This window comes from Sphaerochaeta sp. UBA5849 (assembly GCA_002432715.1).
Taxonomy (GTDB): domain Bacteria; phylum Spirochaetota; class Spirochaetia; order Sphaerochaetales; family Sphaerochaetaceae; genus Sphaerochaeta.
In genome coordinates this window covers 8,666-56,970 of the sequence record DJGJ01000046.1, presented here as the reverse complement: position 1 = coordinate 56,970, position 48,305 = coordinate 8,666, and the positions used below count along the sequence as shown (strand labels likewise).

Genomic DNA, 48,305 nt, shown 5'->3' with positions numbered 1-48,305 from the left:
TAGTTTATATTTGCACAGCTCCTTAGCTATTCTGCAACAAAAGGCAGGAGTATCATCACCCCTGCCTTCTTGGATCACTGTACTGTACGGCTCAGGCCGGAGCTCCCAAAATCTGGAGTATCAAGCAAGTCTGTCTGCATACTCATACTCCAATGCAGCAAGCAAAAGCGGACCGGTACCATGCATATTGTCAGTGACTCTGGGTTCGCCTGAAGTATAGTAGGAGAAACTGCCATCTCGATACGGGTTAACATCCAGTGCTTTGCCGAGTCCTGCACTTTTGCAGATATCCCTCACATGTAAAATTCCTTGCTCATCGATATTCGTCTTGTGCATCAGCATGCCCTCAAAAGCCCTGACACCAGCCTGTTTGCAACCAACAGGATCGGTAACAAGGTTCTTGCGAGCTGCTTTTTGCAGGAAATACGAGAACATTGCCGAGGCAGAAGACTCAAGGTAGTTGTCACCTTCATTCGGCTTGTCCATAACCTGCCACCACAAACCGGTTTGGACATCCTGCACAGAACAGACTGCAGCACCAAGAGATGAGACCAGCACTGCAAGACGGTTTCGGTATTGCAAATACTCATCGGTTTGTGGGATGTAATCGAGAATATCCACCAACGCCATGCAGTACCATCCAAGCGCCCTTCCCCACACGTAACCGGAAAGGCCGGTTTCAGGATTGCACCATGGCATGGACTTGCTCTCATCCCAGGCATGGAGCAAAAGACCTGACTTGGGCTCCAGGCTTTTGTTGTACATCAGCTCAAATTGAGATACCAAGTCGTCAAGCAATGCTAAAAGGCTGCCTTGCATCTTGTAATACTGGACGGCAAACGGAGCCTGCATATAAAATCCATCCAGCCACATCTGATGCGGATAGCGTAGCTTATGCCAGAATCCACCTTCCTCCGTGCGAGGTTGGTTTTCAAGCTGCAGGGCAATGGTCTGCATAGCCTTCACGTAACGAGTTTCACCTGTCTCCTGATACATGGGGAATAAGAACTTTCCAGGAGCTACCAAATCCAGACTGTACTCGTCCATGACATGACCGTTGATGCTTCCGTCGTTGTTGATGAACGGCTCGTAAGTATTGAGAGTCCACGTTTTCAATGCTTGGTCACCGAGTACCACCGATGTTCGATACAAACTCTGCAGGGTGAGCTCGGTTACATAGTGCCAGGAACGCTTGTGCGTATTAAACAGGGTGACCATCGAAGTGGCCATCAATTGTGTGTTATTCATCGGTTGCTCCGTTATTAGGTGTTCGTGCTCAAATTGCGGATCGTCCGCAATGCAGAGGATAGATAATAGTTCAAATGGAAGTTGTACGCGTTAGCTATCTCATCGGTGTTCTCTTCCATAATCGCCCGATAGATGAGCTTGTGATGTTCCAGTGTCTCGACCCACGTTTCCTTATTGATTTCATTGCGCAACCCATTGAGCATGCTGATTCGATACGCATCCTGGAAAACGGGAACAAATGAGCGGTCCAATCGTGTATTGTGCGCCGAGGAGACGAGAATGTGATGAAATTCAAAGTCACACGTGCACAGTGTCTCTGCATCCACTTGCGGAATGTTCTTGCATAACATTCTCAGTTGCTCAATGTTATCTTCCAAGGCGTTCAAATCAACCAAATGCAGATTCTGACAGACGGTAACAGGTTCAAAAATCTTACGAAAACTGAAAACCTCGGAGATTTCTTTCGCATCCAGACGAGAAGCATACATACCCTTGCGCGGGATCACCTCGACCAGTTGCTCGGCTACCAGACGGATAATGGCCTCGCGAAAGGGCGTTTTTCCTATCTCGTATGCACTGCAAATCATCTGCTCGTCAATACGGTCCCCTGGAAGGATAACACAGTTGAGTATCTGCTTCTTGATTACGTCGTATGCTGTTGCTGTCAAACTCTTCTCTGCCATCGTACCCCTTCCTTGCTATCAGTATCATCAGGACAAGTCGCCAGTGCAAGGCATTTCTTCATATTTGACAGGGAATGAGTCGCCGAGGTTACTGCATCGGGCCCTTGGAGGCTTTCAATGGCAACAGCTCCACGATACCCGGCCTCTTGCAAGGCCGAGAAAAACAAACCAAAGTCAAAGTGCCCATGACCTACATACATACGATCATTATCCGACACATGGACATGACCTATAGCAGGCCCGGCTTTGAGAATCGCCTTACGAACATTGCACTCTTCAATATTCATATGAAATGAATCGATATGCAACTTCAAATACGGAGAATTGAAGGAAGATATGAATGCAAGACCTTCTTCGATGGTATGCAGGAAATCAGCTTCATAGCGATTGATCAGCTCGATTACGAGCGTCTGTTTCTCCGTTTCGGCTGAATCAAGGCATTCCTCAAGGCTTGTCCGTAGGTTTGCCTCAAATGCCTGCCTGCTCGAACAGTCCTTGATATTCCCCCGCAGCAGTCCGATAATCACCACTGCATCGTTGAAGTAGGAGGCAGTAACCAAATGCTCCTTGACCCGTTGAATGGCTTGTTCCCGAACCGCTTGGTCATCGCTGGATAAAAACAGACGATCGACGCTATACGCTTCACCAGTACCAATCGAGCAGACATCCAGGTCATGCGCATCCAATAAGCGCTTCAGAGCAACCCGATCAATGCAAGAGGAGTCACGCAAGTGAATCTCGACCTGATCAAATCCACAGGCCTTGATCTTGGGAAATGTCTCCGAAAAAGGTCCTTGAAAAACAAAAGGAAGTCTCGAACCAATGTTCGTCTGGGTTGCGGTTACTGCAAATCGCATTCCATTTCCCCTTGTGTGTGTAGTATATCGATATCCTCGCACAAGAAACCAAGCCCTTCCTGCCCTTCAATCGTCACGGTATCAAGAACCAGTTCATTGACGTTTTTAATCACATACCCTTTCTTAATACACATATCAAGATCCGCCATCATTGCCGGATATTCTGGTTTTGCCTCTTCTGCGAATCCTACATGCACATTCTGCAGTGTCAATTTCTCAATTTTAGCTTCGGGAAGCCCATGGAAATAACACGCTGCCACCTCTGAGTTTCGGGCATCGATATTCCTGAATGTCAATTCCTTGATGCGTGGTGTTCTGTCATCTACAGGAAGGCATTCTTTACTGCGTACATAGTCGCTGTGACCGTCGGGATCGCAACACCAGTAGAAGGAATTAACGACAAAAGGAGTAAGCACTCCATCCATATCGATATTCTCGAAGGTGATATTGCTTACCACAGCGTCTTTTCCCCTCCCCCTTCTCGTCTTGACCCTGAGCCCCCGGTCGGTATTCCTGAACACGCAATCACTAGCCAGTACATCGTATACGCCTCCAGCCATTTCACTTCCGATGGTGACAGCCCCATGACCGTTCTCCATAAGGCAGTGACGGACTTCAAGGTTGCGGGAAGGAACCTTGTACTTTTTACCCATATAGATTTTTCCAGCCTTGATGGCGATACAGTCATCTCCAAGGGAAAAATGGACACCAAGCAGCAAAAGACCATTTACCGACTCCGGATCAATACCATCAGTGTTCGGTGAGACCTTCGGGTTCAACACAGTCAAATTGATCCATTTGGTGTCTTCGCTGAAGTACGGATGCAAATTCCATGCGGGGCTGTTCTGGATCGTCAAACCCTGTATGAGAATGTGCTTGCAGTTGTTGAGAAAAATCATTCTCGGACGGAAGGCTCCACCAATCTTGATGCGGCCCTCATCCTTCCACCAATTTTCAAACGAGGCTTCACCATCCAAAACACCTTGGCCGGTGATGACGACATTCTCAACCCCGACGCCGGTGAACAAGGAAGCAAAAGTATTCAATGGATTTCCTTCCCAGCTTCCCAGATTATATTCGCCCTTGCCATCGGTGGTTTCAATCAAGCCCGGAAGAATTGGAAGTTTTTTCCTGTCGGTGGTGAACTTCAAAGTGGCGTCTTTTGCAACCTCGATAGTGATATCACTCTTCAGAAACAGACTTCCCACCCGATAATCACCCTGAGGAACAAGCACCCGCCCGTTTGCCGGGCAACAGAGTATCGCAGCCTGAATGGCACTGGTATCATCGGTCTTTCCATCACCCTTGGCGCCGAATCGATGGACATCCAAGGTGACCAGTTCGACTCCAGTGGTGAATTCTGTATGGTAGTATTGCTCCCCCATAACAATATCCAGGGAGTAAGCAGTCTGAGGAAGCAGGTCGTACAGGGTCTCGACAACCTTGTTGGATACACCGGTCTTCGTCCCGTTTATAAAGATTTCATAGTTCTCATTGGTCAAGAACTTGCCGCTTCCTTCCAACATAAACACTGCAAATCGTGGTTCAACAACCTGCATGACAAGAGTAATGTTGCTCATCCTTTTATTCCTCCTGCTGTAATGCCGTCTACAAATGAATCCTGAGCCAGGAAAAATACGATGATAGAGGGCAATATTGTTACTACCGACATGGCGAGTACTTTGTTCCATTCAAATCCGCTTTCTGCATCCATAATGAGCCGAAGCCCCAAGGAAGAGGGATACTTGGAAACCGAGTTGAGATAGATCAACGGCCCTTGGAAGTCATTGGAACTCCACATGAACTGAAATAGCACGACGGACACAATCGCCGGAACAGTCATGGGAACCATGACATGCCGAAGTCTCTGCAAAGAGTTGCACCCGTCCAGGAAAGCCGCCTGGTCGAGATCCATCGGGATAGTTCTCATAAACTGAACGAGGATGAATACAAAATAGGTATCAACAGCGAAGAAGCTCGGAATGACCAATGGCTTGAAGGAGTCCAGCCACCCAAGCTTGTTGAATAGAAGGAACTGAGGGATATTCAGTACCACCTGCGGAAGAAAGAGTGTTGATATACAAAGCCCGAAGAGCAACTTCTGTGACCTGAAGGAGAATCGGGTAAAGGCGTAGGCCGCCATTACACAGGAAAGAACAGTACCCAGCACCTTTGGGATAACAAACAAAAACGTGTTGATCATATAGCGTCCATACTGATAGTTTGAGGCAAACCATCCGTTTTTATATGCATCAAAGGTCGGGTTCTTCGGTAAAATGCTGATCGATGAGAATATTTCGGCATTGCTGCTCTTGAACGATGAGCCCACCATCCACAGCATTGGATAGAGCATTAGGAAGCCAATAAAGATCAGGATGGTATATTTCATAATTTCTGCAATTTTCTTACGTGTTTCCATGGCATTAATCCTCGTTGTAGTACACCCAATATTTCTGACTGGTGAATGCAATCACAGACAAGACTGCGACAATCATGAAAAGCAACCAAGCAAGAGCACTGGCCATGCCCATGTTGTAGGTCTTGAAAGCATTCTGGTAGATGAGCAGAGTGATGAGGGTTGTGGAACCCATAGGACCACCCTGGGTGATAATGTACGGACCATTGAATTCTTGGAACGTCTGTACTAGCTGGGTAACGATATTGTAGAAAATAATTGGCGAGATCAGGGGGATGGTGATAGAGAAAAAGGTCCTGACCTTGCTGGCTCCATCAATCATCGCAGCTTCGTATAGATCTTTAGGCACGTTCTTAAGGGCGGCCAGGAACATAACCATTGCCGATCCGAACTGCCATACCCTGAGCAGACTTACTACATACAGTGTATACGACGGGTCACCGAGCCAGTTCACCTTCTGTGCTCCGAAAAAGCCGAGGACTTGGTTCACCAAACCATCATTCTGCCAGACAAACTGCCATAACACAGCGATGGCAACCGACCCTCCGAGGATGGAAGGAATATAATAGGCGGTTCTGAAAAATTTAATCCCCTTGAGTTTTGAGTTGAGGATATGGGCAATAAAAAGGGCAAACGCCAATTTCAAGGGAACGGTAAGGAAGGCATATTTGAATGTCACTGCGAATGAGTTCATATACCGCGACGATGTGAAGATTGATTCATAGTTCTTCAACCCGATGAATGAATACGTGGCGTTGAACAAATTATAATTGGTGAAGCTGTAGGCTGCTGTTGCAAGAATGGGATAGAGCTTGAACACAGCAAAGCCGATAAGCCAAGGAAGAAGGTAGAGAAACCCTCTACCCATATCGATTCCTTTCTTTCGATTTCGGTGGGAAAGCTGCTTGGCAATTTTTTGTTTCATAGAGTGTTTCCTTTACACATACAAGCTTTGCTTCACTTCAATTGCATGCAGGCGATCGATATACGGTTTGGTTTTTGCTTGAGAGGAGTGCAGCATCGGTAGATACAGATAACTGTCCAAAAGTTCAAGCCGTATTCCTTTCAAAATGACCCAGTCAAAGACTTTCTGCTCTTCAGCTGTCAATTTTTGGTCTGCTTTGCATTGCTTGACGGCAGTACGGAAAAGGTCCTGAAGTGCTTTGTACTGCTCAAAAAATTCCTCATCCATCCACTTCAAGGCAAGAAGAAGCATCACGCTCGTTTCCAAGGGCTTGCTCCGGCTTGCCGAGGTAAATGCTGCCTCTACTAAGGCTGGATACCGCTCCTTGGATTCATACGAACTCTCAAAGCGGATAAGAAACGAGAGGTCGCACATCGGATTGGGAAGCTCTGCCAAATTCTCCAGCAAAGCTGAGAAATATGGAAAGGCGGTCTGCTTGCCATTTGATTGATTCAAAGCCAAATGTCCGTAGAGCCCTTTGGTAAGCAAGGCATCCTCAAGGTCTTCACAGCTTGATGAGATACCTTTTTCATTGTAGTAGTCAGACAACAAGGAAATTGCAAGTGGTGTCATTATCATCTCTCTCTAATATATAGAAATAGAAAGGCTTGGCATCCTTTGCCAAGATGCCAAGCCAACCTTGTCAATATGCGTTTCTCTGGTATACGTCGTTGATGGTTTCAACCATGTACCGAGCAAGCTTTGCGGTATCTGCACCTGCACTCAGACTCTCAAAGACCTCATAGTAGAGTCCGGTGGTATCCTTCAGTTCGGAATTCTCAAAATTCGGATCGAGGGAGAAGTTATTCACCTTCAGTACTGCCTGGTTTCCTTCATAGGTCAAACCTTTCATCAGACCATTGTCCGCAAGGACTTTTGTTGCAGCATTGTTTGCAAGCATTCCACGCTCGGTACCCATGATCAACACACCTTCGGGATCGTTGGTCAAAAAGTCGAGCAACATAATGGCGGCTGCCTTATGCTTGGAAGTTTCGGTGACGGCGAAACACTGGGTAATCTTGGTCAATCCTGCCTTGCTCGGACCGAGATCCATCGGGAAGGCTCCCATGACAAATTCCTGGTCTTTCTCCAGCGCTGCAGCCATTTTGGATTGTGCGGAGTCCCATTCATAGAATCCGGCATATCGACCGGTCATCCATTTGGGGTTTTTCTCCAGAACCGTGGCGCCATCTCCCTTCATCGTTGCAATTGAAGGAAGTACGTGGTTCTTTTCAAGGCTGTTGATCCAATCAAGTCCGTCCTGTACTTCGGCTATAGAATAGTTGAGCTGGTTGTCGACAGCCCATGGCTTGCCATACTTTGCATTGAGGTAATAGATCATCAACAACATACGTTCATATTCATACAGACCCATTGGATAGTAGTCATTTCCAAGCGTATTCTTGAAGACTTGTCCTGCCTGCATAATTTCTGCAAAGGTCGAAGGTACAGGAAGGCCGGCCTTGTCGAAAGTTGACTTATTCCAATAGAAAACCTTGCCGGTGGTACCAATCGGCAGTCCTTGCAGTTTACCAGCTACTATGTTCTGGTCGAGGATACCCTGGTCATAGTTTTGCAAAGAAAGAATGTGGTCATAATCGCGCAAATCAACGAATTTGGATCCATCAGAAGAGAACTGGTACATCCAGTTCCAGTTGATCTGCATGACATCGGGGGCGGTACCGCCGGAAAGTTGGATGGCGTTCTTCTCCGTCCAGCCGTCCCATGCACCATATTCGGCTTTCACCGTGATGTTGGGATACTTTTTCATGAATGCATCGATGGCGGCCAAGGTTGCCTTGTGACGGGTCTCCCCACCCCACCAGTTAATCCTCAGTTCAACCTTTTCATTTGGATTGAATGTTTCGATGGTTTTCTCTTGTGCAGGTCCCTTTGCAGCTTCACTGGAACCGCCGGCAAACAAGGGAAGGACCAACAGAATCGTACACAGTACAACGACTAGTTTTTTCATAGTGTCTCCTCCTAGGAATGTTTTGGAATAGGCTAAATATATCACAGACCATATAAAACGCAAGTAGTTTATGAATATTTTTCGATATTTTTTTATTTATGTATTTCTTAAGACCAATATTGTGCATTTATTTATATTTATGATGATTCTAACAATAAAACTCGATTGTGATAAAACTCATCCTGAAAAGCTATTCTCAATGCCCAACCCCATGCAACACAAAAAATATGGATTGTCACAAACGCCGATAAGTAACATGGGCGTCCCCGTAGTAATCGAAATTATTCTCTGAGAGCAACAACACCAAAATCGAGTAAACGACATTATCAACTTCCGCACAGGTCGGCTTCCATAGGCAACCTTCCAGCTACGTACTCATATCCCTCGCTCATGAAGATTTGCGCCTGTCTGACCGCATCCTCGGCGCTCCGCCCCGGCCGGTAGCCGTAGCTGGCGTCGCTGAAGGTCGGTTCAAACACCGGTGTCAGCACCTGCACCACCGCTTGCTGTACTATCCTGTCCCTCACGGTCGGGATCCCCAGCAGTCTCTTCTTGCCGTTGTCCTTGGGTATCTCCACCCTTCTGACCGGACTCGGCTTGTACTTCCTTGCAAGAATCTCGGCGACAATCCTTTCCTTGTTCGCCCCGAGGTACTCGGGTGCCTGTTCCGCACGGATTCCGTCAATGCCCGGGGCTCCCCGGTTGCTCTTGACTTTCTGTGCGGCTTTGGCCAGGTTGTCGTCGGAAACGAGCCTCTCGCAAAGCTCGGTGTTCGGCACTGGCATGCCCTCTCTTGTCATAGGTTCCTTCCTTTCCCGCCTTCCAAATACAGGGCTCCCTGCAGCCCTTTGGAATCTTCCAGCTGCATCTCGCCCCCTTTGCCGCGGTTCGGCGTTTCCGCTCGCAAGAGCGTTCGATCGTTCGGCCCTTCACGGCGTCTCCTTGCCGCTACTATGGCCTCTGCTGACTTCTGCGCCCGACCAATGCATGTCGCTTTGAAACTCCATGCACCTTGTCCCCGTCATCACCGATATTGCAGGCTGGGAGACGGGACGCAGACCTCCCCTGTTAAGAGCAACAATGACTTTCCTTCCATGCAACCGCCACATTTACCCCGATGATTGTAGTGAGGACTTCATCACATTTGGCTGACTCATCCATCATCGCGGCCTTGTATGTGGTTTCTGTTCGTCGGTTCGGAAGTTTGCCTTCGGCTTCCTTCAGACACAATCTCGCAATTGCGCCCTTGCCTTCAGCTAGCAGTTTCTAGACACTACATCCTGCAACGGTCTTTCACCGTCTAGTCATTGCCTATGCAGGGCAAACCAAAAGGCAGGAGTATCATCACCCCTGCCTTCTTTGCTCATCGTACTGTATGGGTACTAAAACCCGTAGGCCAGAGCTCCCCCGTCAACCGCGTAATCGACACCGGTAATGTAAGTGGCATGTTCTGAAAGAAGAAAGGCAACCATAGCGTTCTCCAATCTGGTGGATAGAGGCTCCCTTGGTTTGGATGAAGCGAAAACCATCTGCCTACAGATATTGCATACCAACCCTAAGCGGGTCTACAGGCTCTAGGTCAACCACCCCTCTTGCTTCAGAAGCTCATCCAGATGGTCCAAAAGCCGGGTTATCACTTCAAGTTGGCTGGCATGCCCGATGCTTTGGGTAAGTTCTTTGATATCCTCATCGAAGAGAGGGGGAATGAACGTGCAGGTTGCATGCACCCAAGCCTCCTGTCGCTTCTCACCGGGGTGCGTCTGCTTGTTCAAGGCAAAGAGAATATCGAAGTAGCTCTCAAGCAATGCAGAGGTGCGGTGGATCAGGCTGATGGAGTCTTTTCTCTGTACGGCATGCTCGATCTGCTCGAAAAAGGATGCGGTAAGCTTGCTTCTGAGCAAGGGGTAATTATTGGTGATAATCGCTTTCTGCAAGGCTTGAGGATACTCAGACTCCAACAGTTGCTTCAGCTGCGTGAACCTTCCACGCTTGTCAAACAACACCTGTGATGTCTTGATATTGTGCACGAAGGCTGTCGAATACCCCACCCGGGCTTGATGGCCCACCCAGACGCGTTTTATTTCCTCTTCCACCCAATCGAGATTGCGATACATCAGATCGACAAACGTCCCATCCTTGAGCTGCATCTCATCGCCCGGACCGAAGTAGTCATTCTGCAGTTCGGCCTTTGCAGCAAATTGCTCAGCCAATGCTTGACGGAAAGCCAAAGGCAGCGGCTGCTGGCTGTAGATATACAGGTCATAATCGGACAGCGTGTCGGGTCCGAGACCGGTTTGGGAACCTGCAAGCGTAAGAGCCTCAACATCCGGGTGGGCAGCCAAGGTTGCGATAAAGGATTCAATCATGGGCTTATAGTGACATACCATTGAAAAAGAGAAAAGCTATCTCTTCAGCTGCCAGACAGGGAAAAGAGTTTGGCCAACAGCTCGTTGCGTCCATTGACACGGCATTTTGCATAGATGCTGCGATTATGATTGGCCACAGTTTTAATCGAGACAGAAAGGGCACAACCAATCTCCTTGTCACTTTTTCCCTCAGCTGCCAAGCGCAACACCTCGACTTCCTTGCCACTAAGCGAATTGTCAGCAGCAAACGATTGCAATGAGGCATGGTTCGTACTCATCGTGGGATGCTCGACCTGCTCCAACAGTCGGGCAAAACCTAATCTGAATTGTTCAATGCGGGCTCAGACCAACTCCTGGGGATGCCGACATGCCATACATTACTCCTTTTTTGGCTTCTTCATGATACCAGAGGAAAAGCCATCCCACTCTCATGCAGGCGGGGGAGTCGTCACGTAGGGAGAAAGATGTTAAAATTATACACGCAACCGATACCAAGACCGGTGGTTTTCTTTCGAATCTCCTCCAAGTTTTTTCTTGTATTTGTTGCAGATTGTTGTATTATTGACCTACATAGAAGAAAGGTCGCCCTTCTTGCCGCCGATGCATGGCGGGTTGTTCAATTCCAGGAAGAGTGCACGAACGTTGGTTCCTTATTAGAAGGAGGACTTCATGGACATAATCGGAACTTCCCTGAAACGAGTCGATGCATTCGACAAAGTAACAGGTAAAGCGAAATACACTGGCGATTTGGTCTCCGCCCATGCCCTGATCGCGAAGGTGCTGCACAGTACCATTGCAAACGGCTGGGTCAAGGAGTTCGACCTCAGCGAAGCATGGAAGGTCAAAGGCGTCGTGGACATTGTCACCTGCTTTGATGTCCCTGACATCCAGTTCCCCACCGCCGGACACCCTTGGTCGACCGATCCCAAGCATCAGGATATTGCCGACCGAAAGCTGCTCAATGCCAGGGTTCGCTGTTATGCCGACGACATCGCCGCCGTCATTGCAGAAGATGAAATCGCCGCCGAGGAGGCAGTGAGAAAAATCAAGGTCACCTATGAGGAGTACACTCCCATCCTTACCGTCGAAGATGCGATGAAGGAAGGAGCCACGGTCATTCATGAGGAACGACCGAACAACATCGTGGTGAAATCAACATACGAGATCGGCAAATTCGAAGAGGCAATCCAGGAAGAGGGCTTGATCAAGGTGGTCGGAGACTATGAGACGCCGGTGGTCAGCCACTGCCACATCGAAAGTGCAAACTCCTTCGCCTATATGGAGAACGATAAAATCGTAGTGGTCAGCTCCACCCAGATTCCCCATATCGTACGCCGCGTCTGCGCGCAAGCCCTTGGTGTAGGATTTGGGAAGATCAGGATCATCAAACCGTACATCGGTGGTGGCTTTGGCAACAAGCAGGATGCACTGACTGAACCGCTGAATGCATTTCTTACTACGAGAGTAGGTGGACGGCCGGTCAAGCTTGCCTACACCCGTGAAGAGACCTTTGCTTCAACCCGCACCCGGCACGCCATGCAGTTCCATATCGAGAGCTACATCCGTAAGGACGGCAGCTTTGCGGCCCGTACAATCAAGGCTTACTCCAACCAAGGCGGCTACGCCTCCCACGCCCACGCCCTTGTTGCGAATGCGGTCAACGGCTTTCGCATGATGTATCCTGTGGGAGCGATCAAGAGCGAGGCCTATACAGTCTACACCAACCTGCCGACTGCAGGAGCGATGCGCGCCTACGGCATTCCCCAGATCGGTTTTGCCTTGGAAGCCCACATCGATGACATTGCCAGGCAGACCGGGCTCGACCCGATCATGCTTCGCAAGCAGAATATGATGAAGCTCGGCTATGTCGACCCGATCACCACAATCACCTGCCACTCCACCGGCCTTGAAGAGTGCATCGACCGCGGCGAGAAGTACCTCGACTACTCAAAAAAGCGTCTTGCCTATGCAAACCAGAGCGGCCCGATCAGAAAGGGTGTGGGCATGGCGATTTTCTGCTACAAAACAGGCGTCTACCCCATCAGCTTGGAGACATCGGCCTGTCGCATGGTCCTCAACCAGGACGGTTCACTGCAGATGCAGATCGGCGCTACTGAAATCGGGCAGGGAGCCGACACCGTTTTTGCCATGATGGCGGCCCAGACCATCGGAGTGACCGTGGACAAGGTCCATGTAGTCAGCAAACAGGACACCGATGTAACCCCGTATGACACCGGAGCGTATGCCTCAAGACAAACCTATGTCTCCGGCATGGCGGTGAAGAAGACAGCCGAGTCCTTCAGAAAGAAGATCCTCGAGTTCGCAGGCTTCATGCTGAAAAAAGATCCTTGGGATTTGGATATCAAGGACAACAACATTGTGCATACCAACAAGGATGAGAAGCTACTCAGCGTCGCCGATGTGGCCATCGAGTCCTGCTACAGCCTTACCAATTCCACCCATATCGCCGCCGAGGAGTCCCACCACTGCACCGACAACACCTACTCATTCGGTGTCTGTTTCACCGAGGTCGAAGTGGATATCCCGATGTGCCAGGTAAAGGTTCTGGATATTATCAACGTGCATGATTCAGGGAAAATCATCAACATGCAGACCGCCCGCGGACAGGTTCACGGCGGTATGAGCATGGGCCTTGGGTACGGTCTCTACGAACACTTGAAGTTCGATCCGAAGACCGGCCAGATGCTCAATGACAACCTGCTGGACTACAAGCTGATGACGGCCATCGACACTCCCGAGCTCCATGCGGACTTCGTACAGACCAACGACCCAACCGGCCCGTACGGAAACAAGTCCCTGGGTGAACCTCCGACGATTCCGGTCGCACCGGCCATACGCAACGCGGTGCTCAATGCAACCGGGGTTGCCATCAATGCCATTCCGCTGCACCCGCAGCGGATGTTCGAGGCCTTCACCGAAGCGGCCCTGATCAAATAAGGAAACAGTGTATGTATAACTTCAACAACCTCTACGAACCGACAACAGTGGAAGAAGCCTTGCGCTTGAAAAAGGAGCATCCCCAGGCGTTGTGGCTTGCCGGAGGCAGTGACATCCTGATCAAGATTCGCGAAGGAAAGCTTGCCGGTTGCGATTTGATCAACATCTACTGCCTTGATGAACTGAGAGGAATCTGCCTTGAGGACGATGGCTCGATTCTCATCCGCCCGCTTACCAGCTTCACCGATGTTTCGATGCATCCGGTCATCAAGCAGCATGTTCCCGTCCTCGGGGAGGCAGTCGACCAGATCGGCGGGCCGCAGGTACGAAACATCGGGACCATCGGCGGCAATATCTGCAACGGGGTGACCAGTGCCGATAGTGCAACCACGCTGAAGGCTTACGATGCAGTGCTGGAAATCACCAGTCTTGACGGTATCCGCCTCCTTCCCTATGCCGAGTTCAATCTTGGACCGGGCAAGGTGGACATCAGGGAAGGCGAGATGCTGAGCGGCATCCGCATCGCCAAGGAGAACTATGAGAACACCAGCGGCCATTACATCAAGTATGCAATGCGCAAGGCGATGGACATCGCCACCCTCGGCTGTTCGGTCAATGTGAGACTTTCCCGTGACAAGAAGCACATCGACCGCCTACGCATCGCCTTCGGTGTTGCCGCCCCGACTCCCATCCGCTCCACGACTGCCGAGGCGAATGCACAAGGCCACGAGCTGAACGAGCAACTGCTTGACGTAGTGGCTGCGGGAGCCTTGGCCGATGTGAAGCCGAGAACCAGCTGGCGTGCATCCAAGGAATTCCGCTTGCAACTGGTAAAGGAAATGGCAAGAAGAGCAACGAAGGCGGCAGTCGAGAAAGCAGGAGGAACCATCAATGGCTAATAAAGATATACACTGTATCGTCAACGGAAAAGAGCGGGTTTTCTCAGTGGATGTCCGCTCATCCTTATTAGATATGCTCCGTGGCAAAGCTGGTTTGGACAGCATCAAGCACGGCTGTGACGTAGGTGAATGCGGTGCATGCACCGTCCTGATCGACGGCAAGCCTTTCAACTCCTGCATCTATATGGCAATCTGGGCAGAGGGAAAAACCATCCTGACCCTCGAAGGCCTCAGTGACACCAAGGGTGCCATCAGTGACATCCAGCAGGCGTTCATCGATGAGGGAGCGGTGCAATGCGGTTTCTGCACCCCCGGCTTCATCATGGCTTCCATTCCCATCATTGAGAAGGACAGCCCTTCCACCCGCGAGGAGATTCGCAGACAGATCTCCGGCAACCTCTGCCGATGCACCGGCTATGAACACATAGTCGATGCTATCGAAAAGACACAGAAGAAGCGTATTGAGCAGAAGAAAGGCTGACAATGAACGGGATTGCGTAAGCAGTCCCGTTTTTCTTGTTGCTTTCCATCCTGGATTTATTTGACTTGTGAATTCTTCACCTCATAACCCAACGTGGTGATGGCCTGCTCGATTGCTTCAGAGGTGATGACAGAGTCATCAAAGTCAAGCTTGACTTTGCTAGCGTTGAACAGAACCTTCACACTCTCCTTCTGCACTCCTTGCAGTGCTTTGGTTGCATTCTCAATCTTTTGCATGCAGGACGGACAAGTCAGTGTCTGCAGCTGGATGGTAAGTTTTTTCATAGTATGTTGACTCCTTTCATTGTATGGTATGGCTAGCATACCAAGATTATTTTTTTTCGTAATTGATTCAAATCAACTTCGGTAGTGAAGTAGGCGCATTCCGTTGAGAATCACCACAAGAATGCTTGCCTCATGCACCAACATTCCGATGGACATATTCATCCACTCACTGAAAAACACACTCGCCAAGAGAATCAGCACCACTCCCACTGCGATTGCAATATTCTGGCGCATGTTGCGTGCCGTAGCTTTTGCCAAGCCCAGGGCGTGGGGAAGGCGGCTGAAGTCTGAATTCATCAGCACCACATCCGACGTTTCGATGGCTACATCGGTACCGCTGCCCATGGCAATGCCGATTTGGGCCAAGGCGAGCGAGGGACTGTCGTTCACCCCGTCACCCACAAAAGCAACCATTCGACCTTCCGCCTGCAGCTTCTTGATGAACGCTGCCTTGTCCTGGGGCAACATGTGACCGTGAGCCTGTGTCAAACCCAGCTGTTTTGACACCAAGTCCACCGTCCCCTGGTTGTCTCCGGAGAGGACTACCAAGTGCTTGACCCCCAGTTTCTTCATCTTTTGCAGATGGCTCTTCACACCCTCGCGTATTTGGTCGCGGATTCCCATCAAAACATGAAGCTCACCGTCAACGGATGTCAACACAAGCGAGTTTCCCATCGCTTCAAAACGCTCAATATCTTTGCGGACCTTCTCAGCCAGGGGCACTCCCTGCTGCTCCATCAAGCCTACATTACCGACGGCAACCGTGTGACCGTCCACCTCGGCTACAATGCCCCCGCCCGCCACCACATCGGTCTTCTGTACAGCAAAGGTATCGACAGGACCCAAATGCTGAACGATCGCCTTGGCCAATGGATGGTCTGATTCTCTTTCTACGCTCGACAGATAGCCCAAGGTTTTCCGGATATCGGAGACATAGTAGTTTGTGTCTGCAACAGAGGGATTTCCTTCAGTCAGCGTTCCTGTCTTGTCAAAGACGATGGTGTCGACCCTGCTGAAATCGTGAATGACTTCACTGCCCTTGAGCAGCACGCCATGGCGTGCACCGTTGCCAATGCCTGCGACATTGGAGACGGGAACTCCGATCACCAAGGCACCTGGGCAACCGAGCACCAGAATGGTGATGGCAAGTTCAATATCCTGTGAGAATATCCATACAAGCGTGGAAAGTATCAGGACGGCGGGAGTGTAATACTTTGAGAACCGGTCGATGAAACGCTCGGCCTCCGACTTTGAGTCCTGGGCCTCCTCGACCAACTCGATAATCCTTCCAAAGGTGGTATCCTCTCCCACCCGGTCGGCAACGACTTGCAGAGTCCCATTTTCCAGAATGGTTCCGGCAAATACCTGCGAGCCCTTCCTCTTGCCGACAGGCACGGCCTCACCGGTGATGCTCGCTTCGTTGATATGGCCTTCGCCGGTAAGGACGGTACCATCGACGGGAACCTTCGCACCTGTTTTGACAAGGAGTGTATCACCGACATCGACTTCATCGACGGCTACTTCCTCAAACTCTCCGCTCTCGCTCAGCTTCAAGGCACTCTCGGGCGCCATCTCAGTCAATTCCTTGATCGCCGATCGGGTTTTCTGCAGCGTACGCTGCTCCAGATACGAGCCGAACAAGAACAGGAATGTGACAATTGCTGATTCTTCAAAGTTCCTGATGATAAAGGCACCTGCGACCGCCAGCGTTACCAGCACATCGATGCTGACAACCTTGACCCTCAGTGCTTGATAGGCTTGGATGGCGATCGGAGCAGCTCCAAGCACCGAGGCAAGCATGAGCGACCACATAGCCATCTGTTCTTGGTGAAACGCCAGCTCACTGGTAAAGCCGAGGATGATCAGGATTGCACTTATGATGGTTATATGGTTCTTTCTACCTAGTATGAATTTCTGCATCGCCTGCTCCTTTTGTGTATGCTTCATCGAGTTGTGACAGCATGTGATATACCGCCTCATAGGTCTCACACACATCCTGGGGGATGGTGTAATTGTCGGTGATGGTCCTCAGCAAGGCAAACTCCTGCTGCAATGCAGGATGCTTTGCACCTGCCTGCTCGATCTTTTGGACCATTGCCTCGAAGGTCTGGCGTACATCATGAAATTCAGGGTGATTGGACCCGTGAACACGGTCTACAATGGGAACATATTGTTTCAGAACCTTGAGATATTGCTTCTTTGCAGTGGTAAACGTTGTAGTATTTGACATAGTGTGATCTCCTTTTTTCTCTCTGTTACAGCAGTACAGTAGCATCGAAAGGAGAAAGAATAATTGATTAGAATCAACTTTGGATGATTATGTGAAAAAAGATTTTGTTGTCGGCTTTTGCTCATCTCCTGCCTCAAGCAGGCCGTCTCGGTACGCTTACAGCCATATAAGGGGCTCGCATCGTAGGAAAGGCCGATTTCAGTGTACCGGTGAAAGCACGGTTGCCCGAGCAGATGCAGGGGACCTACGACCTGATCTTCCTCTTGACCAAACAACTGGAGAACCGCAAGGTGGCCACCTTTCTTTGTACCTATCTTACAAAGGACGGACTGTTTTGGTCACCATGCAGAACGGCTTTCATGCAAGAAGCGGGATCAGATGAGACAGTCCCACTTTTTGTTATATCCTCTTTTCTTGTACCTGTTGGTACTACTCTTCACATACCATTGACATGCGGTCATATACCGGCAGTGTGGCAATCGTTTTCTGATACTCTTCCTCTTTGGCATCAGACTCGAGAGCATTCTGCAGATTGATGAAATAATTCCTGGACATTCCAAAATAATGGGCTAGACGCCATGCAGTATCGAGGGACATGTTTCTTTTCCCATTGAGAATATTCAGCATTGCACCCGCTGTGATGCCGATATCCTTTGCCACTCTGTAAGCTGACAATCCCAGGGGCTGGAGCCACTCAGTCCTCAAGTATTCTCCGATGGTTACAGGAGCCAGTGTGTATTCATCATCCATTGTACTTCGCCTCCTTTTCTTCATCAGTGATAATCGACAAGCTGGACATCCCAAGCTTCCGCTGTTTCTTCTTTCCATGTAAAACAAATCCTCCATTGATTATTTGCCCTGATGCTGTAACGTTGAAGACCGCATCCGAGCAATAATTCCAAGTGATTGCTTGGAGGAATTCGTACGTCATTGATCGTCAGTGCAGAATCCAAGCTTTTCAACTTCAGGTAGATGCGTTTTGCGACATCCTGAGGAAGGCGTTTGTCGAACAATCGGTGGTATGCATGTTCTGTTCTCGAATCACTGAAGGATCTGATCATGGTCGAAGTATAATTCATTATGAAATATATTTCAACAAGAAACTCCACTACTGCAAAGTCCGACCAGTCAGCTGTGTCCCGCTTTTTATTTGGGAACGCTGCATTCCCAATCTTCTGCAACCGGATGCAATGCAGGGCTCTTGCCTCAANNAAGGGGCTCGCATCGTAGGAAAGGCCGATTTCAGTGTACCGGTGAAAGCACGGTTGCCCGAGCAGATGCAGGGGACCTACGACCTGATCTTCCTCTTGACCAAGCAACTGGAGAACCGCAAAGTCGCCACGTTTCTTCGCAGCTATCTAGCAAAGGACGGACTGTTGGTCACCATGCAGAACGGCCTGCCGGAAAGCGAGTTGGCCCAAGTATTGGGTGAACAGCGGGTCGCAGGCTGTGCAATCGGCTGGGGCGCAACGTTGAAGGAGTGCGGGGTGGCAGAGCTGACCAGTGAGCCAGAGGCCCTCGCCTTCAGCCTGGGGATGCTAGGCAAGGGCCGGGAGGAGATGCTGAAAGCCGTTGCATCGATGCTTGGCGTCATGGGACCGGTCACTCTTGAAGAGAACTTCATCGGGGCCAGATGGTCCAAGCTCTTGATCAATGTCTCCTTCAGTGGTACTGCCACCGTGCTGGGATGCACCTTCGGCGAGGTTGCAAAGAACAAGCAATCGCGTCGCATCGCCCAGTTGATCCTCAAGGAGTGTTTCGATACCGGCCACCGCTTGGGCATCACCTTCGAGCCGGTGCAGGGGAAGACCATGGAGAAGCTGTTCAACTACCAAGGCAGTTTCAAACAGAAGCTCAGCTTCCGGCTTATTCCCCTCGCCATGAAGAAACATGCGAGTCTCAAGCCCAGCATGCTTCAGGATATTGAGAAGGGGAAAAAATGCGAGGTGGAAAGCATCAACGGTATCCTGTCCAAGGAAGGGAAAAGAGCAGGTATCGCCACACCGGTAAACGATCTGGTAGTGCAATTGATTGGAAGAATTGAGACAAAACAGGCCTATCCGGGTTGGTCCAATCTAGAAGCTTTCAAATCGTTTCTTTCTTAATTCTAGAAAAATAAACACTTATTTTTCTCAATGGTATTGACTCTTTGTCCGATACCCCGTAGGCTGAAGGAGCTTAGACTTTGTGTTCCTTTTTGCTGACGATCCTATCTTTGTAGCCATGCTGCTTGACTTCCATGCACTTCTGACGGGTAATCGATCGAAACTGTACCAAACTCCTAAGACACCCACAGAAAGCAGGCAACGACCTGCGCAAGGAAATTATCATGGCAAAAAAAATTTATGTAGGAAACATGAGCTACCAGACTTCTGAAGAGGCTTTGTACTCTTTGTTCGCACAGTACGGCGACGTAATGAGCGCCCGCATCATCATGGATCGCGACACCAACCGTCCCAAGGGCTTCGCCTTTGTTGAGATGGACGACGATAGCGCAGCAGTTGCAGCAATCAGCCAGCTTGACGGCCGTGAGCTCGATGGAAGAAACCTCAGGGTCAACGAAGCCATCGCAAAAGAAAGAACCGAACGCAGACCTTCTTACAACAGGTACTAGACTTTACATCAAGCAGCAGAGGGAGCCCGGAAGGGCTCCTTTTTCATGCAATGAGCCCAATCATACTCCACCGGAGAGTCTGCACCACGACAGTCATGATTGTGTAGGAGAAAGCCTTCCTACCTTCCAATGGGAGAGCCAAGTACGTAGGTTGGCTCGACCCATGTACATCTCCTGTTCGTATCAGCTTCTGCTGAATGCTCTTGACAGATACGGATAAAGACTACACAATTCATATTGTTGCATGCAACAATATGGAGGATTTCTATGGCAAAAACCATTCTTGTCACCGGCGGCGGCAGAGGCATTGGACGAGGCATTTGTCTCACTCTTGCATCCAGCGGCTTTTCCGTACTCATCAACTATGCTGGAAACGAGGTAGCTGCCCGAGAGACACAGCGGCTCTGCAACCAGGCTGCCATCGATTCCGACCAGTCCTTCCCTATCCTCAAAGCCGACATCTCCGACACCCAAGAGCGAAACCAGCTCATCGAGCAGGCATTCGCAGCAACCGGTTCCCTCGACGGCTTGGTAAACAACGCCGGCGTTGCTCCCTCGCAGCGGGCGGACCTTCTGGATATGAGCGAAGAGTCTTTCGACCGCCTGATGCATATCAATCTCCGTGGTCCGGTTCTGCTTACCCAGCAAATCGCCAACCACTGGAAACAAGCCGATGCACTGCAGGGCAAAACCATCATTTTCATCACATCGGTCTCCGCTGCCATGGTCTCGGTAAACCGCTCTGAATACTGTATCAGCAAAGCAGGCCTCGGCATGGCAGCCTCGCTGTTTGCTGCAAGGCTCGCCGGTGATGGAACCCTTGTATACGAGATCAGGCCGGGTATTATCAAGACCGACATGACCTCTACGGTACAGCAGAAATATGATACCCTCCTGGAGCAGGGAATCGTCCCGCAAATGCGCTGGGGCCTGCCCGAGGACATCGGCAGAACGGTGAATTCACTGCTGCAGGGGGGGCTGCCCTTCTCCACCGGTACGGTCATCACCGTCGATGGCGGGTTGGCCATCCCCAGACTATAGGAGATGAAGACCGCTCTGATACTCCTTCCACACCTGTTCAAACCAAAATGACTCAGATGGAACGGCTCTGCATTGGTCAAACCGATGACAGAGCTTTTTTTGTGCATCAAGGTAGAGGACCTGCATCACCGACCGAAGCTGTACTTTCTCTTCCTTGATCCTGTACTGGCCGGCAAGCGGATGGGCTTCCCTGCCTGCCGAGTCAACCACAAGATAAGAACCTCTGCTGCCTCCTTCCTGTTGGATATAGTGGTCGATTGCAGAGAGGTACCAAACCTGGGCTATCAGCATATGCCGCAGCCTGAGAGCCTTGGCCAGAAGTTCGACAGGAACCGACAGGTCTTTGCCAAAAGCCAGTTGCTGGGCTTTCGCCTCCAACAGGGCCTTCTGCACCAACTCTTTCCTGCGGATTGGACCGGCAAAGTTGGACATCCGCCTTTGCAAGGTGGAAAGTTGCTCATCCAACAGATACTTTGCTGACTGCAAACTATTGTGCTTTGGAGAAGCCACCCACGAAGAAACCGTACCAACCAGCTCCTTAAGCTGGCTTTGTATTGGCTCTGAGAGTGAAACGTCATGCAGAGAATCCCTGCTTGCTGCGATGCGCTGGGCTGCACGGAGTGCTCCGACCTGGCCGGCATTCAAGGCACTCCCGCCGGGACGGCTCACCCCATGGCTGCCATTCACCTCACCGATGGGATACAAACCCTTGATGTTGGTGGATTCCCACCAGATATCGCTGTATAGTCCGCCGTTGTTGTGCTGGGCGCAGACATCGATTTCCAGCAGTTCATGCTGAAGGTCGATGCCGTGCTTTGCATACAGGTCGACAGCAGCCGTATTGAGCAACTTCAGCCGTTCAAAGGGGGTTTCAGCCCAAGCCTTCGAGGCGTCAAGGTATCCAAGCGCGGTGGGATGAACACAATGTCGGCTGAACGGAGACCATGCAGGATTACCCACGATATTGCTGGAGTAATCCAGAAACACCCTCCGACCTTTTACCTGTGTCTCATGGTAGACCAACAAATCGATCAAGGAAGAACCCTGGTCGAAGACCTTCGCCGCATCGAAGGGCCACTGATACCCCTTGAGGAACACAGCGTTGGTCAACTCTTCCCAATTGTTGAAATAGGGAAGTAAAAAATCAACTGGATTGTTGCCTCTTCGGTCTGTACTGATGTAACGAGGAAGCACCTGCTGGTAGCTGCCTGAAAGATTCCATCGGAACTTCGTACTTGCAATCCCGAACTGAGATTCCGTCAGGTTGACAGCCTCCGCCCCGATTTCCATCGCCAGGCCTATGCTGCCCACATGCACACGGGGATAAACAGAGGCGGCATAGAAACCGGCAGGGCCGCCGGTACCCAGCACCACGTACTCGGAAAGAATGACACAGAGTCCGTGGTTTTCATTGTGCACTTCTTGCTTGTTCAGCACTACAGCCCCGACCATGGCGTGATTCTCATCGGTAAGCAGCCGAACAACATCACAGCGGTCCCACAGGGGGATGTTGCATTTCTCAACTTCGGCATGCAATACACGCACCATCTCCTTGGAGGTATACGGCCCGAGGCTGATGCCCCGGTTGCTCGGGTCGTGGTCGGTCTTGTAACCGGTGTACCCGCCATAGCGGTTGCTTGGAAAGTTGACGCCCAGGCTGACCAGGTTGTAGAAAGCCCTCAATGAGTTTTGGGCTTCAACGAAAGCCATATCACCATGCACAGATCCGCCTCTTGTGTACGACTCAACCATGGAATATGGCGAGTCGGGAATGGGGCTTGCATCACTGAGGCGGTAATAGGTTTGCTTGTCGCTGCCGGTATTGCGGCTGGTGCCACCCTTGCTGTTGTCGGTGACAATAACCATGTCGTGTACGCCCATTCGCTTGAGGTGAACGGCGCACGACAGGGATGCTGCCCCCGATCCAACTATCAAGGCTTTGGTGCGATACACCGGGATCATATGCCCCAATACAGACCACGTTGCATGTAAGTGCATCATTCAGATGGTTTCTCCTTCAATGTACGGTCCTTCCAAAGCTTTCTGAATGGGAGCCTGCGAGCGATCGATGATGCGTGAACTCAACCAGAGGCCCGCCTCCATCCCCAAGGTACGGAGCGAGAACTCTATGGTATCGATGCGTTGGTCCATCAGCTGGAGCATCGGAGAGTTGTCGAAGCCGGAAAGGGAAAAGCGATCGGGAACCTGCCAGTTTTGGTGTAGGGCTGCTTGATACAAGGAAACTGCCATCAGGTCATTGAAGCAGAGCACTGCATTGTATGAGCGCTCCTTGAGAGCGGGAATCACTTTGGAATTCAGCTCTGTCAGGGAATCGACCATGATCACATCCAGATCCGGGTCGAAGCTAATGTGACGTCTTTGGCAGGCTTCGATCACACCCTGCTCACGCAGGGCGCTGACTGATGGTAGCTGGGAAAAGCCGATGAAGCAGGGCTTGAGACTGTCCTTTCGCTTCTCATACATAGCACCCACCAGCTTGTCCATTCCACTCAGGTTGTCCACCAGGACATAGTTGTGTTCCGGATTTGAACGGTTGAGCATCAAAAAAGGAACACTACGATCTTCCAATAGTTCTTCTATCTGCACGGAAGGTTTGGTGAAAGCAAAGATACATCCATCGATGTCTCCGAGCTTTTTGGAGTCAAAAAGAGATGCATCGCCATCGTTCAGACTGGTTATAATATTGATCCGAGTCTCTCCGAAACCCTGTTGAACTCCTTCCAAAAGTTCTGCAACATCATAAAACAGGTGGATGTAGCTGAACTTTGCCATCGGAAGGAAAAGACGGATGGTGATGATGGCCCTACCCTTTTGCTTCTTGATGGAACGCTTTTCGTAGTGCATCTCTTCGGCTGTACGAAGGATCAGCTCCCGCTTCTCCTCACTGATCAGAGAGGAGTTGTTGAGAACCCGTGAAACGGTACTGGGTGAAATATCCAGTGCCTTTGCAATGTCGTAGACCGTCACTTTCTTTGCCATCATCACCCTGCATCAGTTAAGGGAGGGGTAGATTATGCAACCTACCTCCTCTTGCTTGATCATCAATTTGGAACAACCCGAACATAACTTACAATAATCCACCTCATCGCCGAGGGCAAGTCGCTTCGGGAACAAGGGATCGGAAAGTGTCTGCCGTCCCCACCCTGCAAAATCGGCATATCCGAGCCTGATATTGCTCTCTGCCTCGCGTACCCCTTCCTCCTGCAACACCGAGTAAGCTGAGCCGAACACCATCATCCGGTCCCCCACCAAAGCCTTTGCACGGCGGGCGTAACGGAACTGATGCAGGTAGAACCACTTCGATGTTGCTGTCGGCCGGGTGATCTCGCTGGTCACTCCTGGAATTCCTGCCGAAACATTGACATAGTCCATGCCAAGGTCGGCCATCAGAGAGATGACGAGGTCCATCTCACATAGGTCTTCCACGGCGTCGCTGGCCGAGGCCGTACCACAACCGCCTTTTATGCCTTCCCAGTAGGAGATTCGGCTGCCGATAATGAAATCCTTGTTGGTAAGGCGTGTCTTGATTTGGGGAATCGACTCGGCAAGGAAGCGGGTGCGGTTCTCAAAAGATCCTCCCCACTTGTCGGAACGCTGGTTGCCCGGCCTGAGCATTTCACAACCCAGATACCCATGGCACATCTTAAAGTCGACACCATCGGCACCGGCAGCCTCGCTTAGCAAGGCTGCTTCTATGAACAGGCGCTGAATCTCATCGATCTCTTCGGTGGTCAGCAGGTGCTCCCAACTCTCGGCCTTGTACAAGGCGGTGGGACGAGAAAAGTCACGTCCACTCTTGCGTCCGGAGTGGGTCACCTGAAACAGAACCAAGACATTGGGATCGGCTGCTTTCATCGCTTCCACCAACGCCTTGAGGCCGGGAAGATTTTCAGAGTTGATCACCATCTGGTTCTTGCGTGCAAGCGCATCATCTGCAACCGCCAAGGCTTCAATGACGATTACACCCCACTTGCCCTCGGCAAGCTTTGCATACCGTTTGATGGCCCGATCGGAGACTTTGCCCCCGACGGCGTCATTGCCTTCCATCGGTTGGGCTACAAAGCGGTTTTGGGCGATACGATTGCCAATTTTCTGTGACGAGAGCAGGATGCTATCGGATTCAAGCTTCATTAATTACCCCTGATAAGTGTTTTATTGAATTTCTTCATAATCGCCGGGCCGGTCAGGACCACCACCACGACGATGAGAAACGCAAGACTGATCGGTCTCTGTACGAATGTCGCCCAGTTGCCGCCAGAGAGCATGAGAGCACGACGGAAATTGCTTTCGAAAAGCGGGCCGAGAATCATACCCAAAATAATTGGTGCAATCGGAAGGCCGATCTTTCGAAACACAAATCCGACGATACCGCTGATGATCAACACCCAGATATCGAAGATGGAGTTGCTGATGGCATAGGAACCTACCAAACCAAAGACCAGAATGGCGGGAATCAGATACTTCTTGGGAAAGCTGATCAGCTTGGCGAAAACAGGAGCTCCCAACAGGCCCAGGATACACATGAACACAACCGAGAGCAGCAGGCTGATGAAAATTGAGGAGACGAAGGGCATCTGCTGCTGGAACAACAGCGGACCCGGTCTGAGGCCTTGGATGATCAGGCCGCCCATCAGAACTGCCGTCATTGCATCTCCGGGAATACCAAGGGTGAGCATGGGAATCAAGGCACCGCCGGTACTGGCATTGTTAGCCGCCTCAGGGGCTGCCACCCCTTCAATGATACCGGTTCCCAAGAGTTCCTTGCGCTTGCCGAAGCGCTTTTCCTGTCCATAGGCAACCAAGGCTGCAATAGAGCCGCCGGCGGCGGGAAGTGCTCCGATCAGGACACCAATGAAAGAAGAGCGGACAACGGTACCAAAAATCTGCTTGATGTGCTTGATGGGAGGAAGAAGCCTGGAAAGCTTTTGCTTTACCGTAACCTTGTATTCAGAGCTGGAAATCTGCACCAACATCTCCGAGAGCCCGTACATTCCGATCATTACCGGGATGGAGTCGATGCCTTCCAAAAGCTCGGCCCGGCCCATGATGAAACGGGGATAGCCGGTGATGGGGTCCATGCCGACAATGCCGATGATCAGACCGATAACGCCGCTCATCAATCCTTTGACGGTGGAGCCAGGACTGATGATGGCGATGATGCTCAAGCCGATGAGGGTGATACCGACATACTCTTCGGCACTGAATTTAAGGGCGACGCTTGCAATGGCCGGAGCGGCGAACATCAGTACGATGACGCTGAAGAAGCCTCCGAGGGTGGAGCTGATCGTTGAGATTCCGATAGCCTCCCCTGCTCTTCCCATCTGGCTGAGCGGATAGCCATCAAGGCTGGTGGCGATGGCTGATGGAGTACCGGGAATATTTATGAGAATCGCAGAAATGGAGCCTCCATATACCGAGCCCGAATAAAGACCGAGCAAAAAGGCAAAGGCAATGACTGGGGAAAGCCCGAACGTAAAGGGGATGAAGACTGCAATGGTCATAGTTGCAGTCAGGCCCGGGAGTGCACCAAATACGATACCGATCAGTACTCCCAAAAAGGATGACAGGTATATGACTGGATTGGTGAAGAAGTGCAATCCGGAGAGGTAAAGATCCATTGAAAAAAGTTCCATGGTGGTTTCCTTATCTGGTTAAATCAAGAGCCCTTGGGGGAAGGGAATGGAGAGAATCATCTTAAAAATAATGTAAATAATGGCCGTAATTCCCATCGAGACACCCAGTATCAATACAGGTTTGCGTCCTTGTTTGTCGGTGAGCATCCACATCAAGGAAGTGATGAAAACAAAGCTTGCGGTTGCAAAGCCTAAAATCTTCATTATGAATACATAGAGAATCAGCATGACCAGCGTGACCAGGAACATCAAGAAAGCTGTTTTGCTGTTCCACCACGATTCCACTTTGGTGGTGTTTTGGGTTCGAAGAGCCTCAATAACCATCAAAACCGATAGAACCGCCAGCAGGATGGCAAGAATTCGTGGATAGAAACCGGTATTGAGGGCTGCAATGCCTCCGGTTCTCGTCGGCATGAAGCCGGAAGCGATATAGAGCAGGCCTGCAAAAGCGAAGAACACTATTCCTGCAATGATATCAGAGTTTTTCTTTGTCATTCGTTTCTCCAAAAACACGGTTGGGAGGCAGTGAATATCGCCCCCAATGTTGATTGGGGACGATACTCCAGTATACTTCGGATACTCGCCTGTGTAATCAGTCGTCGATGAACTTGATGCCCAGCTCGTTCACCAGGAAGTCAAGCTGCTTCTCAGCATCCTTGATTACGTCGGCGAACTGGGTCCTGTTCAGGTAGACAGGCTGATATCCTGCATCGATGAGGAACTTTCTGATGGTCTCGTCCTGCATTGCTCGACCGATTGCCTCGTCGATGATGCGGACCTTCTCAGGATCGGTTCCCTTCGGAGCCACAAAGCCGCTGTAGTTGCCCATCACTGCATCGATGCCCAGTTCCTTGAGGGTAGGTACATCGGGATAGGATGGATGGCGTTCTGCAGATGCGATGGCCAAGAGGCGTAAAGAACCGCTGTCAACGTGTGCAGAAAGATCGGGAAGCGGAATGTTGGTCATATCGACGTGTCCACCAAGAAGGGCGGTGACCGCCTCTGCATACGCAGGATACGGGATATGGTTGACCTTGATGCCGGCCATGGCTTCAAAGTATGCAGCATAGATATGAGCACTTGCACCGGTACCGGAGTTGGAGTTGGTCAACTTGCCGGGGTTTGCCTTTGCATAGTCGATCAAGTCCTGAAGGGTCTTGAAGGGACTGTTTGCATTGACGGTGACCGTTGCAGGAATCGTAATGACCTGGCTGATGAGTTCTACGTTGTAGATGTCTGGATAGATCGGGGAGACATATTTTGCAGAGACGGTGGACATGGAAGTGGTTCCGATGACGTAGCCGTCATTGGCAGCCTTCTCAATTTCCAACGAACCGACGACGCCACCCCCGCCGGGCTTGTTCTCAACTACGAACGGGACACCAAACTGCTTCTCCAGATGACTGGCGACCGGTCGGGTCAACACGTCGGTCATACCACCTACGGACCAGGGAATGATTACCCTGACGGTCCTGGATGGATACTTCTCGATTGTCTCCTCTTTTGCCCCTGCGGCAAAGAGTGGCAATACAAGTGCGAGAACGATTGCCAAAACCAAAAGTTTCTTCATGATCTCCTCCTTAGGAGAGTACCAAGATGCTGGTACAAGAGCATTGTTGCATGCAACTTTTTTATTGCATGCAACAATCTTACCCTATCCAGAGAATCTGTCAAGCATTTTTTTCAGCGTCTTCATTCTTCCGAATAGTCATCGACACATTGCTCTTGGCGTTTCTCTCACACCGAAAACACTGCATCACCACCCCGCCATCCTTGACAAACATCGGTCGCAGGGAAATGATGAACCATCATCATGCAACAGGTCATCATCCTCCACAACCAGATTCCTTCAGACGCCCCAGAGGACGTATTGGATATTCTTCGCCAAGCCCGATGGATCGAGGAAATACTCACCAAGCAAGGGTTTTCAGCAACACTGCTTCCCTACTCGCTTACGGAACTCGAGCAGCTTGACAAGAACATAGTTGTTTTCAATCTCGTCGATTCGGCACCCAAGGAGGAGACGCTCTCCTATTTGGTACCGGGAATTCTTGAAAGCCTGCACCTGAAGTATACCGGCTGCTCGCTGGCAAATCTCTTTGTAACCACCAACAAGGTGCTTGCCAAGAGGCTGATGGCCGACCATCATCTGCCGACTCCCGCCCTGTACAGCAAGGAGAGTGAAAAGGGGCTCTACCTGATAAAGCCCATCGAAGGGGACGCATCGGTAGGCCTTGATGAACAGTGCCTCGTCGAGCACGAAGCAGTGGAGGCGATGCTGAGAGAGAAAGAATCGCAGCTAGGCTGCCCCTGCTTTGCCGAGCAGTACATCGACGGCAGGGAGTTCACCGTCTGCATGTACGGCACAAAGAAGGAAGTACACATCCTCCCCCCGTATGAATGGGTCTTCAATGACTATGGACAGAAAGCGAAAATCATCACCTATGATGCCAAATGGACCGAACAAACCTTCGGCTATGAACACATCAGCGCAAAGTACACACACGATGAGGCTGACAAACCCCTTCTCAGGCAGTTGGAACAGCTTGCTCAATCATGCTGGAAAGTATTCGACCTGTACGGATATGCTCGAGTGGATTATCGCGTCGATACAAACAAGAGGCCGTACATTCTGGAACTGAATGCAAACCCGAGCTTCTACGGATTCTACCATCTGTCCAAGGAGTGGGGGTTCAGCTTCGAGCAAATCATCGTATCGTTGGTGGAACAAGCGCTCACATCATAGGTACTTATCCACCCAAACCAAGCTCTCAAGCTCGAATCCTTCACCGGCATAGAGGTGTTGTGCCCGCTCATTTCGCGGATGGGTCACCATCGCAAGATAGGTACAGCCCATCTCTTTCGCCCACCGTTGGGCCTCGGTCAACAGCTTCGTTCCCAAGCCATGGATGCGGGCCTCTTCCGCCACATAGAGCTCATTGAGCCACAGGTAGTCTCCTCCGCTCTCCAATCCACAGCAGACATTGCCGAAGGCAATGCCTACCGCATGGTCCTGTTGGTATGCCACCCAGAGCACCGCACGACTCTCCTCTTTCATGGCATTGGCCAGAACGGAAGCAACATCTTGATATGTCGGGGTATAGCCGATAAACGTCAGCTGCTGCTTCACAAGATTGTGCACACCCTCGATATCGGGGATTACAGCGTTGTGTTGGAAGCTCCGAATTTGGAAGTCCATGGCTTACCACCCTTTGACGTACAACAGCTTGTCATCACCGGGGGCATAATAATCTTTCAGCTGTCCTTCCAGGATGTACCCGTGACGGGTATAGAAGCTGCGGGTGGGGAGGTAGAGGGACTGTGAGGAGGTCTCGATGTAGATGCGTTTGCCGCCCCTGCGCTCGATTTGTGCCTCGGTCTGCTGTAAGAGAAGCCCCCCGATACCCTGTCTTTGATACGCAGGGTCGACGGCGATCCAGTAGAGGTCATAGCTGAATCGTGTTCCCGGGATAGGTCCGAAACAGGTATATCCGAGCACCTGTGCACCCTCTTGGGCGAACTGGAAGAAGTAAAGACTCTTCTCCCCCTGCTCGAGCCTTTCACGTACCAGCGATACGCCGACCTCCTGCTCTTCCTCGTTGAAGAAGCCTGAGTTCTTCAAAATGGAAGCGACAGCCTCCATATCCTCATATATTGGTTGTTCGCGAAATTGCATCCACTATCTCCTGAGCAATAGCTCAATGACCTCGCAATAGGTCATACCTGCTTGGGAAGCCGCTGCGATGAAACCGCTGTCGGCTGCTATGCAAGGATTGCTGTTCATCTCCAGGATGAACGGCTTTTTCTGTTGGTCGACCCGCACATCGACTCGGGCATACCCACTGTTTCCAAACAGTTCATACACAGCTTTGGCAAGCCGCCTCAGCTCTTCAACCAACCCCTGGTCGTCGATGCCGAACGTATAGGACCGCTTGGTATGCTGATAGGCAAATGACTGCTCCTGCCACTTCGCCTCATACCCGACAATCTTCACCTTGTCAGCGGGATAGTCGACAAAGCACATCTCACAGACCGGAAGCACCCTGCCCCCCGGCAGAATCGAGAGATTGAACTCTCGTCCGTCGATGTAGCATTCTGCAAAAAGATCGGGATGCTCATCCAGATACGAAGAGAGCTCCCCGGCATCCGTAAAGGTTCTCACCGAGGCATCGGTGATACCCACCGAAGCCTCCTGTGCAATGGGTTTGACCATCAGGGGAAAGGAGAGGAAGGATGAGCAGTCACCGCCTCGTTCCAGCCACAGCGGAGTAGGAAGTCCGCCAAGATTCAGCTGTTTTTTGGCAACCACCTTGTCCCCGGTTACCGAAAGCGTATAAGCATCACCCCCGCTATAGGGAATCGAGAGCGTCTGGCACAACAGGGGGACCAAATGCAAGAGACGACTTGAACTCAGATTCTCCACCAGATTGAACACAAAGTCGCACCCCGACTTCTCAATGCGGCGGGCAGTGAGATTCAGATTCAAGGAAAAGGCAGCCACTTCTACCGTATGGCCGAGACGGAGCAATGCCTTCTTTACCGCCTTGACCTGGACCAGGGTATCCGCCTCATCCTCGCTCATGATGCTTTTTCGGCTATCGGTGAGAATCAAAACCTTCATAGGCCAAGCCTCTTTTGCGCAGAATACACGATTCTCCCTATGAGATCATCATAGGACAGTCCGTGCATCCTGCTCAGTATCGGAAGGTCGGAGTCGATGGGATGCAGGCCGGCCAGCGGGTTCACTTCCAAGAAGTGCACCACATCCTTCTCACCCATCTTTACATCGATTCGCCCTCCGTCCCGGCATCCAAGCGCACGCCAAGCCGCCAAGGCGACTGCCTCGCATGCCTTCCACGCAACCGGTTCGGGCTTCTCATAGCGGGTTGTGGTCACATACTCCTGTTTGGTCTTGTAGGAATAGATGCCTCCGTCGCTGTGGTGGTCGATGATGATTTCCATCACCCCGGTGCTCACCGCCTCATCTCCTGTTCCCGTAATACCGACTGTGAACTCCCTGCCGCTGAGGAAAGTCTCCACCAACACCGGCTGCCCATAGGTAGCAAGCAAGGATTCAGAGACGTTCTTGAGCTGTTGTGAATCGGTAACTTTGTTGGAAGCTGTAATTCCAATACCGGTCCCCCCGCCGACGGGCTTGAGAAAGAGAGGATAGGGAAGATCAACCTTCTTGTAGTCTTGTGGATGGGAGAGAACGCAATAGTCTGCAGTAGGCACTCCGGCCTTCCTGACCACCTCTTTGGCAAAACCTTTATGCAGGCAGATCGCCAGTACAAAGGAATCACTGAACACATAGGGAATCCTGTAGGCATCCAAAAGGGCGGGGATTACCGACTCCCGCAAGAGGCCGTGCATTCCCTCTGCAATGTTGAAGACCAAATCACAGGTCTTCCCTGCAGCAAGAAAGCCCACCAAGGCCTTCACATTGCCGATCCGCACCGTCTGATGGCCAAGTTTCTGCAAAGCCGCATCGATGGCATCGATGGTGACAATGCTGTCGCACTCGGCAACCAATTCAGGTGCGTACCCCTCTTTGAGGTAATCATCCTTCAAATCATAGGTCATTCCGATCAGCACGTCGCATTCTCCCTTGCAGTGGGATAGGAGAACACCTTTCCCTCATAATTTCTGAGGTACAGATGCTCATCATCCTGTCCTACTTCGTACTGAGGAAGAATGGGGACCTTGCCGCCGCCTCCGGGAGTGTCGATGACGTACTGGGGAATCGCATAGCCGCTGGTAAAACCCCGAAGCCCCTGCATCAGAGCCTTGCCCTTGTCAACAGTCGTCCTGAAGTGCTGTGAACCGGAAATGGGGTCGCATTGAAAGAGGTAGTAGGGTTTCACCCTGACCCGCAGCAACTTGTGAAACAAATCGGTCAACACAGGCACCGAATCATTTACGCCTTTGAGCAATACCGTCTGGCTGCCCAGGACCACCCCGTTGTCGGCCAGGGCATTGCAGGCCCTTGCCGCTTCCCTTGTCAGCTCATCAGGATGAGTGGCATGGATGCTCATGTAAATCGGCTTGTATTTGCGCAGAACGGCAAGCAGGCTCTCATTGATCCGCTGAGGCATGACCATCGGAACCTTTGTACCGATGCGCACCATCTCTACATGCTCGATGCCGGTTACCCTGCCAAGCAGATAGTCGAGCATCTCATCCGAGAGGGTGAGCGGATCACCACCGCTGATGACCACATCGCGTACTTCAGTATGTTCGGTGATATATGCCAGAGCCTCTTCCCAATGCTTCTGCAGGGCTTCGGTGTGTCCTCCGACCATGCGCGATCGGGTGCAGTACCTGCAGTAGGTGCTGCAAAAGCTGGTGGTCAAAAAAAGCACTCGGTCGGGATAGCGGTGCACCAAGCCCTGTACGGCGGTGGTATGCTCCTCGGCCAAAGGATCTGCGCTCTCACCTTTTCCTACATACGACTCCTCGATGGAGGGTATGACAGTCCTGCGAATTGCGCTTTGCGGGTCGTCCGGGTTGATGAGGCTGAGATAGTAGGGGGTTACCGAGAAGGGGAACAAGGTGTCCGCACTCGCCAGGGCTTCACGTTCGCTTTGAGTGGGAGTGAGGAACCGACACAGGTCGGAATAGGTGGTGATTCGATGGAAAAGCTGCCAGTGCCAGTCATTCCACATCGCATCGGTCGCGTCCGGGAAGTAGTGCTTCCTGAACTCTTCGATTCTACCTTCCAGAGGAAATCTCGACTCTTGAAGGCTGCCGTTCTGGTGATGAGGTTTCGGTGCAACCGCATCTGCACCGCTCCGTATAAGCGGAGGCTCGACATCATCAATAATAACATGCTCGTTAGTATTGAACTGTCCCATAAAAATCGTCCTTGGCGACCAAAACAACGGTCCTTTCGACTCTTCATGATCGTCATCGACAGTGTATCACCAAGGTAAAAAAAGGTCGCTATATTTTACGCGTTTTTCTGCAAGTTTTGCAGGAATTTTCAAGGCCGCATAGCAGGAAAAATAAACACATTTCTCCCTACCTTCACACAGCACAATTCAGGTCTCTGCAAAGGTTCCTATCTCTGTTACCCTCCAGCCATTATCTGAGGAACCATCTTGAGAGAATGGAAGCTCTTCCATCCCGAACGGTTCCAAGGAACCAAGAAAAAATACCACTACTTTGAAGGCTGGTACTTCAAGATTGCAGTCCAGCAACCAACAAAGCAGGTGCTGCATCTCATCCACATCCGAGAGAACACCTTCAGATGGGAGAAGGTTCATATCACGCTTACGGATGTTGGGCGGCGCAAGCGGCCCATCTATGATAGTATCGATGGGATGCTCCATCTCAGGTTGGAGACGATACAAGGGAACCTGGTCATCGAAGGCGACAGCAGTCATGCCGGATTGGGTTCAGCGAGGCATCCAAGCTGATGGATGGCGGACAAAAAGTATAGTATAGTGACTGCATGACAGACATCACACACATTTTGCAAACCTTCCAAGAACAGTATATGGTCTCCTTCTTCATACTCATCGGCACCTTTATCGTGCTGCTGGCGGCAAACGCCATTTTGGGCAAGCGCATCAAAAAGCTCGAAGCGCTCAAAATGAAGGATGAAAAAAGCGTCAGGACCTTTGCACTTCCCGCGTTGCGCTTCACCAAACGCATTGCCATCCCCCTGCTCTTCCTCGCCTCCCTCTCCATCTTTCTCAATAGTGTCTCGTTCGCAGATGAAATTCACAGAATTGTTCAAATAGTCTTCGCTGTAATCATGACCATCATCATTGTACGGTCGGTCAACAAGGCCATTGAGTTGAGTTTCTCCAAGTATTTTGAGAAGGAATATGCCAACCACGAGCATGCGAAAAACCTCAAGCCGCTGCTCTCCTTCGTAAAACTCTTGTTGTGGGTCGTTGGATTTCTCATTTTGATCAGCAATCTGGGCTTCAACATAACCACAGCCCTTGCAGGACTGGGAGTCGGCGGTATCGCCGTTGCCATAGCCGCTCAGGGAATTCTGGGTGACCTGTTCAGCTACTTCGTAATCTTCTTCGACCATCCCTTCGCACTCGGCGACTTCATCGTATTCGGGGACAAGTCGGGCATTGTCGAGCGGATTGGCGTCAAGAGCAGCCGAATCAGGGTTCTCAGCGGAGAAGTCCTCATTATCTCCAACTCCGATCTGACATCAAGCCGGATTCACAACTACAAGCAGATGCAACGTCGGCGCGTGGTCTCCACCATCACGATTCCCTACGAGACCCCGATCGAGAAGGTGGAAAAGGTGGTGGGAATCATCAAGGAAGCAATCGCCAACGTACAAACCATCAAAGGCGTAATCTGCGACCGTTCCCATCTCCAAACCTTCGGGGCCTCCGCCCTGGTTTTCGAAACGGTGTACTATGTGCCCTCTCCCGATTACCTGATTTACATGGATGTACAACAGGAGATCAACCTGGCCTTGCTCAAGAAGTTCAGTGCTGAGGGCATCGACTTTGCCTACCCGACCCAGAAGGTGTTCACCGTTCCAGTCTAAATCGCTTCTATCTCCACGGGTTCCTCTTTGTCCACACTCAGGATGCGGTCCATTTCATCGTGGACGGCTTGGGTGTAGGGACCGAAATCGAAGAGCGTCCTGAGTCTTGAAAAGAGAGGACGTACAAAATGCCTGAGCTGGCTTCGGTCCTTCTCAAGGGTGGATTTGCTTTGCAGCACCATCACGGTAACAGCAGAAGGGGAGTTGTAGGTGCCGACTTCCACGAAGCCGAACTTCTTGTACAGCTTGATCGTCTTCTCATCATCGGCGAACACATCGATGATCAACTCCTCCACCCCGGTTGCTCGTGCAAGCAGGAATACCAGGATGATCAAGCCGATGGACGCGGAGGTGTTGCGCATTTCGGGCAACACAGCAAGGCGGATGATCTCAGCCGCCTTGCGGGTCTTGAGCACTTTCTGGATATCGAAGTATTTGGAGATAGGAAGCGGCCAGAAGTGCTCGCTGGTCATCAGCGAGACCGTCCCCACCGGGTGCAGGCCCCGGAAGGCAAGAATGTGCATCGCCTTCTCATCCACCTTTCGATGGATCGACTCCTCAAGATACCCCTTCTCCCCCACCAGCACTTTGCGCTGGATGAAGAACACGTCGTTCATGCCGTTCTGGTCGTTCACGAGCTGGAAGCTGATGTTCTCCTTGTTCTCCTCGTTGAGGGCGAAAATGATGGTAAATTCCGAACCGACATTCTCTTCACTCTTGACCCGGATGCGGCCACCCATTTTCTCTACAATATTGTAGCAGTTGGAAAGCCCAAGGCCTGTGCCGCTTCCAGGAGCCTTGGTGGTGAAGAACGGGGTGAAAATCTGGCTCATGTGCTTCTCGGGGATCCCGCAGCCGGTATCACCGACCTTCACTTGGACAAAGCCATCCTTTTCCACGCAACTGAGGGTGAGTTTGCCATTGCCGTTCATCGCTTGGATGGCATTGACGATGAGGTTGAGGAAGAGCTGCTGAAGCTTTCCCTCATTGGCCTCAATGGAGGGAAGTGCATGATAATTGCGCTCGACACGAATGTTCTGCGAATCGACACCGCGAAGTGCAAGCCGCAGCGAGAACTCCAACACCCTGACAATCTCCACCTGCTGGGTCTGCTTCACCTCCTCCTTGCGGCTGTAGATGGAAAGCTCCTTGATGACATCGCTGGCAGTCTTTGAGTATGTGAGAATATCCTGGACATATTCATGGTGCGGGCTTTGCTCATCCATCTCGCTGAGCATGATCTCTGCAGTCCCCACGATGCCGGCAAGTGGATTGTTCAGTTCATGGGCGATGCCTGCGGCCAGCGTGCCGATGCCCGCCATCTTTTCGGTCCTAACCAACTCCTCCTGCATGTGCTTCTGCTCGGTGATGTCGTTGATGATCTCGATGAAGACGCCCTTGCTCTTGCTCTTGTCAGGGGAACGCACCGAGTGAAACTGGAACGAAAATACCTGTTCAGCCACATCGGCCTCGGTTTCCTGCAGCACCCCGGTATGGAGGCATTCAAGACCTTGGCAGAACGGGCATGGGCGGCTTCGGTGAAAGAATGAGCGGTAGCACTTGCCGCCTATGAGCGTTTCCCTATCCTGACCGAAAAAGCTTACCGCCGCAGTATTGGCCTCCTGGATGGTGTAATCGATATCGATGAGGCAGACAGGCGAGGCGATGCCGTTGAATATGGCTTCAAGCTTGTTCTTGCTCATAGTCAACTCATCACCCTGGATGCGCAGTTGTTCGAAGGAAAGTGCATTCTCAAGCGAAAGGCTGCTTTGGGCGGCCAGTATTTCCAACGCCTCTCGCTCTATTTCGCTGATCAGAGCCTTTGTGTGGTCGTAGCCGATGAGAATATAACCGGCGATTTGCTTGCGGAAAACCAAGGGAATCAGCACATCAGCCGGAGGCAGGGAACTGCTGACTTCCATGCGCTGCTCATCAGGATTCACACTGATGACCGAACTTTGGTTCTCCTTCTTGTACAGCTCCAGCTTCTGCTCAACTTCACGGGAAAAGGTAAAAACAATTTCCTGACCGATTTTGCAGGTGGAAGGACAGTTGTTGTTGGCTACCAGGAAAAACTTCCGGCTCTCGTCATATCGTTTTGCCACAAACACAACCCACTCTGTTTTCAGTCCCGTACTCAAGCTCTTGACAACTTCGTTGCCCAAGTCATGAAGATTGACAATCGTCGTCAACCGCTTGCTCAGGTTCTTGATTGTTGTCTGATACGGATGGCGTTTGGGAATTATGACGGTATCAACAAGATAAGAGAGCAGATTGCGCAGCGGATGAATGATCAGGACCGTTGCAACACCGAGGATGAAGGAGAGCTGGAAAATATTGCCCGGATCGAAGTTGGTGTTGTTGTGCTGGATGAACGAGAAGATCAACAGGTACACCACCGAGGCCGCGGCTGCCAGAATGGTGGAGTAGATGATGGAAAGCCCCACGCGTGAGTAGTTGATCAGCTTGTACTTGTAGATGGTATAGAAGAGAAGCACAGCATTGATGGTGGCTGCAAAAATATCGATGGGATACCGGCCGAACTTGGGAAAGACGTTCATGAAAATACCGACGAGCATGATCGCGACACCAATCAGGGGAAGTACAAGATTCTTATGAAAGCCTTGGCTCGAGCGTCGTTTCGCCCCGAACAGGAGCATGACCAAGGTGAAGATCAGATAGACATAGCTCAAGGAATACGCCGAAAGTGCCCCGGGGGCGAGCTGGTAATAGAATTCACCTTGCGCGGTGAATCCCGCATCGCTGACGATGTTGCCGGAAAAATTGAGGTACATCAAGGGAATGATCAAGATGTAACTGAGGTTGATGATCCTAAAAATCATGCGTTTTTGTATTTCCAGGATATCGACCACAAAGCTGCACAGTGCATACGGAACCGACAGCAGGCCTATGAGCATGATGCGGTTCCAAAACAGGGGAGTTTGTATGGGACTATTGAGGTGCATCATCATCGAACCGAAGCTCCAAATCGACACAAAAATCATGTAGAGCTGGAAAGACCAATAGAAGCGATCTTTCTTGTATTGGAGGAACCCGAATATGACAAATGACACATATAAGACGAATGCAACTGCAGGGATGATAGTTGAGACATCAATAATCATAGGGATTCCTCGTTTTTTCCTTTCACTTGCGTAAAATTTGTATTATTATAGAGTCAATTTATGGACATAATCAAACTATTTCTGCTGGGGGCATGCGGTTATTTGCTTGCAGCTCTATACGATATTGCTTTATTGTATAAAAAACCTTGGCTTGCCAAGCTTTTCTTTGCCGGATTCTTCCTGACGTTTGTTCCATTTATCTTCTTTTTCATCCTCTACCAATCACCCCATGCAGTCGGGCTGCGGGTGCTTCTTTTGGTCCTGATGGGGCTATTCCTGCTTTTAACCCTCTATTCGGTCCTGATGGAACTCCACTTGTACGGTGATGGAACACTCTATACAAAGGGGACCTACAGCCTGTGCAGGCATCCGGGCTTCCTTTGGTATTCTTTTTTCACCTTGTTGACTGCCCTCTATTTCTGGCATGCTCCTATAGTCTGGGTATGTATTGGATACATCATCTGCAACTTCGCTCTCATCATGCTTGAGGATGTAGTGTTGTTTCCCAAAATGTTCCCCGAATATAAGGCCTATAAAAAGAAAACACCTTTCCTCATTCCCTTTTAGGGGTGGCGAAACCGGAGAAGCTCGTAATGACTAGACATATTGTTACTACCGATGACGATCCTGCTATCCGAAAGATCCTTCAGATCATGCTTCGCAAAGAAGGCTATATGGTGACAGCCTGTGAAGAAGGCAACGCACTTCTGAACCTGCTCAAGATAAGCGAGAACTCCATAGACCTTATCCTGCTTGATATCAAAATGCCGGGATTCTCCGGCCTTGAGTTGCTTGAGATGATTCGCGCAAGTTATCCCCGGATTCCCATCATCATGATCACCGCGTTCAATGACCTGGACACCGGCATGCGTGCCATTCGCCTCGGAGCTGCCGATTACCTGGCAAAACCGGTACATCGCGAAACCTTGCTTGCCACCGTCAGACGGGTGCTGGAAGCATCTGAGAAAGAGCAGTTTTTGCTGCAGAAACAGTATCAATCGCAACATCTGCAGGCGTTGCTCGAAACCGAGCTCAAGGAGGTCCTAGCCTCACTAGAGGACACCACAATAGCCACCCTGGAGGCTTTCAGCGAAACCATCGAGCAAAAGGACGCCTACACGAAGGGGCACTGCAACCGGGTGCGCAACCTTGCCGTCGCCTTGGGCAAGGTCCTGAATCTTCCGAAAGAGACTCTGGACATTCTGGAAGGGGGTGCATTGCTCCACGACATCGGCAAGATCAGCATTCCCGAGGAGATATTGAACAAGGATTCCTCGCTCACCGAAGAGGAGTATGCAATCATCAAGACCCATCCGGAAGCAGGTGAGCGCATTATCACCCACCTTCCCTACCTGAAGCGCTATATTCCCATCGTACGCAGCCATCATGAGCGGATCGACGGGCTTGGATATCCCGCTGGCCTGAAGGGAGAGGATATTCCGCTTGAGGTGCGAATTGTGAGCCTTGCCGATGCGTATGATGCCATGACAAGCAGCCGGGCCTATCGTGCAGCCCTTCCCACCGAGATAGCAATCGAGGAGCTCAAGTTCTTCAGCGGAACACAGTTTGATGCCGCCCTGGTGAGTGTTTTCATCGAAAACGAGTTGTATCTGCTCTAGACCAATGCCCTAAATCGAGCGAGACTGAGACAAGGGGGTTTCTCATGGCAGATCCTTGGTATGTCTCTCTTTTCAAGAACTACGCACATCACTACGACAATGAGTCCTTCACCCGGGGCACACTTGGTGAGTGCGACTTCATCGAACAGGAGCTGGGCTATGACAAGAACCTCACAATTTTGGATGTCGGCTGTGGTACCGGCAGGCACACCATCGAGCTTGCCAAGCGTGGCTATACTGTCACCGGCATCGACCTGAGCGAGGCGCAACTGAAGCGTGCGAAAGAGAAGGCCGAAAGGGAGAAGCTGAACATCCCGTTTCTCCAAGCCGATGCTCGAAACCTGGACTTTGAAGGCCGATTCGATGCTGCAATCATGCTCTGTGAGGGCGGATTCTGCCTGATGGAGACGGACAAGGAGAATGAGGCGATTCTCGTCAGCATCGCAAGGTCCCTCAAGGATGACGCCCTTCTGATACTCACAGCCCTCAACGGCCTGTTTGCTCTCACCCACCCGCTTGCCGAGTTCTACGGCAACATCGAGGATGCAGGCTCCTCCTGCGCCCAAAACCACTTCGATGCGATCAGGATGCGCGATGGCAATACGACCACCTTCATCGACGACGAGCAGGTAGAACACACCATACACAGTACGGAACGCTTCTACATCCCCAGTGAAATCCAAACAATGCTCGGCAGGCTCGGCTTCTCTTCGGTTGAGTTCTTCGGAGCAACCTTGGGCTCGTTCAGCAGGGATAAGAGGCTCAGCTCCGATGATTTTGAGATGCTCGTGGTGGCAAACCGAAAGCTTAGCTGCGATGTCCTGATTAATCACTATACCGATTGTATCCAGTCTGGCTTACCCCAAAGAGGCTATCGTTTGATCATCTCTCTTTTCAACGAGTTGCAAGCAGAACTGCAGTTGCGGTTTCCCCAAGCAAAGATAACTGCTATCCATCAAGGGTATCCGGATATGAGCTATGCGGCACTGGCTTTCAAAGCATTCGAACCTCTTGGATTGAAGCTTGCCGTCGTCTACCTGCACAGGAAGAACTCTTTTGAGTTCTGGTTGGCGGCCAGGAGCCGCAGCCTGCAAGATACCTGGAGGGAGAAGCTCAGAGCCAAGGTGCAGGAACCTTATCAGCTGGTTGAGAAGGGCCGGGGCGTCGATGCCATTGTCAGCACTGTGTTTGACCATCCTGTTTCCTTCGAAAACCAAATCACGCTGACCGCCCAATTATGTGATACACTACAAGCGATGTTTTCGTATGTGGAGGAACTACTGCAGTAGGAGAGAGGTATGTGGGACGCTGGAAGATGGCATGAGCAATTTGAACGGGCTTCGCGCGAACAGGACTTTGACAAGATGCATGCACTCAGGCGGGATGTGTTTCTCGATACCATCGGGGATGTACACAAGGGCTTCTACATATCAAAAGGTGGAAGAAAGATTGCCTTTGATGATGAAGCGCCTCTGCTTGAAGGATCGGCCCTCTACCAAGAACAGCTTGCATCAAGCAAGCCGAAAGAAAAAAGCACTACGCTGGTAGAGGTGAAACAGCTCGATACCATCAAGGCCGCGAGGCTTTTGGAGAACCCGGTCGTGCTGAACATGGCCAACCGCCATCAACCAGGAGGTGGAGTGCTGAGCGGTGCAGGGTCCCAGGAAGAGTACCTTTTCCGCATTTCCAACTACTATCGGTCGCTTTACCAATTCAGCGATATCGGACATTCCTTCAATGTTCCCAGACGGCCGGAGTCCTATCCGTTGGATCGAAACCATGGAGGTGTCTACTCTCCCGGGGTAACAGTTTTCCGAGGTACCGAGCAGGAAGGCTATCCCAAGCTCGATGAACCGCTGAAGCTCTCCTTCATGGCGGTGGCTGCCATTCATGAACCCAACCTGTTGCGCGACCACAACGACCACTACTGGCTTGAAAACTCTTTCATCGAGCCGACCAAGTGCAAGATCAGGACCATGTTCAATATCGCCCTTGCACACCACCACACAAACCTTGTGCTTGGAGCTTTTGGTTGCGGCGCTTTTGCCAACCCTCCCAACCATATTGCCATGCTGTTCAAGGAGGTTCTTGGGGAGCCTGCCTACCAAGGTGTCTTTGAACATATCATATTCGCCATTCTCGATGATCACAACACGCACAAGTGGTTCAACCCTGAAGGGAACTTCAAGCCGTTTGAGCAGGTGTTTGCATCGAGCCAAGGATCATAACCATGCCCTTTTTCCTTGTCAAAAGCGATATTACCACCATGAAAACCGATGCCATCGTCAATGCCGCCAATACCGCTCTGTCGATGGGAGGCGGGGTGTGCGGTGCAATTTTCAAGGCAGCCGGAATAGAGGAGATGGAGAGGGCTTGTGCCCCGCTTGCTCCGATCAAGACAGCTGATGCGGTGCTTACTGCAGCCTTCAACCTGCCGTCGAAGTTTGTCATCCATACTGCAGGTCCTGTTTACAGGGACGGCAGCAGCGGCGAGGAAGCCCAGCTTCGAGCCTGTTACACAAACAGTCTCGCCCTTGCAAAACAATACCGGTGCAAAAGCATCGCATTCCCCCTGATCAGCAGCGGCATCTACGGCTATCCGAAAGAAGATGCACTCAGGGTGGCCGCCGATGCAATCCAAGGCTTTCTTCAGGAACACGAGATGGAGGTCCATCTGGTTCTCTTCGAAACTCTGCGACCGAAAAGCGCACTGCTGGAGCAGGTGGATCGTTACCTCGATACGGCTTACGACCCTACGCTGGAGCAACAGATGTTCGATGTCGGGATGGATGCTTTCAGAGACGGCTGTGTCCATGCTTCGCAGCCTTCCCTCGAAGATATGCTGCAGACACTGGATGAACCCTTTTGCGACTCCCTGCTCAGGCTTATCCAGCAGAAGAAGAAAACCGAGGTTCAGGTGTACAAGAAGGCAAACCTCGACCGCAAGCACTTCTCAAAGATCAGAAGCGGCAACGGCTACATGCCGGGCAAGAAGACCATTCTAGCCCTTGCCGTGGCGTTGGAGCTGAGCCTTGAGGAGGCACAGTGGCTTTTGGGCTTGGCAGGGTACTCCTTATCCCATGCAAGCAAGTTCGATGTGATCGTTGAATACTGCCTGACCGAACACATCTACGACATATTCGCCATCAACGAGATTTTGTTCAGCTACGACCAGCCGCTTCTGGGCAGTTGAATTTGTCGCCTCCCAAGTGACCTTTGGCAAAACAGGACATGGTACTCCTTAGGTAGCCTAAGGAGGGTGCAGATATGACCGAATTGGTTTTTATTCTCGACAAGAGTGGTTCAATGAGCGGCTTGGAATCCGACACCATCGGGGGATTCAATGCGATGCTGGACAAGCAAAAACGTGTTGAGGGTGAGTGCTTCATCACCACCGCCTTGTTTGACAACACCTATGAGCTGCTTCATAACCGGCTGCCGATCAAGGCGGTGAAGGCGATTACAGAGAAGGAGTACTGCGTGGGCGGCAGCACGGCGGTGCTGGATGCCATCGGGCGGACGGTGCATACGATTGAGAATGCCCAGAAGCATCTGCAAGCAGAATATCAGGCGGAGCAGGTACTGGTGGTCATCATCACCGATGGGCAGGAGAACGCAAGCAGGGAGTACGGTCCTGATGCAATCAAGGATTTGATCAAAGCAAAGCAACAGGAGAAGTGGGAGTTCATCTTCCTGGGTGCAAACATCGATGCAATCGAGACAGCCACAAACCTGGGTATCCATGCCGACCGTGCCCAAAGCTTTCATGCCGACAGCGAGGGCATCCAGGCCAACTTCGATGCGGTATGCGATGCAGTCTGCAGTGTACGGGCCTACAAGACGGTTCCTGAGAACTGGAATCAGGAGATCAAGCAGGATTTTGAAAAGCGCCGAAGCAAGAAGCGATAACAACCCAGTCACAAGAGGGGCTGGGGGAACTCCACCCCGGCCCTCTTTCCGATCGAGCACAGCTGCTCAAACACCTTCAATGAGAGGGGGACGCCGTTGAGATTGCTGTTTCTTTCAGCTTCATGCTCCTTCTGACCAGCATAATAGACTCGTTCACACCCTTCAGCGGGCTCGGTGTTGTTCAATTCTTCCAACAGCCTATCCATATCGGTTTTCAATTTCTCGGGATCTCGGAATACATCAAGCCGGATGGCTCCGAAGAAATGGCAGACGCGTGCACTGGTGGCCTCACTGTCCATGACGGACTTGCCGAACACCCCGCCGCTGGTGATTGCAGTCATGATATCAACCATGACTGCCAAGCCATATCCCTTGTGCCCACCGAAAAGTTCTCCCGCACCTCCGAGTGGAATGAGCCCTCCTCCCCTCTGATAGAGCATGTCCTGGAGCAATTGGCCCGCATTGCTGGTTACCTGTCCCTTGGTATCCACCGCCCATCCCTGGGGCAGCTCCTGCTGCTCGCGCTCATACACTTCAATTTTTCCTCGTGTCACCGCTGTGGTGGACATATCCAGGGTGAAAAGCTTCCCTGTGTGACCGGGTATCGAAAAGGCAATGGGATTGGTGCCGAACATCGGCATCCGACCGAACGTGGGAACCCCCAACGCAGCGGTATTGGTCATGCAGATCCCAATCATATCGTTTTTTGCAGCCATCTCCGCATAATAGCCGGCTATTCCATAATGATTGCTGTTACGAATTGAAGCAAATGCGGCACCACTCAATTTCGCTTTCTCCATCACCTTGGTCATTGTCTGTTTGCTGAGATACATACCCATGGCACCGTTGGCATCCAGAACCAGGGAAATCGGGGTTTCACGGAGAATCGTCGGGATGACAGAGCTTGCCATGATTCCTTTTCGTATTCCATTCTCATAGCGCCAGAGCCGGGCCACCCCATGGCTTGGGATGCCGCGGGCATCGGCTGCAACCAGGATCTCAGCTGAATCAGCAGCCTCCTCGGAGGAAAGTCCCAGCTTCCTGAAAACACCTGCAACAAACTGTTCCAACGCTTTTCGCTCGATCCTGATTTCCTCTTTCATACGTGCCCTCCTGTTAGATTGCATAGGGTAGTGACGATACCACCAGAGTGCTTTGATGCGTTCGGCCTTTTTCCAGGACCACGGCTGCTTTGCCGCTGTTGACCTGCTCGACACAGAGAAAATCCTTCCAGGCATCCAATACTTCCGGATTCTGCTTTGCTTTCTCATCACCAGGATTCCAAACAAAGACCTGTTTCAGGTTTTCCTGTTCCATTCGGATGCTTCTTCCAAGGACAGGATCATGGAGTGCCACAACCGGACCTGCCTGCTCAAAGATGCGGACAAACTCCCCGCCAACGACTACGGACCCGTCTTGGGAGTACTCCCGATTGCCGTCAGATCGGTCAACGACGGTACATCCCTCCAGCCCGGTGATCGAGCAGTCCTGCAAGCTGCCGATGCGAAAATACGTATGAAAGGCTTCTTCGAAGGAGAATGACTGTTCATCGGTATTGGTCACCTGCATCTCCAATCGCAGGGAAGCGGCGACGGTTATCGTTAGCTGCAGGGAGAATCGGTGCGGCCAAATGGAGCGGGTGTACTCGTCATCCTCCGTGGACAAGACGAGCTTGGTCGAACCGTCGGCGATATCAATCGCCTCTCTCAGTTCCCAGGGTTTGGTGCGAACCAAGCCGTGAAGGAACAAGTCATCCCTTTTCGGATGCTTTCCAAACCAAGGGAAACAGATTGGAATGCCTCCCCGAAACGGCTTTCCTTTCTCATAGGTGCTGTATGGACTCATGAACAATAGATCGGCCTGGCCGTTGGGAGTGAAGGATGCTACATGCGCTCCCTGCAGGTACACCATACACCGGGCTTGCTCATTTTCAATAAGGAGAACACTCAATTGAGCCGGCCCTGTTGTCCTCTGAACTGTCCGGGAGAGCTGATGCACGTGCAAATGTGCTGCTGTTTCCATCGTTCCGTCTCCTTCTGTGATGGTGAAAACAAGAGTCTTTACAAATCGACAATGCTAAGATATCATTTATCTAAGATATCAGCAAGCCTAAAGGAGGTTCGTTGTGAAAAAAATCATCAGTATCATCTCACTCTTTCTCATCATCACTTCCGTACTGCTCACAGCCGCAGGGGTGCAGGAAGCACCCGCAGAAAAGAAGTATGTTTTGCGCTTCAATCATGTACTGACACCGCAGGATCCGTACCATGCTGCATTCTTGAAATGGGCTGAAGCGGTCAAGGAAAGGACAAACGGCGGCTTGACCATCGAAGTCTATCCCAGCGCCCAGTTGGGGGTTGAAGAGGACATCCTTGAGCAAATCCGTCAGGGGGCAAACATCGGACAGAATACCGATGCAGCACGATTGGGCATGTATGTTCCCGACATGGCGGTGATGAATGCCCCGTACTTTGTCGAGACTCTCGATGAAGTCCAAAAACTGAATACGCTGCCCACCGTACAGGCATGGAAGGCCGAGCTCGAACGGACCCAAGGCTTCAAGGTCCTGTCGTTCTTCTGGGTGCAAGGTTTCAGGCAAACGATCACCAATAAGCCGGTCACCAGCCCCAAAGATTTGAATGGACTGCGCATCAGAACACCGGGCGCACCGATTTGGCAGGAGTCCATCAGGGCCATCGGAGCAATTCCGGTAGCCATGAACTACGGCGATATGTTCAGCGGTCTTCAGACCAAGGCCATCGACGGACTCGAGCTCTCCTTCACCGCCACCGCGACGGGAAACTTCCATGAGGTTTGCAAGTATGTGAATGAAACCAAGCATATCCTGCTGATCAATTTCGAGGTGATCAGCAGCAAGTGGTTCAATTCACTGCCTCCCGAATACCAAAAAATCTTGGAAGAAGAGTGCAACAAAGCTGGATTGGAGGTTTCCCGCCAATACCTTGAGGAGTTGGATCCGAAAAACTTGGCACTGCTGAAGAGCAGGGGTATGACCGTCATCCCGGAAGCTCAGATCGACATGAAGGCGTTCAAGGCTGCAGGAGAGGCTGCCTATGTGAAACTCAACCTGCAGGCAGCCCGTGACAAGATCTATGCTGAAATGGGCAAAACCAAGTAAGAAAGCATGGCATCGCTCGGATTGTACAGTCGTTATTCTTAGCTTACCACTTCCGCCAGGTATGCGGGTGCGTGCGCCTTATGTCAAAGCACGCTCCCGCATCATGATACCAATGCATGTTTCCTGCAGTCTTTAGAAAGGGGGTTTCCATGCGGAAATTCTATGAACGGATATGTAGACTGGAAGTCATAGTCTCGGCAGTATTTCTGTCGGCCAGCTGCCTGCTCATATTCATTGGCGCCGTGGCCAGATCGGTGGACAAGCCGGTGAACTGGTCCCAGGATTTCTCTCTTTTCTTGTTTGCCTGGAGTGTTTTTTTGGCGGCAGATGTTGCCTTGCGCCATGACAAATTGGTGAAAATGGAGCTGTTGCTGCTCAAAATCTCAGAAAAGAGTGCCAGAATCATCACCATCATCAACTACCTGCTTATAGTCTCCTTCCTCGCCGCACTCGCAATCTACGGGGTGAAGCTTAGTTTCATCTCCTATCGAAGGGTGTTCCAGGGTATTCCCGGCTTCAGTTATACCTGGGTGATCCTCTGTGTACCTGTTGGTTGCAGCCTGATGATCATCACCTCGATTCTTAAACTCAAGAATCTGTTCCAGAGCTGCAGGAAGGGGGTCTGACATGCTGCTTGTAGCAATCCTATTCATCGTATTTCTTGTCATGGGCATGCCTGTTGCCTTCGCAATCGGGATATCAGGAATGGCATTCTTTCTTCAGCATCCTGAACTGCCCTTCACCATCACGGTCCAGCTGCCCATTTCCCAAACACAGAACTTTGCCATGCTCGCTGTTCCTCTGTTCATCTTTGCCGGGAATCTGATGAACTCCTCGGGAATCACCAAGCGCTTGATGAAGCTCTCCTCGGTCCTGACCGGTCATATGCACGGGGGGCTGGCACAAGTCAGTGTGGTTCTTTCCACCTGCATGGGAGGAGTTTCCGGCTCGGCCATCGCCGATGCTTCAATGGAGGCACGGGTGCTCGGGCCTGACATGATCGAACGGGGATATTCGAAGGGATATACCGCAAATGTCATCAGTTGGACTTCCCTCATTACTGCAACCATTCCTCCCGGGGTGGGCATCATCCTGTATGGGACTGTCGGTGAGGTCTCCATCGGCCGGCTTTTTGCTTCAGGCATGCTGGTGGGACTGCTTATGATGATCGGCCTGATGATTACCGTTTGGATCACTTCCACCCGCCGCGGCTATGGGGCAGAACGGGAAAAAGCTACAACAAAGGAAGTATTCTCTGCGATTGGAGAGAGCATTTGGGCTCTGTTATTCCCCATCCTCCTGTTGGGAGGCATCCGCAGCGG

Annotated in this window: 48 protein-coding genes; 18 read left to right on the top strand and 30 right to left on the bottom strand. The window is 51.2% G+C overall.

What is annotated here, in order from left to right:
- Positions 1–120: 120 nt before the first annotated feature.
- The 11 genes from B3K89_RS08120 to B3K89_RS08070 all read right to left on the bottom strand — a co-directional run bounded on the left by B3K89_RS08120 (position 121) and on the right by B3K89_RS08070 (position 10,784).
- Positions 121–1,248, bottom strand: a complete 1,128-nt coding sequence (locus B3K89_RS08120) for a glycoside hydrolase family 88/105 protein (protein WP_345907246.1) — start codon at positions 1,246–1,248, stop codon at positions 121–123.
- 14 nt (positions 1,249–1,262) lie between these two features.
- Complete coding sequence (locus B3K89_RS08115; RefSeq protein ID WP_345907245.1) at positions 1,263–1,931, bottom strand: GntR family transcriptional regulator; 669 nt, start codon at positions 1,929–1,931, stop codon at positions 1,263–1,265.
- Complete coding sequence (locus B3K89_RS08110) at positions 1,913–2,788, bottom strand: sugar phosphate isomerase/epimerase (protein WP_345907244.1); 876 nt, start codon at positions 2,786–2,788, stop codon at positions 1,913–1,915. The genes B3K89_RS08115 and B3K89_RS08110 overlap by 19 nt, the downstream gene beginning before the upstream one ends.
- On the bottom strand, positions 2,773–4,368 hold the full coding sequence (locus tag B3K89_RS08105) for a glycoside hydrolase family 28 protein (RefSeq protein WP_345907243.1): 1,596 nt from the start codon (positions 4,366–4,368) through the stop codon (positions 2,773–2,775). The genes B3K89_RS08110 and B3K89_RS08105 overlap by 16 nt, the downstream gene beginning before the upstream one ends.
- On the bottom strand, positions 4,365–5,207 hold the full coding sequence (locus B3K89_RS08100; RefSeq protein ID WP_345907242.1) for a carbohydrate ABC transporter permease: 843 nt from the start codon (positions 5,205–5,207) through the stop codon (positions 4,365–4,367). Before B3K89_RS08100 ends, B3K89_RS08105 begins: the two co-directional genes overlap by 4 nt.
- Before the next feature lie 4 nt (positions 5,208–5,211).
- Complete coding sequence (locus B3K89_RS08095) at positions 5,212–6,129, bottom strand: sugar ABC transporter permease (protein WP_345907241.1); 918 nt, start codon at positions 6,127–6,129, stop codon at positions 5,212–5,214.
- A gap of 12 nt (positions 6,130–6,141) precedes the next feature.
- On the bottom strand, positions 6,142–6,741 hold the full coding sequence (locus B3K89_RS08090) for a hypothetical protein (protein ID WP_345907240.1): 600 nt from the start codon (positions 6,739–6,741) through the stop codon (positions 6,142–6,144).
- Positions 6,742–6,811: 70 nt separating this feature from the next.
- Positions 6,812–8,140: an ABC transporter substrate-binding protein gene (locus B3K89_RS08085; protein ID WP_345907239.1), complete on the bottom strand. Its 1,329-nt coding sequence runs from the start codon at positions 8,138–8,140 to the stop codon at positions 6,812–6,814.
- Positions 8,141–8,466: 326 nt separating this feature from the next.
- Positions 8,467–8,925, bottom strand: coding sequence for a reverse transcriptase domain-containing protein (locus B3K89_RS08080; protein WP_345907238.1), 459 nt, complete (start codon positions 8,923–8,925; stop codon positions 8,467–8,469).
- Between the two features lie 789 nt (positions 8,926–9,714).
- Positions 9,715–10,506, bottom strand: a complete 792-nt coding sequence (locus B3K89_RS08075; RefSeq protein ID WP_293892582.1) for a DUF4037 domain-containing protein — start codon at positions 10,504–10,506, stop codon at positions 9,715–9,717.
- Positions 10,507–10,550: 44 nt separating this feature from the next.
- The gene (locus B3K89_RS08070; protein WP_293892585.1) at positions 10,551–10,784 is read right to left on the bottom strand and encodes a helix-turn-helix transcriptional regulator; all 234 of its coding nucleotides are present in this window, start codon (positions 10,782–10,784) and stop codon (positions 10,551–10,553) included.
- Between the two features lie 391 nt (positions 10,785–11,175).
- Between B3K89_RS08070 and xdhA the strand changes: the two genes are divergently transcribed.
- The 3 genes from xdhA to xdhC are packed head-to-tail and all read left to right on the top strand — an operon-like array spanning position 11,176 to position 14,844.
- A complete protein-coding gene (gene xdhA / locus B3K89_RS08065; RefSeq protein WP_293892588.1) occupies positions 11,176–13,464 on the top strand; it encodes a xanthine dehydrogenase subunit XdhA in 2,289 nt (762 codons plus the stop codon).
- A gap of 11 nt (positions 13,465–13,475) precedes the next feature.
- Positions 13,476–14,363 carry a xanthine dehydrogenase subunit XdhB gene (gene xdhB / locus B3K89_RS08060; RefSeq protein WP_293892591.1) on the top strand — a complete coding sequence of 296 codons (888 nt, stop codon included), beginning with the start codon at positions 13,476–13,478 and terminating at the stop codon, positions 14,361–14,363.
- On the top strand, positions 14,356–14,844 hold the full coding sequence (xdhC, locus tag B3K89_RS08055) for a xanthine dehydrogenase subunit XdhC (protein ID WP_293892594.1): 489 nt from the start codon (positions 14,356–14,358) through the stop codon (positions 14,842–14,844). The genes xdhB and xdhC overlap by 8 nt, the downstream gene beginning before the upstream one ends.
- A gap of 56 nt (positions 14,845–14,900) precedes the next feature.
- Here xdhC and B3K89_RS08050 read toward each other — a convergent pair whose 3' ends face one another.
- The 5 genes from B3K89_RS08050 to B3K89_RS08030 form a co-directional block, all read right to left on the bottom strand.
- Positions 14,901–15,128: a heavy-metal-associated domain-containing protein gene (locus B3K89_RS08050; protein WP_293892597.1), complete on the bottom strand. Its 228-nt coding sequence runs from the start codon at positions 15,126–15,128 to the stop codon at positions 14,901–14,903.
- Positions 15,129–15,200: 72 nt separating this feature from the next.
- Positions 15,201–17,048, bottom strand: a complete 1,848-nt coding sequence (locus tag B3K89_RS08045) for a heavy metal translocating P-type ATPase (protein WP_293892600.1) — start codon at positions 17,046–17,048, stop codon at positions 15,201–15,203.
- Positions 17,026–17,358: a hypothetical protein gene (locus tag B3K89_RS08040; RefSeq protein WP_293892603.1), complete on the bottom strand. Its 333-nt coding sequence runs from the start codon at positions 17,356–17,358 to the stop codon at positions 17,026–17,028. Before B3K89_RS08040 ends, B3K89_RS08045 begins: the two co-directional genes overlap by 23 nt.
- Before the next feature lie 429 nt (positions 17,359–17,787).
- Positions 17,788–18,108, bottom strand: a complete 321-nt coding sequence (locus B3K89_RS08035) for a HigA family addiction module antitoxin (protein WP_293892606.1) — start codon at positions 18,106–18,108, stop codon at positions 17,788–17,790.
- Between the two features lie 23 nt (positions 18,109–18,131).
- Positions 18,132–18,419, bottom strand: coding sequence for a type II toxin-antitoxin system RelE/ParE family toxin (locus B3K89_RS08030; protein WP_293892609.1), 288 nt, complete (start codon positions 18,417–18,419; stop codon positions 18,132–18,134).
- On the opposite strand from B3K89_RS08030, the gene B3K89_RS08025 reads away from it, so the two are divergent.
- From B3K89_RS08025 to B3K89_RS08015, 3 genes are all read left to right on the top strand, one after another.
- Positions 18,384–19,463: a ketopantoate reductase family protein gene (locus B3K89_RS08025; RefSeq protein ID WP_414712344.1), complete on the top strand. Its 1,080-nt coding sequence runs from the start codon at positions 18,384–18,386 to the stop codon at positions 19,461–19,463. The two genes, B3K89_RS08030 and B3K89_RS08025, sit on opposite strands and share 36 nt — an antisense overlap.
- Positions 19,464–19,687: 224 nt before the next feature.
- The gene (locus B3K89_RS08020; protein ID WP_293893811.1) at positions 19,688–19,972 is read left to right on the top strand and encodes an RNA recognition motif domain-containing protein; all 285 of its coding nucleotides are present in this window, start codon (positions 19,688–19,690) and stop codon (positions 19,970–19,972) included.
- Positions 19,973–20,239: 267 nt separating this feature from the next.
- Positions 20,240–21,013 carry a 3-ketoacyl-ACP reductase gene (locus B3K89_RS08015; protein WP_293893808.1) on the top strand — a complete coding sequence of 258 codons (774 nt, stop codon included), beginning with the start codon at positions 20,240–20,242 and terminating at the stop codon, positions 21,011–21,013.
- Here B3K89_RS08015 and B3K89_RS08010 read toward each other — a convergent pair.
- From B3K89_RS08010 to B3K89_RS07985, 6 genes are all read right to left on the bottom strand, one after another.
- Positions 21,008–23,014 carry an FAD-dependent oxidoreductase gene (locus B3K89_RS08010; protein ID WP_293909167.1) on the bottom strand — a complete coding sequence of 669 codons (2,007 nt, stop codon included), beginning with the start codon at positions 23,012–23,014 and terminating at the stop codon, positions 21,008–21,010. The genes B3K89_RS08015 and B3K89_RS08010 overlap by 6 nt on opposite strands.
- Positions 23,015–24,013 carry a LacI family DNA-binding transcriptional regulator gene (locus B3K89_RS08005; protein ID WP_293893803.1) on the bottom strand — a complete coding sequence of 333 codons (999 nt, stop codon included), beginning with the start codon at positions 24,011–24,013 and terminating at the stop codon, positions 23,015–23,017.
- 12 nt (positions 24,014–24,025) lie between these two features.
- Positions 24,026–25,165: a hypothetical protein gene (locus B3K89_RS08000; protein WP_293893801.1), complete on the bottom strand. Its 1,140-nt coding sequence runs from the start codon at positions 25,163–25,165 to the stop codon at positions 24,026–24,028.
- Positions 25,165–26,667 (bottom strand): tripartite tricarboxylate transporter permease, encoded by a 1,503-nt coding sequence (locus tag B3K89_RS07995; protein ID WP_293893798.1) that lies wholly within the window; start codon positions 26,665–26,667, stop codon positions 25,165–25,167. The genes B3K89_RS08000 and B3K89_RS07995 overlap by 1 nt, the downstream gene beginning before the upstream one ends.
- 18 nt (positions 26,668–26,685) lie before the next feature.
- Complete coding sequence (locus B3K89_RS07990; RefSeq protein ID WP_320349929.1) at positions 26,686–27,162, bottom strand: tripartite tricarboxylate transporter TctB family protein; 477 nt, start codon at positions 27,160–27,162, stop codon at positions 26,686–26,688.
- 97 nt (positions 27,163–27,259) lie between these two features.
- A complete protein-coding gene (locus B3K89_RS07985; protein WP_293893792.1) occupies positions 27,260–28,237 on the bottom strand; it encodes a tripartite tricarboxylate transporter substrate binding protein in 978 nt (325 codons plus the stop codon).
- 243 nt (positions 28,238–28,480) lie between these two features.
- Here B3K89_RS07985 and B3K89_RS07980 point away from each other — a divergent pair, with 243 nt between their 5' ends.
- Positions 28,481–29,413: a D-alanine--D-alanine ligase family protein gene (locus tag B3K89_RS07980; protein WP_293893789.1), complete on the top strand. Its 933-nt coding sequence runs from the start codon at positions 28,481–28,483 to the stop codon at positions 29,411–29,413.
- Here B3K89_RS07980 and B3K89_RS07975 read toward each other — a convergent pair.
- From B3K89_RS07975 to B3K89_RS07955, 5 genes are read right to left on the bottom strand one after another with little or no spacing between them, the layout of a single operon-like run.
- Positions 29,408–29,866, bottom strand: coding sequence for a GNAT family N-acetyltransferase (locus tag B3K89_RS07975; protein ID WP_293893786.1), 459 nt, complete (start codon positions 29,864–29,866; stop codon positions 29,408–29,410). The two genes, B3K89_RS07980 and B3K89_RS07975, sit on opposite strands and share 6 nt — an antisense overlap.
- 3 nt (positions 29,867–29,869) lie before the next feature.
- Positions 29,870–30,343, bottom strand: coding sequence for a GNAT family N-acetyltransferase (locus B3K89_RS07970; protein ID WP_293893784.1), 474 nt, complete (start codon positions 30,341–30,343; stop codon positions 29,870–29,872).
- A gap of 3 nt (positions 30,344–30,346) precedes the next feature.
- Positions 30,347–31,288 carry a D-alanine--D-alanine ligase family protein gene (locus B3K89_RS07965; RefSeq protein WP_293893781.1) on the bottom strand — a complete coding sequence of 314 codons (942 nt, stop codon included), beginning with the start codon at positions 31,286–31,288 and terminating at the stop codon, positions 30,347–30,349.
- Entirely contained in the window at positions 31,285–32,262 is a 978-nt protein-coding gene (locus B3K89_RS07960) for a D-alanine--D-alanine ligase family protein (RefSeq protein WP_293893778.1), read from the bottom strand. The genes B3K89_RS07965 and B3K89_RS07960 overlap by 4 nt, the downstream gene beginning before the upstream one ends.
- Positions 32,256–33,521, bottom strand: coding sequence for a KamA family radical SAM protein (locus tag B3K89_RS07955; protein ID WP_293893775.1), 1,266 nt, complete (start codon positions 33,519–33,521; stop codon positions 32,256–32,258). The genes B3K89_RS07960 and B3K89_RS07955 overlap by 7 nt, the downstream gene beginning before the upstream one ends.
- Before the next feature lie 246 nt (positions 33,522–33,767).
- On the opposite strand from B3K89_RS07955, the gene B3K89_RS07950 reads away from it, so the two are divergent.
- Positions 33,768–34,085 carry a hypothetical protein gene (locus tag B3K89_RS07950; RefSeq protein ID WP_293893772.1) on the top strand — a complete coding sequence of 106 codons (318 nt, stop codon included), beginning with the start codon at positions 33,768–33,770 and terminating at the stop codon, positions 34,083–34,085.
- Positions 34,086–34,120: 35 nt separating this feature from the next.
- Positions 34,121–35,191, top strand: a complete 1,071-nt coding sequence (locus tag B3K89_RS07945) for a mechanosensitive ion channel family protein (RefSeq protein WP_293893769.1) — start codon at positions 34,121–34,123, stop codon at positions 35,189–35,191.
- Here B3K89_RS07945 and B3K89_RS07940 read toward each other — a convergent pair.
- Positions 35,188–38,316: a GNAT family N-acetyltransferase gene (locus B3K89_RS07940; RefSeq protein ID WP_293893766.1), complete on the bottom strand. Its 3,129-nt coding sequence runs from the start codon at positions 38,314–38,316 to the stop codon at positions 35,188–35,190. The two genes, B3K89_RS07945 and B3K89_RS07940, sit on opposite strands and share 4 nt — an antisense overlap.
- Before the next feature lie 60 nt (positions 38,317–38,376).
- On the opposite strand from B3K89_RS07940, the gene B3K89_RS07935 reads away from it, so the two are divergent.
- The 6 genes from B3K89_RS07935 to B3K89_RS07910 all read left to right on the top strand — a co-directional run bounded on the left by B3K89_RS07935 (position 38,377) and on the right by B3K89_RS07910 (position 43,844).
- Entirely contained in the window at positions 38,377–38,883 is a 507-nt protein-coding gene (locus tag B3K89_RS07935; protein ID WP_293893763.1) for a hypothetical protein, read from the top strand.
- Between the two features lie 26 nt (positions 38,884–38,909).
- Positions 38,910–39,935: an HD domain-containing phosphohydrolase gene (locus tag B3K89_RS07930; protein WP_293893760.1), complete on the top strand. Its 1,026-nt coding sequence runs from the start codon at positions 38,910–38,912 to the stop codon at positions 39,933–39,935.
- 44 nt (positions 39,936–39,979) lie between these two features.
- Positions 39,980–41,224 carry a class I SAM-dependent methyltransferase gene (locus B3K89_RS07925; RefSeq protein ID WP_293893757.1) on the top strand — a complete coding sequence of 415 codons (1,245 nt, stop codon included), beginning with the start codon at positions 39,980–39,982 and terminating at the stop codon, positions 41,222–41,224.
- 9 nt (positions 41,225–41,233) lie between these two features.
- A complete protein-coding gene (locus B3K89_RS07920; protein WP_293893754.1) occupies positions 41,234–42,163 on the top strand; it encodes a TIGR02452 family protein in 930 nt (309 codons plus the stop codon).
- 2 nt (positions 42,164–42,165) lie between these two features.
- The gene (locus B3K89_RS07915; protein WP_293893751.1) at positions 42,166–43,128 is read left to right on the top strand and encodes a macro domain-containing protein; all 963 of its coding nucleotides are present in this window, start codon (positions 42,166–42,168) and stop codon (positions 43,126–43,128) included.
- A 74-nt stretch (positions 43,129–43,202) separates the two neighbouring features.
- Entirely contained in the window at positions 43,203–43,844 is a 642-nt protein-coding gene (locus B3K89_RS07910) for a vWA domain-containing protein (protein ID WP_293893748.1), read from the top strand.
- 8 nt (positions 43,845–43,852) lie between these two features.
- On the opposite strand, the gene B3K89_RS07905 is transcribed toward B3K89_RS07910, so the two are convergent.
- Together B3K89_RS07905 and B3K89_RS07900 are read right to left on the bottom strand one after the other, a co-directional pair.
- Positions 43,853–44,947, bottom strand: a complete 1,095-nt coding sequence (locus tag B3K89_RS07905) for an Ldh family oxidoreductase (RefSeq protein WP_293893745.1) — start codon at positions 44,945–44,947, stop codon at positions 43,853–43,855.
- Between the two features lie 13 nt (positions 44,948–44,960).
- On the bottom strand, positions 44,961–45,866 hold the full coding sequence (locus B3K89_RS07900) for a D-hexose-6-phosphate mutarotase (RefSeq protein ID WP_293893742.1): 906 nt from the start codon (positions 45,864–45,866) through the stop codon (positions 44,961–44,963).
- A 103-nt stretch (positions 45,867–45,969) separates the two neighbouring features.
- Between B3K89_RS07900 and B3K89_RS07895 the strand changes: the two genes are divergently transcribed.
- From B3K89_RS07895 to B3K89_RS07885, 3 genes are all read left to right on the top strand, one after another.
- Positions 45,970–46,983 (top strand): C4-dicarboxylate TRAP transporter substrate-binding protein, encoded by a 1,014-nt coding sequence (locus B3K89_RS07895; RefSeq protein ID WP_320349577.1) that lies wholly within the window; start codon positions 45,970–45,972, stop codon positions 46,981–46,983.
- 149 nt (positions 46,984–47,132) lie between these two features.
- Entirely contained in the window at positions 47,133–47,609 is a 477-nt protein-coding gene (locus tag B3K89_RS07890; protein WP_293890881.1) for a TRAP transporter small permease, read from the top strand.
- A gap of 1 nt (position 47,610) precedes the next feature.
- Positions 47,611–48,305, top strand: a 695-nt coding sequence (locus B3K89_RS07885; RefSeq protein WP_345907247.1) for a TRAP transporter large permease subunit, incomplete at its 3' end; no start/stop codon positions are given.

What these genes read in the sequence shown, in the direction of transcription:
- B3K89_RS08040 (WP_293892603.1), bottom strand. Translation starts at nt 17,358, where the DNA reads ATGTCAAATACTACAACGTTTACCACTGCAAAGAAGCAATATCTCAAG.
- B3K89_RS08095 (WP_345907241.1), bottom strand. Translation starts at nt 6,129, where the DNA reads ATGAAACAAAAAATTGCCAAGCAGCTTTCCCACCGAAATCGAAAGAAA.
- B3K89_RS07990 (WP_320349929.1), bottom strand. Translation starts at nt 27,162, where the DNA reads ATGACAAAGAAAAACTCTGATATCATTGCAGGAATAGTGTTCTTCGCT.
- B3K89_RS07955 (WP_293893775.1), bottom strand. Translation starts at nt 33,521, where the DNA reads ATGGGACAGTTCAATACTAACGAGCATGTTATTATTGATGATGTCGAG.
- B3K89_RS07905 (WP_293893745.1), bottom strand. Translation starts at nt 44,947, where the DNA reads ATGAAAGAGGAAATCAGGATCGAGCGAAAAGCGTTGGAACAGTTTGTT.
- B3K89_RS08045 (WP_293892600.1), bottom strand. Translation starts at nt 17,048, where the DNA reads ATGCAGAAATTCATACTAGGTAGAAAGAACCATATAACCATCATAAGT.
- B3K89_RS08010 (WP_293909167.1), bottom strand. Translation starts at nt 23,014, where the DNA reads ATGATGCACTTACATGCAACGTGGTCTGTATTGGGGCATATGATCCCG.
- B3K89_RS08020 (WP_293893811.1), top strand. Translation starts at nt 19,688, where the DNA reads ATGGCAAAAAAAATTTATGTAGGAAACATGAGCTACCAGACTTCTGAA.
- xdhB (WP_293892591.1), top strand. Translation starts at nt 13,476, where the DNA reads ATGTATAACTTCAACAACCTCTACGAACCGACAACAGTGGAAGAAGCC.
- B3K89_RS07940 (WP_293893766.1), bottom strand. Translation starts at nt 38,316, where the DNA reads ATGATTATTGATGTCTCAACTATCATCCCTGCAGTTGCATTCGTCTTA.
- B3K89_RS08115 (WP_345907245.1), bottom strand. Translation starts at nt 1,931, where the DNA reads ATGGCAGAGAAGAGTTTGACAGCAACAGCATACGACGTAATCAAGAAG.
- xdhC (WP_293892594.1), top strand. Translation starts at nt 14,356, where the DNA reads ATGGCTAATAAAGATATACACTGTATCGTCAACGGAAAAGAGCGGGTT.
- B3K89_RS08075 (WP_293892582.1), bottom strand. Translation starts at nt 10,506, where the DNA reads ATGATTGAATCCTTTATCGCAACCTTGGCTGCCCACCCGGATGTTGAG.
- B3K89_RS07970 (WP_293893784.1), bottom strand. Translation starts at nt 30,343, where the DNA reads ATGCAATTTCGCGAACAACCAATATATGAGGATATGGAGGCTGTCGCT.
- B3K89_RS07920 (WP_293893754.1), top strand. Translation starts at nt 41,234, where the DNA reads ATGTGGGACGCTGGAAGATGGCATGAGCAATTTGAACGGGCTTCGCGC.
- B3K89_RS08030 (WP_293892609.1), bottom strand. Translation starts at nt 18,419, where the DNA reads ATGATCAGATCCTTCAGTGATTCGAGAACAGAACATGCATACCACCGA.
- B3K89_RS08090 (WP_345907240.1), bottom strand. Translation starts at nt 6,741, where the DNA reads ATGACACCACTTGCAATTTCCTTGTTGTCTGACTACTACAATGAAAAA.
- B3K89_RS08105 (WP_345907243.1), bottom strand. Translation starts at nt 4,368, where the DNA reads ATGAGCAACATTACTCTTGTCATGCAGGTTGTTGAACCACGATTTGCA.
- B3K89_RS08005 (WP_293893803.1), bottom strand. Translation starts at nt 24,013, where the DNA reads ATGGCAAAGAAAGTGACGGTCTACGACATTGCAAAGGCACTGGATATT.
- B3K89_RS08110 (WP_345907244.1), bottom strand. Translation starts at nt 2,788, where the DNA reads ATGCGATTTGCAGTAACCGCAACCCAGACGAACATTGGTTCGAGACTT.
- B3K89_RS07890 (WP_293890881.1), top strand. Translation starts at nt 47,133, where the DNA reads ATGCGGAAATTCTATGAACGGATATGTAGACTGGAAGTCATAGTCTCG.
- B3K89_RS08015 (WP_293893808.1), top strand. Translation starts at nt 20,240, where the DNA reads ATGGCAAAAACCATTCTTGTCACCGGCGGCGGCAGAGGCATTGGACGA.
- B3K89_RS07985 (WP_293893792.1), bottom strand. Translation starts at nt 28,237, where the DNA reads ATGAAGAAACTTTTGGTTTTGGCAATCGTTCTCGCACTTGTATTGCCA.
- B3K89_RS07965 (WP_293893781.1), bottom strand. Translation starts at nt 31,288, where the DNA reads ATGAAGGTTTTGATTCTCACCGATAGCCGAAAAAGCATCATGAGCGAG.
- B3K89_RS07910 (WP_293893748.1), top strand. Translation starts at nt 43,203, where the DNA reads ATGACCGAATTGGTTTTTATTCTCGACAAGAGTGGTTCAATGAGCGGC.
- B3K89_RS07995 (WP_293893798.1), bottom strand. Translation starts at nt 26,667, where the DNA reads ATGGAACTTTTTTCAATGGATCTTTACCTCTCCGGATTGCACTTCTTC.
- B3K89_RS08120 (WP_345907246.1), bottom strand. Translation starts at nt 1,248, where the DNA reads ATGAATAACACACAATTGATGGCCACTTCGATGGTCACCCTGTTTAAT.
- xdhA (WP_293892588.1), top strand. Translation starts at nt 11,176, where the DNA reads ATGGACATAATCGGAACTTCCCTGAAACGAGTCGATGCATTCGACAAA.
- B3K89_RS08085 (WP_345907239.1), bottom strand. Translation starts at nt 8,140, where the DNA reads ATGAAAAAACTAGTCGTTGTACTGTGTACGATTCTGTTGGTCCTTCCC.
- B3K89_RS07930 (WP_293893760.1), top strand. Translation starts at nt 38,910, where the DNA reads ATGACTAGACATATTGTTACTACCGATGACGATCCTGCTATCCGAAAG.
- B3K89_RS08050 (WP_293892597.1), bottom strand. Translation starts at nt 15,128, where the DNA reads ATGAAAAAACTTACCATCCAGCTGCAGACACTGACTTGTCCGTCCTGC.
- B3K89_RS08035 (WP_293892606.1), bottom strand. Translation starts at nt 18,108, where the DNA reads ATGGATGATGAATACACACTGGCTCCTGTAACCATCGGAGAATACTTG.
- B3K89_RS08070 (WP_293892585.1), bottom strand. Translation starts at nt 10,784, where the DNA reads ATGAGTACGAACCATGCCTCATTGCAATCGTTTGCTGCTGACAATTCG.
- B3K89_RS08000 (WP_293893801.1), bottom strand. Translation starts at nt 25,165, where the DNA reads ATGAAGCTTGAATCCGATAGCATCCTGCTCTCGTCACAGAAAATTGGC.
- B3K89_RS07900 (WP_293893742.1), bottom strand. Translation starts at nt 45,866, where the DNA reads ATGGAAACAGCAGCACATTTGCACGTGCATCAGCTCTCCCGGACAGTT.
- B3K89_RS07975 (WP_293893786.1), bottom strand. Translation starts at nt 29,866, where the DNA reads ATGGACTTCCAAATTCGGAGCTTCCAACACAACGCTGTAATCCCCGAT.
- B3K89_RS07935 (WP_293893763.1), top strand. Translation starts at nt 38,377, where the DNA reads ATGGACATAATCAAACTATTTCTGCTGGGGGCATGCGGTTATTTGCTT.
- B3K89_RS08100 (WP_345907242.1), bottom strand. Translation starts at nt 5,207, where the DNA reads ATGGAAACACGTAAGAAAATTGCAGAAATTATGAAATATACCATCCTG.
- B3K89_RS07925 (WP_293893757.1), top strand. Translation starts at nt 39,980, where the DNA reads ATGGCAGATCCTTGGTATGTCTCTCTTTTCAAGAACTACGCACATCAC.
- B3K89_RS07945 (WP_293893769.1), top strand. Translation starts at nt 34,121, where the DNA reads ATGACAGACATCACACACATTTTGCAAACCTTCCAAGAACAGTATATG.
- B3K89_RS07980 (WP_293893789.1), top strand. Translation starts at nt 28,481, where the DNA reads ATGCAACAGGTCATCATCCTCCACAACCAGATTCCTTCAGACGCCCCA.
- B3K89_RS07915 (WP_293893751.1), top strand. Translation starts at nt 42,166, where the DNA reads ATGCCCTTTTTCCTTGTCAAAAGCGATATTACCACCATGAAAACCGAT.
- B3K89_RS08080 (WP_345907238.1), bottom strand. Translation starts at nt 8,925, where the DNA reads ATGCCAGTGCCGAACACCGAGCTTTGCGAGAGGCTCGTTTCCGACGAC.